Source organism: Lactobacillus juensis (genome assembly GCF_036246285.1).
Lineage (GTDB): Bacteria > Bacillota > Bacilli > Lactobacillales > Lactobacillaceae > Lactobacillus > Lactobacillus juensis.
In genome coordinates this window covers 634,386-692,056 of the sequence record NZ_BTTS01000002.1, presented here as the reverse complement: position 1 = coordinate 692,056, position 57,671 = coordinate 634,386, and the positions used below count along the sequence as shown (strand labels likewise).

At 36.5% G+C, this 57,671-nt stretch carries 70 protein-coding genes and 1 pseudogene (2 of these 71 cut by a window edge); 9 read left to right on the top strand and 62 right to left on the bottom strand.

From position 1 onward, the window contains the following. The 10 genes from AAA926_RS07430 to AAA926_RS07385 all read right to left on the bottom strand — a co-directional run. Positions 1-1,079 carry the 5' portion of a galactokinase gene (locus tag AAA926_RS07430; protein WP_338212241.1) on the bottom strand. It extends 85 nt beyond the left edge of the window, so only the first 1,079 of its 1,164 coding nucleotides appear in the window; the start codon lies at positions 1,077-1,079; the stop codon falls past the left edge of the window. 135 nt (positions 1,080-1,214) lie between these two features. Continuing rightward, positions 1,215-2,150: an AAA family ATPase gene (locus tag AAA926_RS07425; protein WP_338206989.1), complete on the bottom strand. Its 936-nt coding sequence runs from the start codon at positions 2,148-2,150 to the stop codon at positions 1,215-1,217. 84 nt (positions 2,151-2,234) lie between these two features. Then, positions 2,235-2,915 (bottom strand): 2,3-bisphosphoglycerate-dependent phosphoglycerate mutase, encoded by a 681-nt coding sequence (locus AAA926_RS07420; protein WP_338212240.1) that lies wholly within the window; start codon positions 2,913-2,915, stop codon positions 2,235-2,237. 1 nt (position 2,916) lies between these two features. Next, a complete protein-coding gene (locus AAA926_RS07415; RefSeq protein WP_198181036.1) occupies positions 2,917-3,093 on the bottom strand; it encodes a hypothetical protein in 177 nt (58 codons plus the stop codon). 17 nt (positions 3,094-3,110) lie between these two features. Continuing rightward, positions 3,111-3,998: a cation diffusion facilitator family transporter gene (locus AAA926_RS07410; RefSeq protein WP_198181037.1), complete on the bottom strand. Its 888-nt coding sequence runs from the start codon at positions 3,996-3,998 to the stop codon at positions 3,111-3,113. 54 nt (positions 3,999-4,052) lie between these two features. Continuing rightward, on the bottom strand, positions 4,053-4,733 hold the full coding sequence (locus AAA926_RS07405; RefSeq protein ID WP_338212239.1) for a histidine phosphatase family protein: 681 nt from the start codon (positions 4,731-4,733) through the stop codon (positions 4,053-4,055). Between the two features lie 33 nt (positions 4,734-4,766). Next, positions 4,767-5,528, bottom strand: coding sequence for a sulfite exporter TauE/SafE family protein (locus AAA926_RS07400; protein ID WP_198181039.1), 762 nt, complete (start codon positions 5,526-5,528; stop codon positions 4,767-4,769). Positions 5,529-5,781: 253 nt separating this feature from the next. Beyond that, positions 5,782-6,063, bottom strand: coding sequence for an SdpI family protein (locus tag AAA926_RS07395; protein ID WP_338212238.1), 282 nt, complete (start codon positions 6,061-6,063; stop codon positions 5,782-5,784). A gap of 95 nt (positions 6,064-6,158) precedes the next feature. Continuing rightward, complete coding sequence (locus AAA926_RS07390) at positions 6,159-6,416, bottom strand: DUF1648 domain-containing protein (RefSeq protein WP_198181041.1); 258 nt, start codon at positions 6,414-6,416, stop codon at positions 6,159-6,161. Then, on the bottom strand, positions 6,403-6,681 hold the full coding sequence (locus AAA926_RS07385) for an autorepressor SdpR family transcription factor (protein ID WP_198181042.1): 279 nt from the start codon (positions 6,679-6,681) through the stop codon (positions 6,403-6,405). The genes AAA926_RS07390 and AAA926_RS07385 overlap by 14 nt, the downstream gene beginning before the upstream one ends. 263 nt (positions 6,682-6,944) lie before the next feature. Here AAA926_RS07385 and AAA926_RS07380 point away from each other — a divergent pair, with 263 nt between their 5' ends. From AAA926_RS07380 to AAA926_RS07370, 3 genes are all read left to right on the top strand, one after another. Then, positions 6,945-7,601, top strand: a complete 657-nt coding sequence (locus tag AAA926_RS07380) for an HAD family hydrolase (protein ID WP_198181077.1) — start codon at positions 6,945-6,947, stop codon at positions 7,599-7,601. 36 nt (positions 7,602-7,637) lie between these two features. Beyond that, positions 7,638-8,222 (top strand): DJ-1 family glyoxalase III, encoded by a 585-nt coding sequence (locus AAA926_RS07375; protein WP_198181043.1) that lies wholly within the window; start codon positions 7,638-7,640, stop codon positions 8,220-8,222. Between the two features lie 441 nt (positions 8,223-8,663). Next, positions 8,664-9,698: a linear amide C-N hydrolase gene (locus AAA926_RS07370; RefSeq protein ID WP_198181044.1), complete on the top strand. Its 1,035-nt coding sequence runs from the start codon at positions 8,664-8,666 to the stop codon at positions 9,696-9,698. Positions 9,699-9,803: 105 nt separating this feature from the next. Here the strand turns inward: AAA926_RS07370 and AAA926_RS07365 are convergent, their stop codons facing one another. The 5 genes from AAA926_RS07365 to AAA926_RS07345 form a co-directional block, all read right to left on the bottom strand. Next, on the bottom strand, positions 9,804-10,451 hold the full coding sequence (locus AAA926_RS07365) for a hypothetical protein (RefSeq protein ID WP_198181045.1): 648 nt from the start codon (positions 10,449-10,451) through the stop codon (positions 9,804-9,806). A gap of 176 nt (positions 10,452-10,627) precedes the next feature. Beyond that, positions 10,628-13,231, bottom strand: coding sequence for a cation-translocating P-type ATPase (locus tag AAA926_RS07360; protein ID WP_338212237.1), 2,604 nt, complete (start codon positions 13,229-13,231; stop codon positions 10,628-10,630). A 504-nt stretch (positions 13,232-13,735) separates the two neighbouring features. After that, complete coding sequence (locus AAA926_RS07355; protein ID WP_338212236.1) at positions 13,736-15,085, bottom strand: hypothetical protein; 1,350 nt, start codon at positions 15,083-15,085, stop codon at positions 13,736-13,738. Positions 15,086-15,112: 27 nt separating this feature from the next. After that, complete coding sequence (locus AAA926_RS07350) at positions 15,113-15,373, bottom strand: SemiSWEET family transporter (protein ID WP_034980382.1); 261 nt, start codon at positions 15,371-15,373, stop codon at positions 15,113-15,115. 237 nt (positions 15,374-15,610) lie between these two features. After that, positions 15,611-15,832, bottom strand: a complete 222-nt coding sequence (locus AAA926_RS07345; RefSeq protein WP_338212235.1) for a hypothetical protein — start codon at positions 15,830-15,832, stop codon at positions 15,611-15,613. A gap of 361 nt (positions 15,833-16,193) precedes the next feature. On the opposite strand from AAA926_RS07345, the gene AAA926_RS07340 reads away from it, so the two are divergent. The 3 genes from AAA926_RS07340 to AAA926_RS07330 all read left to right on the top strand — a co-directional run bounded on the left by AAA926_RS07340 (position 16,194) and on the right by AAA926_RS07330 (position 19,302). Beyond that, the gene (locus AAA926_RS07340; protein ID WP_338212234.1) at positions 16,194-17,267 is read left to right on the top strand and encodes a S66 family peptidase; all 1,074 of its coding nucleotides are present in this window, start codon (positions 16,194-16,196) and stop codon (positions 17,265-17,267) included. Positions 17,268-17,356: 89 nt separating this feature from the next. Continuing rightward, positions 17,357-18,040 carry an ABC transporter ATP-binding protein gene (locus tag AAA926_RS07335; RefSeq protein WP_338212233.1) on the top strand — a complete coding sequence of 228 codons (684 nt, stop codon included), beginning with the start codon at positions 17,357-17,359 and terminating at the stop codon, positions 18,038-18,040. Further along, entirely contained in the window at positions 18,037-19,302 is a 1,266-nt protein-coding gene (locus AAA926_RS07330; protein ID WP_338212232.1) for an ABC transporter permease, read from the top strand. Before AAA926_RS07335 ends, AAA926_RS07330 begins: the two co-directional genes overlap by 4 nt. 88 nt (positions 19,303-19,390) lie before the next feature. On the opposite strand, the gene AAA926_RS07325 is transcribed toward AAA926_RS07330, so the two are convergent. The 42 genes from AAA926_RS07325 to rpsL form a co-directional block, all read right to left on the bottom strand. Further along, positions 19,391-19,747: a DUF6176 family protein gene (locus AAA926_RS07325; RefSeq protein WP_198181053.1), complete on the bottom strand. Its 357-nt coding sequence runs from the start codon at positions 19,745-19,747 to the stop codon at positions 19,391-19,393. 385 nt (positions 19,748-20,132) lie between these two features. After that, the gene (locus AAA926_RS07320) at positions 20,133-20,297 is read right to left on the bottom strand and encodes a hypothetical protein (RefSeq protein ID WP_338212231.1); all 165 of its coding nucleotides are present in this window, start codon (positions 20,295-20,297) and stop codon (positions 20,133-20,135) included. Positions 20,298-20,315: 18 nt separating this feature from the next. Next, the gene (locus AAA926_RS07315; protein WP_338212230.1) at positions 20,316-20,966 is read right to left on the bottom strand and encodes an ABC-2 transporter permease; all 651 of its coding nucleotides are present in this window, start codon (positions 20,964-20,966) and stop codon (positions 20,316-20,318) included. Further along, positions 20,947-21,804, bottom strand: coding sequence for an ABC transporter ATP-binding protein (locus AAA926_RS07310; protein WP_338212229.1), 858 nt, complete (start codon positions 21,802-21,804; stop codon positions 20,947-20,949). Before AAA926_RS07310 ends, AAA926_RS07315 begins: the two co-directional genes overlap by 20 nt. A 202-nt stretch (positions 21,805-22,006) precedes the next feature. Then, positions 22,007-22,402: a 30S ribosomal protein S9 gene (rpsI, locus tag AAA926_RS07305; protein ID WP_034980394.1), complete on the bottom strand. Its 396-nt coding sequence runs from the start codon at positions 22,400-22,402 to the stop codon at positions 22,007-22,009. 11 nt (positions 22,403-22,413) lie between these two features. After that, positions 22,414-22,857 carry a 50S ribosomal protein L13 gene (gene rplM / locus AAA926_RS07300; RefSeq protein ID WP_034980395.1) on the bottom strand — a complete coding sequence of 148 codons (444 nt, stop codon included), beginning with the start codon at positions 22,855-22,857 and terminating at the stop codon, positions 22,414-22,416. Between the two features lie 106 nt (positions 22,858-22,963). Then, complete coding sequence (gene truA / locus AAA926_RS07295) at positions 22,964-23,749, bottom strand: tRNA pseudouridine(38-40) synthase TruA (protein ID WP_338212228.1); 786 nt, start codon at positions 23,747-23,749, stop codon at positions 22,964-22,966. Further along, the gene (locus AAA926_RS07290) at positions 23,749-24,546 is read right to left on the bottom strand and encodes an energy-coupling factor transporter transmembrane component T family protein (RefSeq protein ID WP_338212227.1); all 798 of its coding nucleotides are present in this window, start codon (positions 24,544-24,546) and stop codon (positions 23,749-23,751) included. Before AAA926_RS07290 ends, truA begins: the two co-directional genes overlap by 1 nt. Positions 24,547-24,550: 4 nt before the next feature. Next, a complete protein-coding gene (locus tag AAA926_RS07285) occupies positions 24,551-25,396 on the bottom strand; it encodes an energy-coupling factor transporter ATPase (protein ID WP_338212226.1) in 846 nt (281 codons plus the stop codon). Then, positions 25,372-26,223: an energy-coupling factor ABC transporter ATP-binding protein gene (locus tag AAA926_RS07280; protein WP_338212225.1), complete on the bottom strand. Its 852-nt coding sequence runs from the start codon at positions 26,221-26,223 to the stop codon at positions 25,372-25,374. The genes AAA926_RS07285 and AAA926_RS07280 overlap by 25 nt, the downstream gene beginning before the upstream one ends. A gap of 306 nt (positions 26,224-26,529) precedes the next feature. Next, positions 26,530-26,913, bottom strand: coding sequence for a 50S ribosomal protein L17 (rplQ, locus tag AAA926_RS07275; protein WP_034980401.1), 384 nt, complete (start codon positions 26,911-26,913; stop codon positions 26,530-26,532). Between the two features lie 25 nt (positions 26,914-26,938). Continuing rightward, positions 26,939-27,877 (bottom strand): DNA-directed RNA polymerase subunit alpha, encoded by a 939-nt coding sequence (locus AAA926_RS07270; protein ID WP_034980402.1) that lies wholly within the window; start codon positions 27,875-27,877, stop codon positions 26,939-26,941. Between the two features lie 45 nt (positions 27,878-27,922). After that, positions 27,923-28,306 carry a 30S ribosomal protein S11 gene (gene rpsK, locus AAA926_RS07265; RefSeq protein ID WP_034980403.1) on the bottom strand — a complete coding sequence of 128 codons (384 nt, stop codon included), beginning with the start codon at positions 28,304-28,306 and terminating at the stop codon, positions 27,923-27,925. Between the two features lie 21 nt (positions 28,307-28,327). Next, complete coding sequence (gene rpsM / locus AAA926_RS07260; protein WP_034980405.1) at positions 28,328-28,678, bottom strand: 30S ribosomal protein S13; 351 nt, start codon at positions 28,676-28,678, stop codon at positions 28,328-28,330. A 20-nt stretch (positions 28,679-28,698) separates the two neighbouring features. Continuing rightward, a complete protein-coding gene (rpmJ, locus tag AAA926_RS07255; RefSeq protein WP_006729432.1) occupies positions 28,699-28,815 on the bottom strand; it encodes a 50S ribosomal protein L36 in 117 nt (38 codons plus the stop codon). Positions 28,816-28,829: 14 nt separating this feature from the next. After that, positions 28,830-29,051, bottom strand: a complete 222-nt coding sequence (gene infA / locus AAA926_RS07250; protein WP_034980408.1) for a translation initiation factor IF-1 — start codon at positions 29,049-29,051, stop codon at positions 28,830-28,832. A gap of 65 nt (positions 29,052-29,116) precedes the next feature. Continuing rightward, entirely contained in the window at positions 29,117-29,773 is a 657-nt protein-coding gene (locus AAA926_RS07245) for an adenylate kinase (protein WP_198181060.1), read from the bottom strand. A 10-nt stretch (positions 29,774-29,783) separates the two neighbouring features. Further along, entirely contained in the window at positions 29,784-31,079 is a 1,296-nt protein-coding gene (secY, locus tag AAA926_RS07240; RefSeq protein ID WP_198181061.1) for a preprotein translocase subunit SecY, read from the bottom strand. After that, positions 31,079-31,519 (bottom strand): 50S ribosomal protein L15, encoded by a 441-nt coding sequence (gene rplO, locus AAA926_RS07235; protein ID WP_198181062.1) that lies wholly within the window; start codon positions 31,517-31,519, stop codon positions 31,079-31,081. Before rplO ends, secY begins: the two co-directional genes overlap by 1 nt. Positions 31,520-31,541: 22 nt before the next feature. Next, entirely contained in the window at positions 31,542-31,727 is a 186-nt protein-coding gene (gene rpmD, locus AAA926_RS07230) for a 50S ribosomal protein L30 (protein WP_046332451.1), read from the bottom strand. Positions 31,728-31,740: 13 nt separating this feature from the next. Next, positions 31,741-32,247, bottom strand: coding sequence for a 30S ribosomal protein S5 (rpsE, locus tag AAA926_RS07225; RefSeq protein WP_034980420.1), 507 nt, complete (start codon positions 32,245-32,247; stop codon positions 31,741-31,743). 16 nt (positions 32,248-32,263) lie between these two features. Continuing rightward, positions 32,264-32,623 (bottom strand): 50S ribosomal protein L18, encoded by a 360-nt coding sequence (gene rplR / locus AAA926_RS07220; protein WP_338212224.1) that lies wholly within the window; start codon positions 32,621-32,623, stop codon positions 32,264-32,266. Positions 32,624-32,645: 22 nt separating this feature from the next. Next, positions 32,646-33,176 carry a 50S ribosomal protein L6 gene (gene rplF, locus AAA926_RS07215; RefSeq protein ID WP_198181064.1) on the bottom strand — a complete coding sequence of 177 codons (531 nt, stop codon included), beginning with the start codon at positions 33,174-33,176 and terminating at the stop codon, positions 32,646-32,648. A 24-nt stretch (positions 33,177-33,200) separates the two neighbouring features. Continuing rightward, positions 33,201-33,599 carry a 30S ribosomal protein S8 gene (gene rpsH / locus AAA926_RS07210; protein ID WP_038523731.1) on the bottom strand — a complete coding sequence of 133 codons (399 nt, stop codon included), beginning with the start codon at positions 33,597-33,599 and terminating at the stop codon, positions 33,201-33,203. A gap of 22 nt (positions 33,600-33,621) precedes the next feature. Next, positions 33,622-33,807: a type Z 30S ribosomal protein S14 gene (locus AAA926_RS07205; protein ID WP_034980430.1), complete on the bottom strand. Its 186-nt coding sequence runs from the start codon at positions 33,805-33,807 to the stop codon at positions 33,622-33,624. A gap of 12 nt (positions 33,808-33,819) precedes the next feature. Next, positions 33,820-34,362 carry a 50S ribosomal protein L5 gene (rplE, locus tag AAA926_RS07200; RefSeq protein ID WP_046325350.1) on the bottom strand — a complete coding sequence of 181 codons (543 nt, stop codon included), beginning with the start codon at positions 34,360-34,362 and terminating at the stop codon, positions 33,820-33,822. Positions 34,363-34,376: 14 nt separating this feature from the next. After that, a complete protein-coding gene (rplX, locus tag AAA926_RS07195) occupies positions 34,377-34,640 on the bottom strand; it encodes a 50S ribosomal protein L24 (protein ID WP_198181065.1) in 264 nt (87 codons plus the stop codon). Between the two features lie 16 nt (positions 34,641-34,656). Further along, complete coding sequence (gene rplN, locus AAA926_RS07190) at positions 34,657-35,025, bottom strand: 50S ribosomal protein L14 (RefSeq protein WP_034980437.1); 369 nt, start codon at positions 35,023-35,025, stop codon at positions 34,657-34,659. Between the two features lie 32 nt (positions 35,026-35,057). Next, a complete protein-coding gene (gene rpsQ / locus AAA926_RS07185; protein ID WP_198181066.1) occupies positions 35,058-35,324 on the bottom strand; it encodes a 30S ribosomal protein S17 in 267 nt (88 codons plus the stop codon). An 18-nt stretch (positions 35,325-35,342) separates the two neighbouring features. Further along, on the bottom strand, positions 35,343-35,540 hold the full coding sequence (gene rpmC, locus AAA926_RS07180; protein ID WP_265893226.1) for a 50S ribosomal protein L29: 198 nt from the start codon (positions 35,538-35,540) through the stop codon (positions 35,343-35,345). Then, a complete protein-coding gene (gene rplP / locus AAA926_RS07175; protein ID WP_046332453.1) occupies positions 35,530-35,970 on the bottom strand; it encodes a 50S ribosomal protein L16 in 441 nt (146 codons plus the stop codon). Before rplP ends, rpmC begins: the two co-directional genes overlap by 11 nt. Continuing rightward, positions 35,970-36,641, bottom strand: coding sequence for a 30S ribosomal protein S3 (gene rpsC / locus AAA926_RS07170; protein ID WP_046332454.1), 672 nt, complete (start codon positions 36,639-36,641; stop codon positions 35,970-35,972). Before rpsC ends, rplP begins: the two co-directional genes overlap by 1 nt. A gap of 13 nt (positions 36,642-36,654) precedes the next feature. Beyond that, entirely contained in the window at positions 36,655-37,008 is a 354-nt protein-coding gene (gene rplV, locus AAA926_RS07165) for a 50S ribosomal protein L22 (protein WP_034980453.1), read from the bottom strand. 19 nt (positions 37,009-37,027) lie between these two features. Beyond that, positions 37,028-37,309: a 30S ribosomal protein S19 gene (gene rpsS, locus AAA926_RS07160; RefSeq protein ID WP_034980456.1), complete on the bottom strand. Its 282-nt coding sequence runs from the start codon at positions 37,307-37,309 to the stop codon at positions 37,028-37,030. Between the two features lie 18 nt (positions 37,310-37,327). Further along, positions 37,328-38,164 (bottom strand): 50S ribosomal protein L2, encoded by an 837-nt coding sequence (rplB, locus tag AAA926_RS07155; protein WP_045928454.1) that lies wholly within the window; start codon positions 38,162-38,164, stop codon positions 37,328-37,330. Between the two features lie 15 nt (positions 38,165-38,179). After that, positions 38,180-38,491 carry a 50S ribosomal protein L23 gene (gene rplW / locus AAA926_RS07150; RefSeq protein WP_034980462.1) on the bottom strand — a complete coding sequence of 104 codons (312 nt, stop codon included), beginning with the start codon at positions 38,489-38,491 and terminating at the stop codon, positions 38,180-38,182. Continuing rightward, entirely contained in the window at positions 38,488-39,120 is a 633-nt protein-coding gene (rplD, locus tag AAA926_RS07145; RefSeq protein ID WP_198181069.1) for a 50S ribosomal protein L4, read from the bottom strand. The genes rplW and rplD overlap by 4 nt, the downstream gene beginning before the upstream one ends. 14 nt (positions 39,121-39,134) lie before the next feature. Continuing rightward, on the bottom strand, positions 39,135-39,764 hold the full coding sequence (gene rplC / locus AAA926_RS07140; protein WP_198181070.1) for a 50S ribosomal protein L3: 630 nt from the start codon (positions 39,762-39,764) through the stop codon (positions 39,135-39,137). Between the two features lie 24 nt (positions 39,765-39,788). Beyond that, positions 39,789-40,097 (bottom strand): 30S ribosomal protein S10, encoded by a 309-nt coding sequence (gene rpsJ, locus AAA926_RS07135; RefSeq protein WP_045928455.1) that lies wholly within the window; start codon positions 40,095-40,097, stop codon positions 39,789-39,791. A 516-nt stretch (positions 40,098-40,613) separates the two neighbouring features. Continuing rightward, on the bottom strand, positions 40,614-42,707 hold the full coding sequence (gene fusA, locus AAA926_RS07130; RefSeq protein WP_338212223.1) for an elongation factor G: 2,094 nt from the start codon (positions 42,705-42,707) through the stop codon (positions 40,614-40,616). Positions 42,708-42,731: 24 nt separating this feature from the next. Next, positions 42,732-43,202, bottom strand: a complete 471-nt coding sequence (gene rpsG / locus AAA926_RS07125) for a 30S ribosomal protein S7 (RefSeq protein WP_034980476.1) — start codon at positions 43,200-43,202, stop codon at positions 42,732-42,734. A gap of 14 nt (positions 43,203-43,216) precedes the next feature. Continuing rightward, positions 43,217-43,624: a 30S ribosomal protein S12 gene (rpsL, locus tag AAA926_RS07120; RefSeq protein ID WP_034980479.1), complete on the bottom strand. Its 408-nt coding sequence runs from the start codon at positions 43,622-43,624 to the stop codon at positions 43,217-43,219. Between the two features lie 187 nt (positions 43,625-43,811). On the opposite strand from rpsL, the gene AAA926_RS07115 reads away from it, so the two are divergent. After that, a complete protein-coding gene (locus tag AAA926_RS07115; RefSeq protein WP_338212222.1) occupies positions 43,812-44,501 on the top strand; it encodes a prepilin peptidase in 690 nt (229 codons plus the stop codon). Between the two features lie 71 nt (positions 44,502-44,572). Here the strand turns inward: AAA926_RS07115 and AAA926_RS07110 are convergent, their stop codons facing one another. The 4 genes from AAA926_RS07110 to AAA926_RS07095 form a co-directional block, all read right to left on the bottom strand. Next, positions 44,573-45,085, bottom strand: coding sequence for an ECF transporter S component (locus AAA926_RS07110; RefSeq protein ID WP_294761422.1), 513 nt, complete (start codon positions 45,083-45,085; stop codon positions 44,573-44,575). Between the two features lie 136 nt (positions 45,086-45,221). Continuing rightward, on the bottom strand, positions 45,222-48,881 hold the full coding sequence (gene rpoC / locus AAA926_RS07105) for a DNA-directed RNA polymerase subunit beta' (RefSeq protein ID WP_109586597.1): 3,660 nt from the start codon (positions 48,879-48,881) through the stop codon (positions 45,222-45,224). A 16-nt stretch (positions 48,882-48,897) separates the two neighbouring features. Further along, on the bottom strand, positions 48,898-52,536 hold the full coding sequence (rpoB, locus tag AAA926_RS07100; protein ID WP_198181073.1) for a DNA-directed RNA polymerase subunit beta: 3,639 nt from the start codon (positions 52,534-52,536) through the stop codon (positions 48,898-48,900). A gap of 210 nt (positions 52,537-52,746) precedes the next feature. Continuing rightward, the gene (locus AAA926_RS07095; protein ID WP_198181074.1) at positions 52,747-55,239 is read right to left on the bottom strand and encodes an ATP-dependent Clp protease ATP-binding subunit; all 2,493 of its coding nucleotides are present in this window, start codon (positions 55,237-55,239) and stop codon (positions 52,747-52,749) included. 707 nt (positions 55,240-55,946) lie between these two features. On the opposite strand from AAA926_RS07095, the gene AAA926_RS07090 reads away from it, so the two are divergent. Next, positions 55,947-56,678: a type II toxin-antitoxin system death-on-curing family toxin gene (locus tag AAA926_RS07090; RefSeq protein ID WP_052697095.1), complete on the top strand. Its 732-nt coding sequence runs from the start codon at positions 55,947-55,949 to the stop codon at positions 56,676-56,678. 48 nt (positions 56,679-56,726) lie between these two features. Next, positions 56,727-56,891 carry a hypothetical protein gene (locus AAA926_RS07085; protein WP_156962767.1) on the top strand — a complete coding sequence of 55 codons (165 nt, stop codon included), beginning with the start codon at positions 56,727-56,729 and terminating at the stop codon, positions 56,889-56,891. A gap of 45 nt (positions 56,892-56,936) precedes the next feature. Here the strand turns inward: AAA926_RS07085 and AAA926_RS07080 are convergent. Further along, a pseudogene (locus tag AAA926_RS07080) lies at positions 56,937-57,671 on the bottom strand (ISL3 family transposase); it runs 527 nt beyond the window's last position.

The window sequence follows — 57,671 nt, the reverse complement described above, 5'->3', positions numbered from 1 at the left end:
TTCTTTTTAAAGGCTTCAACTTCGTTTTTGGCAACCAAGGCTATTGCACAGCCACCGAAACCGGCACCAGTCATTCTTGCGCCTAAGACACCAGGCTGCTTCCAAGCAGCATGAACCAATGTATCAAGTTCTCTACCAGTAACTTCATAATCGTATTCCAAAGAAACGTGTGAGGCATTCATTAGGTGACCAAACTCATTTAAATCACCCTTTTGCAGTGCTTTTTCAGCATTTAATGTCCGTTCATTTTCCCATACTGCATGACGACAACGTTTAAGTAAGTTTTCACTTGGTAATAAATAGCTGTTTTCATCAAAAGTCAGATTATCTAATTCACCTAAGGACTGGATTGAAAGCTTTTGTTGTAAAAATTGCAATCCTTTTTCACATTCTGCTCTGCGCTCATTGTATTTCGAGTCCGCTAAGGTCCGTTTCTTGTTAGTGTTCATAATAACAATAACATTATCTTTCAAATCAAGGGGTACTAGCTCAGACTCGACCTTCTCGGTATCAAGTAAAATGGCATGATCTTTTTTACTCATGGCAACTGCATATTGATCCATAATGCCTGAATTAACACCAATAAATTCATTTTCAGTCTTAACTCCCATTTTAATAATTTCCAATTTAGTAAAAGATAGGTGGAATTGATCCTGCAATAAAATACCAATTAGCATTTCTAGTGCAGCGGAAGAAGATAGGCCAGCACCGTCTGGAATATTGCCACTAATGTAAATGTTCAGTCCATGATCAATTTTTGCTCCATTTTTGAGCATAAAATGGAGCATTCCCTTAGCATAATTTGCCCATGAATCTTCTTTGGCAAACTGCAGCTGGCGCATATCAGTTTCAACTACTCCCATTTTTTCAAAATTAGCGGAATAAAAGCAAAACTTTTCATCAGTTCGGGTACTAGCTGCACCATAAATTCCTAAAGAAATTGCGCAAGGGAAAACATGACCACCATTATAGTCAGTATGTTCACCAATTAAGTTAATTCTCCCAGGCGAAAAATAACAACCTGTTGGTTCTTGGTGATAGATATTACTAAATTCTTGTTTGAGTTCTTTAATTTTCATTCTTATCTGTTCCTTTTTAAAAGCGCTATCAAAAGTCAATAAACTTATTATACTTCTTTTCTTATAACCAGCAATGCCAATCCAGAAAGCAAACTAAAAGAGTTTCACATCATTATGAAACTCTACTTAAGTTTATTACCAAATATGTAGCAGCCTATCAGGATGCAACTTGCATAAATTAAACTGGTGCACATGCTGCGGACGGCTTTGCGGAAATTGCTCTAAGAAATCTGCCGGATTGGCCAGACCAGTAGAATAGGACCACACACTTTTAACTTTTTTAATCGGATCAAGCATTTCATTTCTAATAGGATATGCCGAAATTAAAAAATGCTTGTGATGAAATTTAAAAACAAAAAATGGTAACCGAAACTGATTAACAACTTCATCTTGAGTTTTACCAATTGTCACCACATTTCTGTAGGTACCATATTTTTCAGTAAACAAATCGTTAAACGAAAAATAAAAGTTAGAAATATGCACATGGGGAAAGTCTTCTTCAGCTACCCTGTCTGGCACTGCCACTACATGAGCAAAATGATCCAAATTGCTTTCTTTTTGTGAAAGTGCTCTTCCCAATTGATTGGGATTTATAACGTGAGCCCATTCGGGCACATCCAGATTTTCCTGATAGGATAAAAACATTTCCCTAATCACATCAGGCTTTACCCAATCATATTGTCTGCGAACTTCGTTGCGATTTAACAAACTACGTAAGCTCTTATGATACATTAAATCGACAACAAACAACTCATAACGATAACGTTCGACCCAGGGTTGATAATGCTCAATATTCTCCGCAAAGATATGCGTACTATCTACAATAACCGTTTCGCCACGTTTCATTTTTTCTTCTACGAGGTAATCCACCACTTTTTCCGTTTGCTCATTTGCATAACGCGGAATTACTTGATGTAAGCAATCGGTATCTTCTTCATAATAATAGGTTAAATTAGCCAACAACAATCTGATTTGATCACGACTAATTGCATATGGCTGTAAGTGATGACGAGCAATAAATGAAGATTTACCGGAGCCGGGTGCGCCTCGTAATAAAAATATTTTACGCATGCCTCTACTCCAAACTAAGAATGTAAATTTTAAATGATATCGTAATAAATTTTAACATACATTTGTAGAAATCCTTACTATGAACTAAAAGCAACGTAAAATCTTTTTGTCAACAATATTCATTTGCTGATCAAATATATAAACTATTGGCTGTGCATTGGGAACTTCAAGATTAATAATCTCTTGATCATCAATATTTTCCAACTTTTTAATTAGTGCTCGTAAGCTCGACCCGTGAGCAACAATTAGTTGATCTTCGCCCTTTTTTAATCTGCTAGCTACATTGTCATAGTAATAAGGCATAACTCGCTGTTGTGTTTGGTACAAACTTTCAGCTTGCGGCAAAAAGTGCGAATCAAAATTAGCATAGCGTCTGGATGTTACTTTTTTACCTTCAGGTGGAACCGCATAAAAGCCTCGTCGCCATTCCAGTACCTGTTCTTTACCAAAAATTTTACGTGATTCATCTTTATTAATGCCCCGTAAATTGCCATAGTGCCTTTCATTCAAACGCCATGTTTTAGTAATGGGCAAATATAAAAAATTACAAATATCTGCAACTACATTTGCTGTAATGATTGCCCTCATTAACACTGACGTGTGAATATGAGTAGGGTGAAAATCAGTGATAGACTTAATCAAATTGCCGGCTATTTTAGCCTGCTTTCGACCCTTCTCAGTTAGAGCAACATCATCCCAACCCGTGTAGACATTGGCTTTATTAGCGGTACTTTCACCGTGTCTTACAAGCACTAATTTGACCATTTTATTTCACCCAGTGCATAATTATTAAAACTATGCCACTAATTGTAAAAATCACGCCCAATATCATAAAAGGAGTTACTCCGTGATTATGATTGCGGTATCGTCTGTTATAAGCATAAGCAATATCATATAAGCCTACTATTAAAACAATAACAGCAGTAAAAATACTAACTTTCAAATTTAATTTTCTCCTGGTTACTCTTGACTACGATCATTTACAATCATTTTATCATTTTTTCCTCGTTCACATTCTGCTTGAAAATTAATATGGTTAATTCCTAATTTTCGTAATTTTGCACTAATTTGTTGTGTTAAAAATTCAAATTTACCAGCTGTTAAATCGGCATCAACGTTGACATGCGCATCAAGCATGACATAACGGTCGCTATAACGCCACACATGTACATGATGAATATTTTTTATTTCAGGAAAAGATAGAACTATCTTATTAACTTCATCCAGATCAATGTCAGGGTTAGATTCCATTAGCACATTTGCTGCCTTTTCAGTTATTTCACAAGCTTCATGAAAGACAAAAACCGACACTAATAAAGTCATCACCGGATCAATCCAGCTAATGTGCCAGTAATAAATAAAAATGGCGCCAATTACCACCGCTACACTAGAAAGAGCATCACTTAACATATGCATAAAAGTAGACCGCACATTGAGATTTTGCTGTCCACCTTGGTGCATTACCAACATTGAAACTACATTTGATACCAGACCAATAATAGCAACAATCAGCATTATGCCGCCACTGATTTTTGTTGGTGTCCAAAATCTTTCAATAGCTTCCACAAATAAAACAATACTAATTAAAATTAGAATAATTCCGTTGGTAAAGGCAGCCAAAGTTTCAGCCCTGTCATAGCCAAAAGTTTTTCGTTTATTACTGCGTCTATTACTGATGATGTGTGCTACAAACGAAATAATTATTGCGCCAACATCGCTAAGATTGTGCACCGCATCAGATAGTAAAGATAAAGAACCTGAAACAAACCCGCCAATAAACTCTGCCACGGTAATAACAACATTAAGTGCAGTTACATAGGCAAATTTTTTTGTAGTATGATCTTTCATATTTTTTCCTTTCAAACCCTAAAGGTGAAAAAAGCCCTACTTTTAAGCAGGACTTTACATATCTTCAGCATTTACATTATAATCTACAATTTCAAAATTACCGTTATCACGAAGAATTCCCCGAGTAACACTACCGTTATTAGGAAAAACAATATCATGGAGACCATCACTTTGGTTCCAATACTTAATCGCTAAGGTTTTGATAAAATCGCCATGAGACACTATTAAAATTCTTTTTTCATTTTTAGTCAGCTCATGAAGAACGTTAATCGCCCTTACCATCCGTTCATCCAGCTCTTTTTTATTCTCTGCCAAATGACGCGGATCAGCCTTTTTTGTAGCCTCACGAAATTCATAAATTCCAACCTGATTGATAATTTTGGTTACATCAGTTTCAGGACCAACTCCAGCTGCCAGTGCAACTTCCTTCCAGGTTTCCTCTATATCATCACCTTCGAAAGAACCAAAAAATACTTCCCGGAACTCAGGCAATTTTTTAATCTTGCCAATTTCTGAGACCTGGTTAGCGTCCTTCATTAAGTGAACCGTATCAATCGCACGCTTCAAATCAGAAGAATACATGTTGTCAAAATGAACTTGACTCAAGGCATTTGCTGTTACCTTTAGGTCATTAATGCCCTTGACTGTCAGCGGAGAATCACACCATCCCTGAACTTTGTTTAATTGGTTAAACATTGTTTCACCATGACGGACAATATAAATTTCTGTTGCCATTTTGCATTCTCCCTTCATTTAACGTGCTTTAAACTATATCATATATGCCTTATAAAAGAAATACCCGGCTTGAATAAATGCTAGAGTTGCAATAAAGATACGCACATATTTGGCAGGAACTTTACGTAAAATATCCATGCCTAAATAGCCACCAATAAACATCCCGATAGCAAGTGGAATTGCCTGCAGCCAGTAAATGCGTGAAGTAAAAATGAAAACTATTAGAGCAACAAGATTCGCCAAACCGCAGATGACATTTTTAATTGCATTGACAACTATAAACTTTTCATCAGTAATATAAGTTAATAAAACTAACACAATTACACCACCGGCAGCTCCAAAATAGCCGGTGTAAACACCCATTCCCAGCAACGCCGCAATATAAAGTATTTCTTGCCAAAGTGGTCTTTTATGCGGTTCTAGACTATGATGCTTACCTGAAACAATTACCATAACACCTGAGCCAGCAATAAAAATTGGTACCACTTTTTCAAAAACACTAGACGGGAAAGCTAACAATAAACGACATCCAATTAAAGAACCTACAACAGTAAATATAGAGTAAAAGGCCACTTGATGCCAATGTCCCTTAAGCTCCTTTGTCGAAGAAATAGTTGAGCCCAAACTATTCCAAATCAAGGCGGCATCATTTGTGACATTGGCATAAACTGGTGGAATACCAACTGCCAGCAATACCGGATATGAAGCAAGTGAAGCCATTGAAGCCACTGACGACAACAAACCACTGGCTACGCCTCCTATTAAGATAAAAATCAGTGAAAAAATAGCTGCCATTCAAATTAACTCCCTTTTAAAAGTTAATTTCTATTATAATGCTCTTGCAAAATAATTTAAGCAGGTATTTTATTTCTGACCAATTGTCTATTTAATAATGAAGTTTGATTTAACAAATTAGTCTCTAACTAAGAATTACTGCTACATTACAGTTTTTGCACGTAAAAAGAATTAACTTTAGTCGCTAAGAATGTCAATTCTTCTCTAAAATAAATATTTTGCCTTAAAATCATGTCTCAGTTTCTTAAGTTACTTAATATCCTTTCTTACTCAACAGATATGAGTAACAAGTTGGAAGTAAAATAACTATAATAGTGACGGATATAACCGTCCAATACATTTCCCAATAAGAAGTTAGAAGCAGAACAATGCCGCTGATAAAAAAGATCCATCCGGCAAATCTGTGTGTTTTACGCCAATTTTCCGTATTATTCAAAGTCCATGGTAATTTAATGCCAACGACATGATTGGGATTAACTTTAGGCAGATAATTACCAAAAATAATAAAGAACAATCCCAAAAAAGCACTAAGCATAAAGGAGCCTTTTACTTTATGACCCAGTGCATAGGCATAAAGTGACAGATCTACGATATTAGTAATAACAGGAACAAGCCAAAGCGTAATATTAATTATCTTAAAATCAAGATTTTTGGTTTCTTTTTGATTGTGTAATATAAAAAAACGATTACTTGAAGCATAATTCCCAAAAAAGGCAGACCAATAACGACCCATAATTTATTGCTATAAGCATTTGGCAAATTAGTCATCCCAAAGTGTGTGGCCATTTTTTGCGGCAAACGATTATATAAAAATACTCCAGTCAAAACTGGAAATAAGATTAGCAAAAGCGAGATTAGTTCTGTTTGACGAATACTATTCTTTTTCATCATGATCTCCTTTCAGATCAACCAACCAACTCATAATTTCTTCTATAATAGAAGTGTTTAGCGAATAATAAATAAAGTTTTTTTCATGTTCTTCTTCAATTAAATCAGCCTTTTTCAGCATATTAAGATGGTATGAAATAGTAGCTTTAGTCATATTAAAATGATCAGCAATGTCTCCTGCCGACATTGGTCCATTTTTTAACAGCTGCAATATTTTGCGCCGCACTGGATCGGACAATGCTTTAAAACTAGACTCAAAACTCACACTAGTTTCTTTTCCTTTCTATTTAGATAAATATCTAATTAGATATTTGTCTAAATAGTATCACAATTTTTACAAAAAACAATAATTTTTAACATGTTAATCAAAAATCCTTGAACTATAGTAAAAATAATAAAACTATTCAGGTGGCTGTGTGAGAACTCAGAAAAATTATGAGTAAAACCTTGTTCATAAATATTTGTCTTTAATTTGGCTTAGCTAATCGTTATAATGCAGAGAGTTAGTTAATGAAAGGAAAGGTACACTTGGCAAAATATGAAACTTTAATTTTTATTCTTGAAGGAAGCTTATTAAACGAAAAAGTTGCAGAACAAAATGCACTCAGGCAGACTTTGAAGTTGGCGGGCAGAGAATACGGTCCAGCAGAACGCATACGATATAATTCATTACAAGAAAAGATTAAATTACTGGGATTTGATGAGCGGATTAAATTAACTTTGCAGGAATTCTTTAAAAATGACTGGATTTCTGCGAAAGGCGCTTTTTATAACCAGTTGCAAAAACAAGATCAGCTAAATAAAGATGTATTGCCTTTTTTAGATGAAGTGAAAAATAAAGTTAACTTGATTTTGCTGACAAAAGAGAAAAAAGATGTGGCTTCATCTCGCATGCAGAGCACAGAACTAGTAAATTATTTTTCCACAGTTTATTTTAAAGACGACATTGCAAGTAAATTCCCAGATAAAAAGGTTTTGACAACAATATTGCAGCAGCAAAATCTGTCGCCTACTACTTGTCTCGTAATTGGGACAAACTTAGTCGATGAAATTCAGGGTGCCGAAAATGCTAACCTGGATTCCCTTTGGCTAGCGCCCAAGAAAGTAAAAATGCCAATTAGCCCTCACCCAACCTTACATTTAACTAAATTAAGTGATTTATTATTTTACCTTGAATTGAGCTAGTTTATAATAAAGAAAAAGGATTGTGAGGTAAAACAAATGAATAAAGTAGCTGTAGTTTTTGCCGATGGTTGTGAAGAAGTAGAAGGCTTAAGCGTTATTGATGTGTTACGCCGCTTAGGCGTTCAAGCGGATATGATTGGGCTTACTAGTACAACTGTAAATGGTGCACACAATATCAAACTTACCTGTGATAAGACTGTTGCCGATAGTCTGTTGGATTATGACGTAGTAGCTCTTCCAGGTGGAACAACCGGAGCAGAAAATTTACGTGATAATAAAAAACTAGCAGATCTGATGATAAAACGGCATAACGCTGGCAAGTGGGATGCCGCAATGTGTGCTGCCCCCATTGCTCTTGCCCGTTATGGCGTTATAGCTGACGCTGACTACACATGTTATCCAGGTTTTGAAAAACAAACAGAAAAAGATGAACCAAGCGGTCACTTCAAGGAAGATATTACTGTAACTGATGACGAACATAAAGTCATTACTAGTCGCGGTCCGGCAACTGCTTGGGCATTTGCATATGCAATTGCGGAAGCGCTAGGAATTGACACTAAGGATCTGAAGGCGGGTATGTTATACAATTACCTAGCCGACAATATTCAAGATAGTTTGTAAATATTTTTGCTGACACAAAAAGGTGAAGTTTTAAACTTCACTTTTTTTATTGCGATAGATTGTTAACCTATTCATAACTTTAGATAACATCAAAAGTAAAATAATTCCTGAACCAGCTTTCAAAGGACCATTATCAAAAATGAGTTACGATAGTTGGTCCCGCAAAATTTGAGTTAAAAAATTGACTATAACAATTAAATAAGTAAATTTAACATTTGTCTTAGTCATTATATTCTTTCGAATATTTATTAAGTAACAGTATTAACATTAAAATAACAATTTTTTGTAGCAGGAAATTGGTATTAATTTATTTTTTACTGCTAAAAATTTATGAACTAGTACTTTTTATTTACAAAAAGATTTTTTTAAGAGGTATTTTAAAAATATGATAAAATTAGATTACCCTTAAAAGGGGAAAACAAAAAACGGGAGGTATTAAGCATGTGTACAACTATTGCAATTAAATCTGATAGTGGTGACGTATTTTGGGGACGGACTATGGACTTTACATTTGATCCCTTTAAACCTAGTGCAGATAGCAAAATGACTACTTTTCCTGCAAACTATGAATTAAAGGGTTTGCACCAAAGCTGGACGACTAAATATCCGTTTATGGGTATCAACGTCAATGATTCACTGTTCTTTAATGATGGCATTAATAGTGCAGGTATTGTAGGGGATGCACAATTCTTAGAAGAGGCTTCTTGGGATACAGTAGAAAGTCTTAAAAAGCGCGGATTAAAACCTATAATTGGCGAAGAAGTTGTTGCATATGTTTTAAGCAATTTTGGTAGTATCGCTGAGATAAAAGAAGCTTTTAAGCATCTTGGCCAAGAAAAAACCAATTATCCTGATTGGGAAAATGCAGACACTGGCATTCCTACTCCAATTCCAATGCATTACACTTTCTGTGATCCAAGTGGTAAAAGCGTTATTTTGGAACCAGTTAAGAATGGAGCCTTCAAAATATATGATGGTATTGGCGTTATGACCAACAGTCCAGAATATCCTTGGCACCTTGATAATTTGCGGAATTACTTGTATTTAACTAATCACAATTTGGGTCATCACCAAATAAGTGATCAATTAGACATTAAACAAATTGAAAGTGGTTCTGGATTATTAGGTTTACCTGGTGACTATACTGCTCCATCACGTTTTGTTCGTGGAACATTTATTTCTAAATTTTTAGCACCATTCCATTCAGATCAGGGAATTCCTCAACTATATAATGTATTCAAATCCGTCATGATTCCACGGGGATTAGAGCATCTTCATGAAGGTGAGGACAAGTGTGATTATTCAGGTTACTGGGCAGGATATGATGTTTCAAGCAGAAGTTTATATATTCAACCAGAGGATTGCCCAACAATGACAAAATTTGTTCTGGATCCTGCTACAACTACTAAAATTACCCAGCCTATTCAACATGACTTTAAAGTTTTGGAAACCAAAAGACAAAAAACTTTAGTTTAAAATTGATTATCAGTTGATTTTAATCATTAGTCTTTTAATTGTTCTATTTGAAACAAAATGCGTGTAAAAGTTTGATACTTTTACACGCATTTTTATGAATAATTACTATTTGCCAACTAATAGTGATGGATATTGTGTATACGATAAATCGCCTTTATAAGCAAACCAGTCTTTTATTTCCTTTATTGATTTATTGGCAATTTTTTTGTTCTGACCGTTTAGCTTTCGCGCCTCATTTTTAGTTTGAATTAGTGATGGCTTTTTACCTTCAAACTGTGAATTCATGACTTTTAACTCGGCTTTGATCAGTGGCTGTAAAGCTTTTCTCTTAGCATATATGTTATAAAGATCGCCGTTAAAGAAGGTAACCCAGCCTTGATTTTTGCCACTTTGATCAACTATGTGAGCGACTAATTCAACCCTACCGGTACCAAATTCAGTAATCTTAAATTTTATATTTTTATCTGCCATTTTCTTAACCCAACTTTTGTCAAACGGTTTAGAAGTATCATTGATGACATCATTAACTTCGTGATAAACAGTAGCATTCCTAGCTAATTTAAATACGTAGCCTTCTTTAGAAAACCGCTTAGCAGGCGTAACGGTCATACCTGGTTCGATTGTCTGACTAACTGCTGCTGGCTTAGCAGTATCAGTACTTTCTGCCTTGGCGACAGTTAAAGTGGCAGACGTTGTAAAAGAAAAAAGGACGACAGCAGAACATAAAACTGTTCTCAAATACTTGTGTTTCATTTTTTATCCTCTAAAAATAAACTATAATAATAATTTGTAACAAAATTGTAACTTTATTACATTTATATGTCAATGATAATTAATTATTTAACTATAAAAAGGAAAAGTTATCAATATTAATAAAAAAAAGTCTTGAAAGTTAAACACCTTTCAAGACTTATTTTGAAATCAATTCTTTAGCAACTATTTTTTTCTACTTCAATTTGAATGTTGTTAGTTAAACGTTTATTCATTTCTAAAACAAAAACAGGAATTAAACTACCAATCAAAACGACCAGCCAGCCCTGAACTGGTAACAAAGCCAAGTGCAAAAATTGTCGTAAACCTGGTAAGAGTGACAGTGATAAAACCAGTATTATACTTAGTAATAGTCCCCAATTAAGCATTTTATTGGATTTAAATGTTTGCAGTGTGATTGGTTGAGAATCCTTAATAGCGTAGATATCAATCATTGATCCCAGTGCTAATACTAGGAAGACCAGAGTCATCCCGACTTGTGGGTTATTAGTTGAAAGAATAAATCTGCCATAAGCATACATGCTCAAAGTTAAAATCGTGAAAGTAATCGCACGGATAATCATTCTTTGCATTAATCCACGGCCAAGAATGCTTTCATCATTACCTATTGGATTTTGGTCCATTATGTTTGGTTCACCAGGCTCTTTACTGATGAAGAATCCAGGTATTCCATCTGCAAGTACATTAATAATTAACAATTGTTCTGCTAAAAGTGGTGTACCCCAGCCTATAATTGTACTAATAACCATTAAGAAAATCTGCGCGAAATTGACACCAATTAAGAATTCAACAGCCTTAATAATATTTTGATAAACAGCTCTGCCTTCTGCCACAGCTTTAATAATCGTAGCAAAATTATCATCAGTCAAAATCATGTCTGCAGCTTCTTTTGCCACTTCTGTACCCGTTATGCCCATCGCAATGCCGACATCTGCTGCTTTAAGAGCCGGGGCATCATTAACACCATCGCCTGTCATGGCAACTGTTTTACCAAGATCTTGCCATGCTTGAACTATTCTGATTTTATCACTGGGAGAAACGCGAGCAAAAACTCTTATATCTTGAATACAGTCTTTCAATTCAGAATCTGTCATTTTTTGTAATTCCGACCCTGTAATTGCTTTTTGATCAGAATCTAAAATACCTATTTCTTTAGCTATTGCTTTGGCAGTTACAAGATGATCTCCAGTAATCATTACAGTCTTTATGCCAGCTTTTTTTGCTTTAGTAACAGCTCTGGATACCTCAGGGCGTGGCGGATCAATTAAGCCAATCATACCAGCGAGTTTTAAATTGGAATTGTTTTCAGTCCAGTCGGTCGGATCTGCGTTAGCAGCTATTACCTTATACCCAACTGCTAGTACTCTTAACGCATTTTTTGCAAAATCATCATGAGCCTTTTGACCAGATTTAGCTGGTTCTTTCTTATCTAAGTGTAGCCTGTCCCAAGCACCTTTAACGATTACTAATTGACGTCTATCAGTTAAGCGATGAACCGTCGTCATCATTTTTTTATTAGAATCAAAGGGGTCTTCTGCTATCCGAGGCGTTTCTTTTTCCAGTTCTTGCCTTGAACTGCCCTGCTCGTGTAACCAGTTTACAATCGCAACTTCAGTTGCATCGCCAACAACTTCTTCCGAGCCATCTTTTTCCATAATTTTGGCATTGTTAGCTAACCCTAGCATTTTCAATAAATTTTGGCCGGCTTTAGGTAAATCAGCCGCCTTCTTAATACCCGTTTCAGGTGTCCAATATTTAGTAATGGTCATTTTATTCTGAGTTAAAGTGCCAGTTTTGTCAGTGGCAATAACATCCACGTTGCCGATAGTCTCCACAGCACCGATTTGTCTGATAATCGCATTACGCTCAGCCATTTTTTTGACACCACGAGATAAACTAATTGTCACAATAATTGGCAAGGTTTCGGGAACAGCCGCAACAGCTAAAGAGAGTCCAATCATCAAGCTGTCCGCTAAAGTCTTATTCTGCATTCCCATGCTTAAAACAACTATTATCAGACCACCTAGACCAGCGAAAGCTGTCATCCATTTTGACAATTGATCCAGTTTGCCCTGCAGAGGAGTTGCTCTTTTTTGGGTTTTATTCAAAAGGTTGGCAATTTTACCAAGCTCTGTTGTCATCCCGATTGCTGAAACTTGAACTAAGGCTCTACCACCAACAACAGCTGTGCCAGAAAAAACGCGGTCATCGTCAGTTAAATCGCCTTTGAGACGATAACATCTTTTAGAAACGGGCAAACTTTCACCAGTTAAAATAGCTTCATCAACAGTTAGGTTAGTTTCTTCTAATACTACAGCATCTGCTGGCACCTGATCGCCCGTATTTAGATAGATTAAATCACCAGGCACCAATTCAGAAGCAGCTAAAGTGATATCTCGACCATTCCGTCGGCCTTTAGCTGTTGGCAAACTCATTGCCTTCAAAGCCGCCAGTGATTTTTCGGCTGAAGCTTCCTGATACAAGCCAATTACAACATTAATTATCAAAATCAGACTAATTACAATTGTTTTGGTCCAACCACCATTTTGAAAAACAGCCATATAAGTTGCTAATATTACCGCCAGCATAAGTACTAAAGACGAAATATCTTTTAGATGATGCCATATTTTCTTATACAGTGGAACTGCTTGATTTTCCAGCAACTCATTGGGGCCAAATTCACTGCGCTTTTTTTCTATCTCAGCATCAGTTAAACCGGACTCGGGGGTTAATTTGAATAGTAGTTCTGATTTTTGGGACATGCTATCTCCTCCATTATTCGATTAAGTTTATAATTAAGCTGTTTGAATAGAAAAGCCATATTTATCGTAATTAAGCCGATTTTATAAAAGCTAAACTTGATTAATGCAATAAAGATAATTTTTAAAAAAGCAGAAAGCCTCTGATAGTTATCCGAAGTTTTCTGCTTACATGATTATTAAAAAGTAATTGTTATTTAACAATGTTTTTTAAAAAATTATCTTTAGTTTAAAAATCCTATTTCTAAACTAAACATCCTCTTTCCCATAAAAGCTTATTATTAGTATACAGAAACTGGCAATTTTTGGCTATTTTTATGCTTATAGTGTTTGTACTATATGTTTTTAATAGCTTTTTTCTTTTGCAAAGTACTAATTAAAATTTAGATTTTGCCAAATATAATTTAAATATGTTTAGCACTAATTTAATTATGTAAAAAGTTAAAATATCTAGCTGAAAATAGTAAGATTTCTTGACCTTTGTGGTTCAAAAATTTTAAACCTGTTTTACTCTACTTCTGCTGTTACATCAGCTAAGGCTTCCAAACTATCTGCTACCTCACGCCAATTATTTTGGTAAGGTCCATATGCAGTATGAATCAAACTACCAACTGGTAGTGAAGGACACTCATTTTCTGCATTAGTTCCCCAATTTTGCCAACCTGATTGTGGTCTCTGAACAATTTGAAAAGCATTTGAGGCATGTTCAGTTTGCCAAACCATGGCCTGACCGGTTTGAGTATTAATTTCAGCACTCTTAGTTGCAGGCCCGGCAAAGACTGTCTGATCCTTAACTTCACTAACATTAACAGGATCAGCACTAAATAACCACGGACGATCATTCAACTCAGCTAATACAAAAGCTTTCTGACGCACATCATGTAAGTTAGTCTCTATCTCATCTTGAGACAAAGCATTTTCCCAAACAGAGAATAAGCGCCAATATAGGTCCCAATGAGCATTAGCCATATTGCTGGTAAGTTGTTTTCTAAAGTCTTCAAACCGATTACTCCGTTTTTGACCATCATGAACTAACTCTTGTACTTTATTTGCTAGTTGGCCAGAATATGGATCTCCTTCCCGATACCATACACCATCATAAGTGGCAAAGCGATCAAATACTAATTGTCCAATCCCGCTTTCAAATTCATCACCCACAGTGATTTTGTCGACAATTGATCGTTGATTAACTGTGGTTTGAAAATGATCTACATGGTAAACGCGCGAAAAGAATGGTACATCGTAGTAAAAAGACCAGTCCAAAGCAAAACGCTTTCCGTGTAATTCCGGTTTCAAACCATCTGGAATTCTGCCTGATAAACGATACTCTTTCATAACAGGACCATTTTCAATTGGTTTGATATCTACAATTAAATGTTCAGCTGGATTGATCAAACCATTATCAGGAGTGAAGAAGGGACCATAAAAGCCACCCATAGCATTATTTCCTGATGGCAACAAATCCCGTTTTTCATCCACGGCCATGAAATGTCGTAAACCCCATTTAGATGAACCTTCACCTTGAGCGGTACCACGACAGAGTTCGAAATCAAATTTACCAGTATTTAAATGTACATAAGCATCATTTTCTTTAGCTTGGGGTATCTCTTTGATACCTTTAACTTTGTCCTCCTCAATTTCGTGATCAAAAGATAGTTCTTCTTCAGGGCCAGAGAAATTGACAATAGCAACAAAATTATGATTTGGGTCATTATGTAACCTCTGTGCTACACAAGTCTTCCCAGAATTATTTTTAACAACCCAATAATTCCCTGTTATATCATCAGGAGCCGAAAACTTAACTGGAACAGGAATTTTAATCTTTTCTTGTGGATTAGTAATCTTAATTTTTACCATTTTTTTACCTCTCAAACTTTAACAAAATTATAGTGCAGTGAAAAAAGTGATTAATCCAAAAACAACTCCTGCAGCGTTGCAAGCAGCTAAAGGAATATCACGATCTTTTTTAAACAAGGCATAAATTACCCATAAAAATGTATTAATTGCCGTTGCTAATGGCTGAATAGGACTACCCTTAACGCCATGTAAATTGTTAATAATTTGCGGTATATAAGACACATACATTATGATAGCCGTTATAGAAGCAATCCATCCAAGAACTGTCATAGCTTTTTCTAATTTCATAATTTCATCTCCTATTAATCATCTTAGCATCATGTAATCGCTCTCTCCAGTATACATGTACATAGAGGAGACATATTTTTATATTTAATTATTAAAAAAAGCACAATCTGCCCGTTTTGTAAATCTTTGTGTAACTTGTATCATTTCCTATATGAAATATATAGATATAAAAATAGCCCTGAAAGCTATTTGGCGTTTAGGACTCAATTTGCTTATAACAGACAATGGGTATAAATTTTATTTAATAGTAATATTTCCTTCTGTTGAATCTGCCAGAAGGAAATTTTTCTTGGAATTATTTTTGATAAAGTTTTCATAAGGCTTTGAACCTTTGTACTTAATTGCTTTACCATCTGCTGTCAGCTGGCAACTCAGATTAGAGGCTTTTTTAATTAGTTTTAATTTAGTTCTTTCTTGAAAGGATTTAGCATAAATTGATAAAAATCTGTTATTCTTCAATCTTCTTAGAACAGGATAAATAGCGGACTCGAAAATACAAAAAGTTCATTTTAACTCGGTCAGTTATATCAAGGCTATAGAGAGTATTTTCCTTGATAAAAGTTAGAACTACTCCATCTAGTAGGCGACTTGGAATTGCCATTGCCATAATTATTTCCTCTAATATTATATTTTATATAAATTTGGAGAGCTTAATTGGAAAGCTTTCAAGCCATTACTAAAAGTTTTTATTTAGATTATGTTAATCAAGCTCGTTCTATTTCACTTTAATCTTTTGAACTCTTTAAAGTGTTTTTAAGAGTAAATTTTTATTGTATTATTAATAAAATTGAAGTTCATTAAGAAAGAAGATGAGCAATCTATGCTAATAAAACCCAAGCAATTACATGTAGGTGATAAAGTAGCAATTGTTAGTTTATCAGCTGGTACTCTAGGTGAGAGTTTTGCTTCCCATGAACTTAAACAAGGAGTTAAGCACATGAAACAACTTGGCTTAAATCCTGTATTTATGCAACATGCCCTTTCAGGTACTACTTATGTTAAAAGTCATCCAGCTGAACGTGCCGCCGATTTAAAAGCAGCATTTCTAGATCCAGAAATTAAAGGTGTTTTTGCTGCAATTGGTGGAGACGACACCTACAGAACTTTGCCCTATTTAATGGCAGATCAGGAATTTAAAAAAACTGTCCGTGATCATCCCAAGTTATTTAGTGGCTTCTCTGATACTACGAATAATCATCTAATGTTTTACAAAATGGGCTTGCAAACATTCTATGGACCGAGCTTTTTAACTGATTTTGCAGAACTGGCTAATGAACTTTTGCCTTATACAAAAAGGACTTTAATACATTACTTTGAAAATTTACCTGTTACTCTGATTCCTGCAAGTGAAAACTGGTATGAAGAAAGAACTGATTTCTCAATTAAGCAAGTTGGTAAGGAAAGAATAAGCCACAAAGACACTGGTTATGAAGTTTTACGTGGCCATGGAAAAGTTCGAGGCAGACTATGGGGTGGCTGCATCGATAGCCTTTATGATGATTTAACAACAAATCGATATTTAGACGAGTCATCAGTTATTAACCAGTATCAGCTTATACTCACACCGGAAGAAGCCAAAGATAAAATACTTTTTATAGAAACATGTGAAGAAAAACCGGCGCCTGAACTCTTTCGTCAAGAAGTAGCTAAATTAGCAGAAGTTGGCATTTTAGCAAATGTTCGCGCAATTTTAGTAGGCAAACCTCAAGATAAAAAGTACTTTGGAGAATACAAACAAATCTTGTTGGAAGAGACTGCTAAGTTCAATACACCAATTTTATATAATGTAAATATTGGCCACGCTTATCCAAGGACCGCTCTACCTTATGGTGCACTTACACAAATTAACTTTGAAAAACCAGAGATAAAAATTATGGAATCATGGTTTGCTTAGTCTGAAAAATTTTAAAAAAAGATTTGCCTTTTTTAAATCATGGTGTATTATATATGTATTACAGTGATACAAAGAAAGAAGGAAAATCTATGAGTTTACTTGAAACTCGTGGTGTAACTCGCACCTATGGCAAAGGTGCAACTAAGTTTGATGCCTTACGTGGAATAAATTTACAGATTAATAAAGGTGATTCGGTTGCTATCATTGGCAAAAGTGGTTCAGGCAAGTCTACCTTAATGCACATTTTGGCGCTCCTCGACCATCCTACTACTGGTAGTGTATGGTTAAATAATGAACCCACAAGTAAAATTAAAAATAAAGCATTATATAAGCTGCGCAATCAGACATTTGGCTTTGTTTTCCAACAGTTTTTCTTAAACGCTCAAGACAGTGTATTAGAAAATGTGATGCTTCCTCTAAAAATAGCTGGCATCACAGGCAGAGAACGCCGTGCAAAAGCTCTGGCAGCCATCAAGGCAGTTGGATTAGAAAGCAAAATCAAAAATAAAGCCAGTGCTTTATCAGGAGGACAAAAACAACGGGTCTGTATTGCGCGTGCCTTAGTCAATGATCCCCAAATCATTTTTGCAGATGAGCCCACAGGAAACTTGGATTCAGCTACTAGCGAAAATATTGAAAATATTTTATTTAAACTACATCAAGAAAAAAATATCACTTTAATAATTGTTACTCACGATCCTGATTTAGCAAAAAAGTGTGAACACCAGATTCAGATTAAAGATGGTCAAGTAGTAGGAGGAACACAGCAATGAGATTCCATGATATTCTTAACTCAGCGGCTACAAACTTATGGCACAATAAGGGGAGAACACTCCTAACCATTATTGCTGTTTTCATTGGCTCCTTAACTATTGCCATTACTATGGGTATTAATAATGGTGTTAATGATTATTTGAAAAAGCAGGTCGGCAATATTGGTAAAACTGAGCAAATGTCTATTTTGCCTGGGAGTTCCAGTCAAGATACGGATGAGCCTCAAAAATATAATACCAAGAAGAGCAGTCAAAACGCTGATGGTATGATGGACAAAAACGACATTAAAAAAATCAAATCAGTTAAAGGCTTAAAAGATTTTAAAGCGTTAAAGGACTGTGATGTTGACTATGTCCAAGGCCCTAATAAAACTAAATATCTTATAATTGCGCAAATAACGGAAGGAATCAATTATGATTTGGAAGTTGGTCACCAAGTTGCAACTAGCGGGGAAAAGGCACAGATTTTAATCACTAAACCCATGGTTAAATCTTATGGTTTCAAAAATGCACAAGATGCTCTGGGTAAAAAAGTAACTTTAGTGACAAAATCACCCATGACTAAGAAAAAAACAAAAATATCTGCTACTGTTGTCGGAGTTAGAAATGATAGTATAGTATCAAAAGGTTTTGCCATTTACAGCAATAACTTAGGACGAAAAATAGTTGCAGCCAACCAAAAAGGTCTTCCGCAAGCATTAAAAGATAAATATGTTAGTGTCATTGCTACCCCTATTAACAAGAGCGCCAGCAGCATTAATCAAGTTGAGGACAATTTGACTAAAAAAGGATATTCCGGTATGACTCTTAAGGAAGCCGTGAATGAACTTTTCCTAACATTCAATGCTGTCACTGGAGTTTTAATAGTTTTTGGAGCCATCGCATTGGTAGCTGCCAGCTTTGGAGTAATCAATACTCTGTACATGTCAGTGAGAGATCGTACAAAAGAAATTGGTCTTATGAAGGCATTAGGACTCAGCAAGGGTAAAGTATTTTCTATATTCAGCTGCGAAGCAATCTTAATTGGTTTGTTTGGTTCTTCATTGGGATTACTACTGGCAATGGGTTTAGGCAATGCCTTAAACAATTTTGCTGCTAAGTCATTCTTAAAAGGGCTGGATGGTTTTACCTTAATTCAGTTCAACTGGTCTAGCAGCTTACTAATTATTGGCATCATCTGTCTAATTACCTTTTTAGCAGGAACATTACCTGCCAAACGAGCAGCAAAACTAGATCCCATCACTGCTTTAAGATATGAATAAATAATTACAACTTTAAAAACGCCAGATAGTATCTGACGTTTTTTGCTTTTCTTTTATTCAAATAACTACACCTTATTAGATTTTTTACTTAATCAGCAACTATAATACTTTTGATTTTAGGTGCTACTAGTTTTTCCATCACTTTCATATCCACCGGCCTATAAGCAGTATCTATACACTCGTCCCAATATTCTAAATGCTTTTGATCAATATAACTTTCCGAATCTTCGACTGCATTTCCTCCTTCTCCTTGCATAGAATACCAATAAAAGTACGTATAACCATCCGCACATTCCTCTTTAAATACAGTCTCAATATACATTCTTTCTCCAGCCATTGTTGCCACAGTATCTTGATGATGTTTATTTAAAAAATCCATCCATTCCTGTGCTCTTAATTCTTTACCCTTTTTAATACGAAAACGTGTTAATTCAATTTTTGTCATAATCCTACCTTTGATAATTATTATAATAAATAATGCAATACACTAAGAATAAGTAAATAGCGCTTACTAAATCGTGAAGCGTTACGAACCTTCTTAAGATCTGGTTTAACTATATTTCAAAAGACTTTAATATCAGGTGCCTTCTCGCTTTTCTGAAACTAGTGCTTCAATAAGTTTCAACTAACTTCATCTAAATGGTATGAGATTCACTTCTAAAATATATGAATTGAGCTGAAAAATACTAAAAGTTCACACTACTCAATAACTTACTTTGGTAAACTTTTGTAGAATACTCCCAGTTAATTATTTCAATAGAACATAAATTAGAATGTCACTTGCTTAGGCAGCCAGTGTCTTTCTAAAAAGTTAGGAATAAAAAGCTTAATTATTTTACTTTCTTTACCTTCCGTTCTATTAAATCTGCAATTACAGCGGGAATAATTGCAATAAAAGCAGTTCCTCTTTCTCCCCAGATTAGTATCCCGACTGCGAGTACAATTGAAACTATTGCTAAAGCAACAGCTATTTGATGATATGATTTTTTACTCATAATAGTTCAAACTCCTAACTACTCAAATGTGTTGGAATATACTTTTGTTGAAATTATCATTGAAACGATTGATATTACTGCAATTAAGAAACAGCTTGTAACTATTAGCACGAAAGCATTAGTGTTACTTATCCAAGTGATGAACAACAGACCCAAAGTTGTTTTCTGCAAAATATAAACCCCTCCCATGATAAGGACTAAAACCAGTATATTTACAATCGTGCTTCCAAACGTACCTGAAGCATAAACTGCTGGGAGTATGAGTACTACATACATGATACCAATCAATAAGCCAACTATCGATATTATTATATGAATTTGCAGGCTAAATTGTTGGAAAATTAGAGCAGTGGCAATGCTTAAAATTAAAGTTATAAAGCTAATAAATACAATTAAAGAAATACAAAAAATATATCTGGCTAAAACTATATTTCTTTTGGGAATAGGAAAAACACCTACAAATCTGTTCCATCCACTTTCTTGGTCAGCAACCAATAGACCAGTGGGGATTGATGCTAAACCAATCGGCCCCATTATTGAGAGAAAAATCGTTCCAGACTCTCTACCAAAAATTGTCACCAAAAGTAGTACTAATATGATTAGCAATCTACTTTTCACACTTAGCTTATTTAGTATAAGTTGAAAATCCTTATAAAGAAGTCCTCTCATCTATCTTTACTCCTTTTACTAAAAATAGGAATATTTCCTCCAATGAAGCATAATCTATATAATCAACACTTTCTTGTGATACTTCAACTAGATATTGAACCATGTTATCTTGGTATAGTTTATATTTGATGTTCCTCAATGGAAGGTCTGTTATCTCTGTTTTAATTGCATAATGATTAAGCAACTCACCTTGACTACCCTTTAATAAAATATTGCCATTTTCCATAAAAATAAAATAGTTAGCAACTTGTTCTAAATCACTTAAGATATGTGAAGACAATAATACCGTCATTTGATTATTATTTACATACTCTTTTAACATAGATAAGATTTCTCTCCTTACAATGGGATCAAGCCCACTAGTTGCTTCATCAGCAATTAAGAGTCTAGGATGATGAGAAAGAGTGGCAGCAAAACTTAATTTAACAAGCATCCCTCTTGAAAAATTACTAATAGGCTTATTGGTAGGCAAATCAAACTCATCAATCAAATTGTGATAGAGTTTTTTATCCCAACTTGGATAAACATTTTCTAGCATTTTTTCAATTTGTTGAACAGAAAATGAGTTGGGAAAATAATTTTGCTCCAAAATTACACCTAAGTTAAGTTTTATCTGGTATTCATCTTTAGCATAATCCAAACCAAAAATTTTTACATTGCCTATTTCACTTTTTATTTGATTTAATAGTAAATTCAAAAAAGTTGACTTACCTGACCCATTTTTACCAATTAAACCAACAATACTACCTTCATTTATTTTTAAATTATTAATTTGTAGCTGAAAATTTTCATATCGCTTACTTAAATTTAGCACATCTATTACTGGTTTTGTGTCCATTTTTATACCTCACTATGATTGCAACATCATATATACAACGATTAAACTACTTAAAATTAAGTTTATCAAAGTCAGTAGCGCATATTGCTTTTTAAAGTAATGATGTGAATTGGGTTGGTGTAAATTTTGCTAAAAAATTATAAAAAAAACACTTCATGGTGTAAACCATGAAGTGCTTTAAACATTGATATAATCGTATTGATTAACGTTTACTAAATTGTGAAGCTTTACGAGCTTTCTTAAGACCTGGTTTCTTACGTTCAACCATTCTTGGATCACGAGTCAAGAAACCTGCTTTCTTTAATGGACCACGAAAATCAGGGTCTACTTCAAGAAGAGCACGTGCAATTCCTAGACGAATAGCTCCAGCTTGTCCCGAGAAACCACCACCATTTACGTTAACCTTAACGTCGTATTGATTTTCAGTTTCAGTCAAAGTCAATGGTTGCTTCAAATCCTTAACTAAGTTAGGAAATGGAATGTATTGATCAATATCTTTGTTATTAGCGGTAATCTTGCCGCTGCCTGGTACTAAACGAACACGCGCAACAGAATTCTTGCGCCGACCGGTACCTGCATATGCAACTTGTTGTGCCATTATTTAACCTCCTAGATTAATTTGTTAATGTCTAATTCTTCAGGCTTTTGTGCTTCATGCTTGTGATCAGCACCAGCATAAACATGCATCTTCATAAACTCTTGATGACCGAGAGTATTTTTAGGAAGCATACCCTTAACTGACAATTCAACTAATCTAACTGGATTATTAGCCAGCAAGTCTCCAGCTGGAGTGGCTTTTATACCACCACGGTAATCAGAGTGATGGTAATAAATCTTGTCAGTAGCTTTTTTACCCGTTAACTTTAGTTTAGCAGCATTAATAACAATGACGTTATCACCAGTGTCAACGTTTGGTGTATATTGAGGCTTATTCTTACCTCTTAAAATAGTTGCTACTGCAGTTGACAGACGACCTAAAGATACATCTGTTGCGTCAATAACATACCACTTACGTTCAATTTCATTAGGTTTCGCTAATTGTGTAGTACGCAATTTAATTTCCTCCGTTTATACGTTGTTTGAAAACAATAAGATTCCGGGGCCTATCGTGGACAAACATACTTAAATATAATAAGTCTTTTTAATTAAAAAGTCAATATTAATCCCTATCAAGCCTGTACTTTTCCGGTATATTTTCATAAAAAACATGGTACAAAAATAGTCCACTTGCTGGAGCAGTTTCTCTCACCTGTTCTCGATCCTTAGCAGATATTACCCGGGGAATATCATTTACAGGACGTTTCCCTCTGCCAATCTCTAATAACATAGCCACTAAAATACGGACCATATTATACAGGAACCCTGAACAAATAAAATCAAAGATAATTTCATTATTTCTTTGATCTTTTTGTATATTTACGTAATACATCGTACGCACTTTGTTTTTTATTTGGCCACCACTAGCAGCAAAGCTAGTGAAATCATGAGTGCCCAGCAAATCAGTAGCTGCTTTTTTCATTTTTTCTATATTAACTGGATAAGGATAGTGTCCTGTATAGAAACGTTTAAAGGGGTCAACAAACCTATCCAAACTAACACAGTACCGATACCACTTACCTTTTGCACTATATCGAACATGAAATTTTTCATCAACTACTGCGCATTTTTTAAATATAATATCTAATGGCATCATTGAATTCATTGCACAAATCATTCTTTCAGGTGGAATTTGTTTACCTGGATAATCAAAATGAATCACCTGACCTAGTGCGTGAACACCAGCATCTGTACGGCCTGAACCCTCGACAATCACTGTTTTGCCTTTTGTCATTTTATATAATGCAGTTTCAATTGTACCTTGCACAGTTCTTTGGTGTGGCTGGTACTGAAAGCCGTGAAATAGATGACCGTCATAAGCGACCGTCATTTTATATCTTGTTGTCATCAATGTGTCCTAAATACTAATAGAAGTCCTAATAATAAAATAAAATATCCCAAATTTATAAGGTCTACATTAGACCATTTTAAAACTCTAAATTTTGTTCTTCCCTTGTCACCGCGATATCCGCGAGACTCCATCGCAGTTGACAAATCAATTGCTGTTTCCAAAGAGTTAATAAACAGCGGCACTAAAAGTGGTGTGATTGCCTTTGCTCTAGTAACTAATCCACCGTTATTAAAATCTGCACCTCGCGAGCGCTGAGCATTCATTATTTTAAAAGTTTCATCAAATAGGGTAGGCACAAAGCGTAGTGCTATTGACATTACAAGTGCTATCTTATCTACTGGAACACGAATCAATTTAAGCGGTTTTAATAGCCATTCGATCGCATCAGCAATTTCAAGTGGCTTAGTTGTAACCGTCATTACTGTGGAGATTAAAATAATTACAGTAAAACGAATAAATATAAAAATTGCATTAGTGATCCCGTAACTTGATAAGGCAAAGATTGTCCAGCGCCAGTATACAGTTCCCCCAACAGTAAAAAATAGTTGTAAAAAAGAAGTGAACAAAATCAGCCAAATTAATGGCTTTACTCCATCCCAAAAGATTTTAGGCTTTAGCTTTGTAGCAGCAACTGCGACCAAGCTAAAGATAGTTACTATAACATATGAAATTGGATTATTAGCCAAAAAGACAAATAAAATAAAGAGAATAGTTGCGAGTAATTTCCCTCGAGGGTCCATTCTATAGACTATCGAATCACCAGCTACATAACGACCAATTAAGATTTTACTCACGCAATCACCCCTTTAAATTATCTTCTATTTCTTTTACTAAACTATTTATAGTTAATGGCATTTTTGTAAATTTATAATTAGTTAATTTAGCTGCAAACAAAGAAGCTTTAGGTTCTTCAAGATGATGCTCTTGCAACCACTTACGATTTTTAAAAATTTCTGTAGGTGTGTCTTGCCTAATAAGTTTACCCTGCTCCATAACTAAAACATTATCAGCATATTTAGCCACATCATCCATATTATGGGTAACTAAAATTACCGTATGCCCGTCTTTTTGGTAATCCGAAAAAAGTGCCATCATTTGTTTACGCGCTTCTGGATCAAGACCAGCTGCTGGTTCATCCAAACAAAGAATATCTGGTTCATATGCCATTACTCCAGCTATTGCCACTCTCCTCATTTGTCCACCAGAAAGTTCAAATGGTGACCTTTTGCCAATTTCTTCAGATAAACCCACTTTTTTTAGCCAATATTTAGCACTTTCAAGAGCTTTTTCATTGTCATAACCAAAATTTTTAGGACCAAAGGCAATATCATCCAAAATTGTATTTTCAAACAATTGCGTTTCAGGAAACTGAAAAACCAAACTTACATGTCTTCTTAAATCTTTTAAATTTTTATTTGTAGTTTCTGGTGTTATAGTTGTGCCAGCTATTTCTATTTTTCCTGTTGCAGGTTTAATAAGAGCATTAAAATGCTGCATAAGAGTCGATTTTCCACTCCCAGTATGTCCAATTATTGCATTAAAAGAACCATCTTTTAACTCAAATGAAACATTATCTAAACCCTTTTTTGCCATTGGAGTTTCGGGAGAATAAATGTAGCTTACATTTTTGAATTTAATTGACATAGATAATTAATCAACTCTTTTTCTGAATCTAAGTTATCAGGTAATTTTATTGCATCTTGCTGCAATTTTTCTTTAATTTGCTCAAAGAAAGGCACATCTAACCCTATGCTTTTAAGAAGACTAACCTGACTAAAAACTGTTTTAGTACTTCCTTGTGTAATTAATTTACCATCATTCATTACTAAAACTTGATCAGCCATATTAGCTTCATCAATATCATGAGTAATAGAAATTACAGTCAAGTCATACTTATCCTTCATATCTTGAACAATTGATAATATTTGATTTCTTCCTTCAGGATCAAGCATTGAAGTAGCTTCGTCTAACACAATTATTTTGGGTTTAATAGCTAATATACCAGCAATAGCCACTCTTTGCTTTTGACCACCGGATAAATTTGCAGGCTCAGAGTTGGCATATTCACTCATCCCCACAGCTTTAATTGCTTCTGGAACTATTTTAACCATTTCTGAATGAGGAATGCCGCGATTTTCTAAACCAAATGCAACATCATCAGCTACAGTTGCTCCAACAAATTGATTATCAGGATTCTGAAAGACAATACCTACTCTATCTCGAACTTCCCAAACTGTATCGTCGGTTAGTTTTATTCCATCCACTTCAATTGAAGGGCTACCACTTTCATCTGGTACTAGCAAACCATTAATTAAACGAATAATTGTTGATTTACCACTACCATTATGACCAATAATTGAAGTCCATGAACCCCGTTTTACATTGAAACTAATGTTATCTATAGCGGGAGCGTCTGACTCTGGATAGGAAAAACTTACATTTTTTATTTTAATGATATTATCGTTTGCCATACTCTCACCGTCCTAAAAGTCTGATTCAATTGTACCAAAAATATGGAGAATTCTGAATACTGATTAGTACCTTTGTAGATCAAAATTAATAGTTTAATTACCTGATTAAATTTAACTTGTTCTGAATTGATTTTTAAAAATTATCTTACTGTTTTAATGCTTAGGCAAAATTAAAAGAACAAAAAAAATCACCCATGAGGAGGGATAACGTAATTATCTAAGCTAGACTAAACTTTCGTCATCATCTTAACGCTTATTCTCACTCTCACGGATAATTCTTAATAGCTATTAAGTTGGTTATTTGAATTAAACTAATTCTAAAATAACCATTGGAGCTGCATCACCCTTACGGGCTGTAGCAAGCTTCATAATTCTGGTGTATCCACCGTTTCTATCTTTGTAACGAGGTGCAATATCGCTAAAAAGCTTTTGCAAAGCTGATTTAACAACTACTGCATCCTTTTCTTCATGAATATCTGCAACTTCATCACGAACAAAAGCAGCTGCTCTTCTTCTTGCAGCCAAATCTCCACGTTTGCCTAAAGTAATCATCTTTTCGGCGGTTTTGCGAACTTCTTTGGCACGAGCTTCAGTAGTAGTAATGCGTTCCTTCATGATTAATTGAGTAGTCATTTCTCTCAGCATTGCTTTTCTATGTGCACTGTCGCGACCCAATTTACGGTATGCCATCAGTTTACCTCCTTTATTTCTTTAATTAATCTTCTTGACGTAATGATAGTCCCAAGTCAGCTAATTTATTTTTAACTTCTTCCAACGATTTACGTCCTAAATTACGTACACGCATCATATCTGCTTCTGTTTTATCAGTCAATTCTTGCAGCGTATTAATACCGGCACGTTTAAGACAATTGTATGAACGAACAGAAAGATCAAGCTCTTCAATTGTCATTTCAAGCTTCTTCTCAGCTGTATCGTCTTCTTTTTCAACCATTACATCATTGAATTTAGTATTTGCATCAGCAGTTTCAAACACTTTAAAGTGTGCAACTAATATTTTGGCTGCGAAACTGAGGGCATCGTTAGGCTTGATTGAACCATCTGTCCAAATCTCTAAAGTGAGCTTGTCAAAATCGTCTCTTTTACCAACACGAGTTGATTCAACTTGATAGTTAACCTTCTTTATTGGAGAAAATAAAGAATCAACCGGAATAACTCCAATTGGCATATCTTCACTCTTATTGTCACTTGCTGCAACGTAGCCACGGCCATTTTTGACAGCAATCTGCATATGCAGATGACCACCATCAGCAATAGTACAAATATATTGATCAGGATTTAGGATTTGAATATCTGCGTCAGCTTTAAGATCATCGGCGGTTACAGTAGCCGGACCCTCTACGTCAATTTCAATAATTTTTTGTTCATCTGAAAAAGACTTTAATTCAAGTTTCTTAAGGTTCAGGATTATCTTAGCGACATCTTCTCTTACGCCTGGAACGGTTGAGAATTCGTGTAAGACATCATCTATTTGAACGTAAACAAGTCCTGTACCTGGGATAGATGTCAGTAAAACTCTACGTAATGAGTTACCTAAAGTAGTACCAAAGCCTCGTTCAAGTGGTTCAATAACAAATTTACCATAAGACTTCTCTTGGTCTACTACGGTAATATTTGGTTTTTCAAATTCAATCATTACTAGGCCCCTTTCAAAACGCAATGTCCTTCATTAAGAACAAAATTAAACACGACGACGTTTTGGTGGTCTAGAACCATTATGAGGAACTGGTGTAACATCGCGAATAGCGGTGATTTCAAGTCCAGTCGCTTGTAGTGATCTAATAGCAGATTCACGACCAGCACCAGGACCTTTAACAGAAACTTCTACATGTTTCATGCCTTGATCCATTGCGCTCTTAGCTGCTGCTTCGGCTGCCATTTGTGCAGCAAATGGTGTAGACTTACGGCTACCTTTAAAGCCTAATGCACCAGCTGAAGACCAGGCAATTGCATTGCCTTGAACGTCAGTAATCATGACTAAAGTATTGTTAAACGTAGAATGAATATGAGCAACGCCTTTTTCAACGTGCTTCTTCACACGACGTTTACGTGCTGTTTTAGGCATCAATAAACCTCCTTAAAATTTTTATTTATTTTTCTTGCTACCCTTACGTGTACGGGCATTATTCTTAGTATTTTGACCGCGAACCGGAAGTCCTCTACGGTGGCGAATACCACGATAAGAACCAATATCAATTAACCGCTTGATGTTCATACTTACTTCTCTACGTAAGTCACCTTCAACGCGGTATTTATCAACTTCTGCACGAAGCTTTTCTTGGTCATCTGGAGTCAAATCTTTTGAACGTATGTCTTCAGAAACACCAGCATCCGCACAAATCTTTTGTGCTGTTGGTTCACCAATTCCGTAAATATATGTTAATGCAACAACTATTCTTTTATCTCTTGGTAAGTCAACACCAGCAATACGTGCCATAAATTGCACCTCCTATTATTTTAACCTTGACGTTGCTTGTGCTTTGGATTTGCAGAGCAAATAACCATTACACGACCATTTCTCTTAATTATCTTACAATGTTCACACATTGGTTTAACAGATGGTCTAACCTTCATGTTTCCCTCCGTTATTACTTTATAAATCGATAAGTTATTCTACCTTTAGTCAAATCATAAGGAGAAAGTTCCACAGTAACACGGTCTCCAGGTAAAATCCGGATATAGTGCATCCTAATCTTACCGGAAACATGTGCTAAAATCACAGCTCCATTTTCCAATTCAACTTTAAACATAGCATTAGGTAGGGTATCAACAACCTTACCTTTTACTTCTATGACATCATCTTTTGCCAAAGCCGTTCCTCCGCATTTAAACAGTCATACTTTGAAATTATAACACGGAAAAGTAAATATACAAATTATTGCTTTTTACTTAAAACCGCATCAACATTCTTAAATACTTCTTCAGGTGTCTGTTCACCATCTACAACAGTTAACAAACCTTTTTTCTGGTAAAAGTCTTTCAGCGGTGCATTCATCTTTTCATTTACTTCCAAACGATTTTGTACTACTTCAGGTTTGTCATCTTCACGTTGGTAAAAGTCATGGCTACCACAACGATCACAAGTATCCTTAACTTTAGGCATTTTTGTAATCTTGTTATATGTTGCACCGCACTTTTTACACATAAAGCGTGCTGATAAACGCCTTATCAAAGTTTCTTCTTTAACTTCAAGTGAAATTACATTTGTTAATTGCTTGTTCATGCGCATAGCAATATCTTCAAAAAGCTCTGCTTGAACAATTGTTCTCGGAAAGCCATCTAAAATATAACCTTCATTAATATCTGACTGACCTAAGCGCTCTTCAACTAATTTAGCAGTAACTTCATCTGGTACCAAATCACCTTTATCAATGTAACTTTTAGCTTCAAGACCAACTTTAGTCTCATTAGCCATTGCTTCTCTAAACATATCCCCAGTTGAAATATGAGTTAGATGATATTTATCGACAATTTGTTCTGATACCGTACCTTTGCCAGCACCAGGCAAACCTAAAAGAAATATATTAATCATTTATCCATTCCTATCTGATGAATCCAACGTATTCTCTCTTCATTAACAATCCGTTAATTTGACGAGATAGTTCTAAGACGACACCAATAACAATTAAAAGGCTAGTACCGCCTAATCCAATTGAACTTGGTAAATCCCAAAAATTAGTAGCAAGCTGTGGCAATAATGCTACTAGACCTAAAAATACAGATCCTACAGTTGATAACCTAATTAGTACCTTTGATACATAATCTTGTGTATCTTTACCGGGCCAAACACTCGGAATGTACGCACCTTGTTTCTGCAAGTTCTTAGCCAGCTTCTCAGGATTAACCTGAACAAAAGCGTAAAAGAATGTAAACAAGATAATTAAAACAGTATAGATTATGACTCCAGGGGTAGTTTGCATACTAAATATGTTGGTCATTATTTTATACCATTGCTGGTCGCCTTGAGATTTCTGAAAGGCCATCAAAATTGTTGCTGGTGTAATAATGAATGAACTAGCAAATATGACTGGAATAACTCCAGAGACATTAACCTTTAATGGCAAAAAACTTTCAGAGCCACTAATAGTTGCTCGTCTTGTGTATTGTATTGGAATTCGACGATCTGCCTGTTCTACCCATGTAACTAATTGGGTTACAATAAGTATTGCAATGATAATCGCGATGAAGAACAAAATCCCTTGCCAACGATCACTAGCATTATTATTGATAACTCCATCTTTATAAAGTTGCCAAAGGCCACGAGGTAGCCGAGCTATAATACCAGCAAAAATAATTACTGAAACTCCATTACCTAAACCTTTATCAGTAATTTCATCACCAAGCCAAGTTAAAAGCATCGTTCCAGCCGTCATTATTATTGCAATTTCGCCATAAGACTGCCAATTTTGTGACTTAACTAGGCCCATTTGTGTTAATGCATTGAAACCAAGCGTAATTCCTAAACTCTGAATAAATGCCACAAACAAAGCAAGCCAACGAGTTACATTATTAGTCTTACGTCGTCCAACTTCACCTTGTTTGCCCCACTCTACTAATGTAGGAACAATATCCATCTGCAATAACTGAATAACAATTTGTGCAGTTATATAAGGTGAAACACCTAGTGAGAAAATTGAATAATTATCTAGTCCCCCACCAGAAACTGTATCCAGCATAGGAACTAAACCAGTTTGTGCAACTTGAGTAATCGCTTTTGCGTTGACACCTGGAACAGTAATATTCGCTCCAATTCGGTATATCAAAAGAATAAAGAGTGTAAAATAAATTTTATTTCTTATTTCTTTATCCTTAAAGGCGTTCTTCAAGGTCGAAAACATTAGATCACCTCAACAGATCCGCCTGCTTCTTCAACTGCTTTTTTAGCAGTGGCGGAAACTTTGTTAACCTTTACGTTTAACTTGACTTTTAACTCACCATTTGCAAGCAATTTAACGCCTGATAATTCCTTCTTTACCAAACCTTTTTCTTTAAGACCAGCAACTGTAACTTCGCTGCCATCCTCAAACTTGTTTAAGTCATCTAAGTTAATGATTGCATACTCTTTACGATTAACGTTCTTAAATCCGCGTTTTGGCATGGTTCTAAATAATGGCATTTGACCACCTTCAAAACCTAGACGAGTATGACCACCTTGGCGAGACAACTGTCCCTTTTGGCCACGGCCAGAAGTTTTTCCAAAACCACTTGAAGTACCACGACCAACACGTTTTCTTGTATTGCGTGAACCTTCAGCAGCATGTAATTCATGAAGCTTCATTAATTGGCACCTCCTCAATTAGTTATTTATTAATTTCTTCAACTGAAATCAGGTGGGCGATTTTCATTAATGCACCACGAGTTGCAGCATTGTCTGGTAAAGTAGCTGTACTATTAATTCTACCTAAGCCAAGAGCTTTCACAACTTTTCGTTGGTTAGGCAGACGGTGCGCAGCACTTCTAATTAAAGTAACTTTTAATTCAGTCATTTATTCAGTCTCCCTAATCTAATTCAGCGTGCCGAAGCTTTTCAACATCTTCACTTGTTCTAAGTTTCTTTAATCCATCTATTGTTGCACGAACAACGTTGATAGGAGTATTAGAACCAAGTGATTTAGAAGTAACATCAGCAATACCAGCCATATCCATAACGATACGAACGGCACCACCGGCAGCAACACCTGAACCTGCTGGAGCAGGCTTAATCATGATACTTCCTGAGCCATAATGACCAATTACTTCATGAGGAATAGTAGTACCAACCTTAGGAACCTTGATCATATTCTTTTTACCAGCTTCAACGGCCTTACGGATTGCTTCTGGAACTTCTTGAGCTTTACCAGTACCAAAGCCTACACGACCTTTTTTGTCGCCAACGATTACCAGGGCAGCAAATCTCATTCGTTGACCACCTTTGACAACCTTGGTGACACGATTAATTGCTACTAACTGATCTTCGATGTCGTCTTTATTTCTACGATTATTGCGAGAATCGTTGCGGTTTGCCATGTATTTATCTCCTTTCCTAGAACTCTAATCCGTTTTCACGAGCGGCATCTGCCAATGCTGAAATACGGCCGTGGTATAAATAACCACTTCTATCGAACACTACACTAGTAATGTTTTTTGCTTTGGCTGCTTGGGCAATACCTTTACCAACAGCTTGAGCTTGTTCTACTTTAGTTTGATCCTTTGATACAGCATCATCTAAAGTTGAGGCACTTGCTAGCGTTACACCCGCTACGTCATCAATTAATTGAGCGTAGATGTTTTTGTTTGAACGGAAAACGCTTAAGCGTGGGCGCTCAGCAGTACCAGAAATCTTGCTACGAATACGTTTATGACGCTTTAAGCGCAATTTATTCTTATCTGGTTTTGAAATCACAATTTCACCTCAAAATTTTTTACTATTTACCTGTCTTACCTTCCTTACGACGTACGTATTCGTCAGTATAACGAATACCTTTACCCTTATAAGGCTCTGGCGGACGTACATCGCGAATTTCAGCAGCAAATTGACCAACATTTTGCTTAGAAATTCCTTCTACTTCAATATCAGTTGCTGAAGTAGCTTTTACTGAAACACCTTCTGGTGCAGTCATTACAACTGGGTGAGAATAACCAACATTTAAAGTTAATTTGTTGCCTTGTGCAGTGGCACGATAACCAACACCAATTAATTTTAAAGTTTTCTTGTAACCATCAACTACACCTTCAACCATAGAAGCTAGATTAGCTCTTTCAGTTCCATGAAGCGCTTTATCATTTTCATTTGAACGTGAAAAGTTGATTTTGCCATCTTCTTGTTTAAAGGTGATTTTTGGATCAAAATATCTAGTTAATTCACCCTTAGGTCCCTTAACAGTGATATTGTCACCATTTTTGGTAACAGTGACACTATCTGGGACTTCAATTGTTTTTAAACCGATACGGCTCATTGATTGCTCTCCTTTCTGTCAGAATTACCAAACGTAAGCGATAACTTCGCCACCAACATCTTTTTGTCTTGCTTCTTTGTCAGTAATTACACCTGCAGAAGTAGAAACGATGGCTATACCCAAACCATTAAGTACTTTAGGTAGGTTTTCGGCACTAACATAATTTCTAAGACCTGGCTTAGAAATTCTCTTTAAGCCTGAAATGACACGTTCGCCGTCAGGACCATATTTCAAGAAAATCTTAATCATACCCTGTTTATTATCATCGGTAACTTCGTAATCACGGATGAAGCCTTCGCGTTTCAAGATTTCTGAAATAGATTTTTTAATGTTTGATGCAGGAATTTCAACAGAATTATGTTTCGCCATATTGGCATTTCTAATTCTAGTCAAGTAGTCTGCGATCGGATCTGTCATGACCATTTATGCTATCCTCCAATCCGTATTACCAACTAGCCTTTTTAAGGCCTGGGATTTGACCCTTGTGAGCTAAATCTTTCAAGCAAATACGGCATAAGCCAAACTTACGATAAACGGAGCGTGGACGACCACATCTCTCGCAACGAGTATATTCACGTGAAGAAAATTTAGCAGGACGATGATTTCTAATTTTTTGTGATGTCTTAGCCATTAATGTCCTCCATTATTTTGCAAACGGCATACCAAACTGACTTAAAAGCTCACGAGCTTCTTCATCTGTATTGGCAGTAGTAACGATAACAACATCTAAACCCCTAGTTCTATTAACTTTATCAAAGTCAATTTCTGGGAAAATCAATTGTTCCTTAATACCTAAAGTGTAGTTACCACGACCATCAAACGAACGGCTTGATACACCGCGGAAGTCACGAACACGAGGAAGTGAAACACTGATTAACTTATATAAGAAATCGTACATTCTATCGCCTCTAAGAGTTACCTTAGCACCAATAGACATACCCTCACGCAAGCGGAAGTTAGCGATTGACTTTTTGGCTTTAGTAACCAATGGCTTTTGACCTGAGATTAAAGTCAATTCTTCTACAGCTTCATCTAAGTTTTTAGCATTAGAAACAGCGTCTCCAACACCCATGTTCAAAACTATTTTTTCAATTTTTGGTACTTGCATAACTGAGCTGTAATCAAACTTTTCTTGCAATGCAGGAACAATTTTTTCTTTATATTCTTGAGCTAAATAATTTGCCATTTGTGTCCTCCCTTCTACTTCTTAGTTTCTTCTTTATTATCATTTGCTTTGCCTTCAGACTTTGCAATGACCTTAACATTTGATGCGTGAATTGAACCTTCTGATTCAACTACACCACCGTTAGCATTAGTCTGTGAAGGCTTTTGGTGTTTCTTAATCTTATTAACGCCTTTAACAACTACACGATTCTTTTTAACGTTAACAGATAAAACAATACCTTCTTTACCTTTGTCTTTTCCGGTAATAACTTTTACTTTGTCACCAGTTTTAACAAACATCAGTGCACCTCACTTATTATAAGACTTCAGGAGCAAGAGAGACGATTTTCATAAAGTCGTGCTCACGCAGCTCACGTGCAACAGGCCCAAAGATACGAGTACCACGTGGACTCTTATCTGCATTGATAACTACACCAGCATTTTCATCAAACTTGATGTATGATCCATCTTCACGGCGTGCGCCTGATTTTGTTCTAACAATAACGGCCTTGACAACGTCACCTTTTTTGACAACGCCACCTGGTGTTGCTTGTTTAACAGTTGCAACCACAATATCACCAATGTTACCAGTCTTACGTCTTGATCCACCTAAGACTCTAATAACTAAAAGTTCTCTGGCACCTGAGTTATCAGCAACCTTCAAACGGGATTCATTTTGAATCACTATATAATCCTCCCCTCACTAAATCCGCAAAATTAAACAGATTTTTTAACAATTTTAACTAAACGAAAGCGCTTTGTACGAGATAATGGACGAGTTTCCATGATACGAACAGTATCGCCAACTTTAGCTTCATTTTTATCATCTTGTGCATAATATTTCTTTGAATATCTAATACGCTTCTTGTAAACAGGGTGATTCTTATAAGTATCAACAACAACAGTGATAGTTTTGTCATTCTTATCAGAAATTACTTCGCCTTGATATACGTGACGATGATTTCTTTCGATTGATTCGCTCAAGTTAATAACTCCCTTCCACTAATCTTTTTCCAATGCTTTTTCGCTAAGAATTGTTTTAATTCTAGCAATGTTTTTACGGACTTTACCTAGGCGAGCGGTATTTTCTAATTGACCCGTTGCTTGTTGAAAACGCAAATTAAAGAGTTCTTCTTTGTATTGCTTTTCCTTGTCTAACATTTGATCAGTGGTTAATGCTCTGATTTCTTTAGCCTTCATTAGAATTGCCACCTACTTCCGAACTTTTAGTCACAAATTTACATTTAATTGGTAGCTTTGTTGCAGCAAGTCTTAAAGCTTCACGAGCAGTAGCTTCGTCAACGCCACCAATTTCAAACATAATCTTTTCTCTCTTGACTACAGCTACCCAACCTGCAGGTGCACCTTTACCGGAACCCATCCGGACACCAACACCCTTTGCAGTGTATGATTTTTGAGGGAAAATTCTAATCCAAACCTTACCACCACGTTTCATGTAACGAGTCATCGCAACACGGGCAGCTTCAATTTGTTGTGTAGTAATCCAGTGGGACTCAAGGGCTTGTAATCCATATTCACCAAAGGCAATGGTCTTTCCACCCTTAGCAGCGCCACGCATCTTACCACGAAACTCACGACGGTGTTTCACCCTTTTTGGTACTAGAGGCATTATTTGCTTCCTCCCTTCGCAGCTTTTTCGGGCTTCTTACTTTTAGAAGGTAAGATTTCACCCCGGTTAATCCATACTTGAACACCAATTTCACCATATGTGGTGTAGGCATTTACCCAAGCATAATCAATATCAGCTCTTAAAGTTTGTAATGGAACACGACCTTCTGTATGCCATTCTCTTCTTGCCATGTCGGCGCCGTTCAAACGACCAGACGTTTGTACTCTGATTCCCTTAGCACCAGCACGCATTGTTCTTTGAGTAGCCTGACGAGTAGCACGTCTAAAAGCAATACGAGCTTCAAGTTGACTAGCAATGCTTTCAGCCACTAATTTAGCATCAAGATCTGGCTTTTTAATTTCAACAATATTAACGTGTACCTGTTTCTTAGTCAAAGCATTTAGTTCTCTTCTTAAAGCTTCAACTTCAGAACCACCTTTACCAATTACCATACCAGGTTTAGAAGTATTGATTGATACGTTGATTCTGTTGGCTGCACGTTCAATTTCAACAGTAGAAACAGAGGCATTCTTTAACTTTTTATCAATGAATTTTCTGATACGCAGATCTTCATTTAAAGTTTCTTTGTATCCTCTGTCAGCATACCATTTAGATTCCCAGTCACGAATTACGCCGAGACGAAAACCATTTGGGTTAATCTTCTGACCCATTAATATACCTCCCTTAATCGTTCTTTTCTGACACTACTACAACTACATGACTAGTTCTCTTATTAATAGGAGAAGCCATACCTTTGGCACGTGGTCTAAATCTCTTTAAAGTAGCTCCTTCATTTACGTATGCTTCAGATACATAAAGATTGGCACTTTCAAGATCATAATTGTGTTCTGCATTTGCAATTGCTGAGCGTAAAACTTTTTCAACGATTGGGGAAGCAGCTCTAGGCGTAAATTGCAAGATTGCCAATGCTTCAGCAACGTCTTTGCCACGAATCAAATCAACGACTAAACGTGCTTTTCTTGGAGCAATACGAACTGTTCTTGCTTCTGCCCTAGCTGAACTAACTTGTTCTGCCATTTAAGTGTTTCTCCTTTCTTTATTTTGCAGTAGCCTTGTCGTCAGATGTCTTATGTCCACGGAAAGTTCTTGTCGGAACAAATTCACCTAACTTATGACCAACCATATCCTCAGTAATATATACCGGAACATGCTTTCTACCATCGTAAACAGCTATAGTCAAACCAACAAAAGAAGGAAAAATAGTTGAACGACGTGACCAAGTTTTAATAACCTGTTTTTTATCTGTATCTGCTTGTGCATCAACTTTCTTTAATAAGGATGCATCAGCAAAAGGCCCTTTTTTAATACTACGGCTCATTAAATTACCCTCCTTCTATTATTTGCTACCTTTACGGTGACGTACAATTAACTTCTCGCTGGCTCTCTTACTATTTCTAGTCTTGATACCACGAGCTTTCTTGCCCCATGGTGTCATCGGTTGTGGACGACCTACAGGAGCTTTACCTTCACCACCACCATGTGGGTGATCGTTAGGGTTCATTACGGAACCACGAGATTGTGGGCGTCTACCTAACCAGCGACTACGACCAGCTTTACCTAATTGGATTAATGAATGTTGTTCATTACCTACAACACCAATAGTTGCGCGACAAACTGATAAAATCTTACGAACTTCACCACTCTGTAATTTAACTAAGGTGTACTTACCATCATTACCCAAAACTTGAGCACTGGCTCCAGCACTTCTAACCAGCTGACCACCTTTACCAGGACTTAATTCAATATTGTGAATTGATGTACCAGTTGGAATATTCTTTAATGGCAAAGCGTTTCCTGGCTTAATATCTGCATTAGCGCCAGACTCTACCACATCACCAACTGTTAAACCCTTTGGTGCTAGGATATAAGCTTTTATACCGTCGGTATAGTGAAGAAGCGCAATATTAGCAGTTCTGTTTGGATCGTATTCGATTGCCTTAACTACAGCTTTTGCATTGTCTTTGTTACGCTTAAAATCGATAATACGGTATTTTTGCTTATGACCACCACCACGGTGTCTGCTAGTAATATGACCATAAGAGTTACGACCTGCAGTATGTGATTGTGACTCAAGTAAGGTACGCTCTGGCTTGCTCTTAGTAATTTCAGCAAAGTCAGAAGTAGTCATATTACGGCGACCATTTGTGGTTGGCTTATAAATTTTAATAGCCAATTGACTGACCTCCTATTACTTGTTTTCTTCTTTATTATCGTTATCGTCTTTGAAAATTTTGATGTCGTTTGAATCCTCTGTTAAGGTGACAATTGCTTTACGTGTACGAGCAGTTTTACCTGAATAGCGACCAACACGCTTATCCTTACCACGAACATTCATGATATTAACTTTTTTGACCTTAACATCAAAAATTTCTTCAACAGCATCACGAACTTGAGTCTTGGTTGCAGTTAAAAGCACGTTGAAAGTGTATTTCTTATCATCCATTAAGTTCGTTGACTTTTCAGTAATGACAGGTCTTAAAATGATATCGTGTGCACTCATTTCGTCGAAGCCCCCTCAACATTCTTTTCAATCATTTCAACGGCTTCTTTGGTCAAGATTAATTTGTCATAGTTGACAACATCTTCAACATTCAAACCATTTGCAGTGATTACCTTAACATTTGGCAAGTTTTTAGCTGAGTATTGAATATTCTTATCTTCAGAAACAACTAAAACTTTGCCTTCAACTTTTAAGCCGTCTAAGATTGACTTGAATTCTTTTGTTTTAGGAGCTGACATTGTCAATTGATCCAAAACAATTAAATCCTTATCAATCAACTTTTGAGAAAGAACAGACTTAATAGCCAAGCGTCTTTGCTTTCTTGGCATTGAGTACGCATAGGAACGTGGAGTTGGTCCGAAAACTACACCACCACCACGCCATTGTGGTGAACGGATAGAACCTTGACGAGCACGTCCTGTACCTTTTTGTTTCCAAGGCTTCTTTCCACCACCACGAACAGCGGATCTATTTTTAACCTTCGAGGTACCTTGACGTCTGCCAGCTCTTTGTCTGATAATTGCGTCAAAAACTACGCTCTCATTTGGCTTAATGCCAAATACTTCATCATTTAAAGTAACTTCACCAGCATCTTTGCCTTTTTGATCAATAACCTTTAAATTAGCCATTCTAGTCCTCCTTCCTATTTATTACTTTTAACAGCAGATCTAACAGTAAGCAATGAATTCTTAGCACCAGGAACATTGCCCTTGATTAACAATACATTCTTGTCTGCTACAACTTTTTCAATTACTAAGTTTTCAATGGTAACTTTCTTCATTCCCATGTGGCCTGGCAGACGTTTGCCTTTAGGCACACGGTTAATGATAGAACCCATTGAACCAGGAATTCTGTGGTATCTTGAACCGTGAGTTTCTGGTCCACGTGATTGGCCCCAACGTTTAATGTTACCTTGGTATCCATGACCTCTTGTAGTACCAGTGACGTCAACTACGTCACCTTCCTTAAATGTGTCCACAGTAACTTCTGAGCCGACTTCGTAGTCCTTAAGCTCAACTCCGCGGATTTCACGTATGAAGCGCTTAGGCGAAGTCTTTGCTTTTGCAGCATGACCTTTTTCTGGTTTGTTGCTCAAAACTTCACGTTTATCCTGATATCCTAATTGAATTGCTTCGTAGCCGTCTGATTCAACTGTCTTAACTTGCATAACTACGTTAGGAGTTGCTTCAACAACAGTTACGGGCACAAGGATACCATCTTTAGTGAAGATTTGGGTCATACCAACTTTTCTTCCTAAGATTCCTTTGGTCATGATTACACCTCTTTCTTTTTAAAATTAAAGTTTAATTTCGATGTCAACACCGCTTGGTAAATCAAGCTTCATTAAAGAGTCAACAGTTTTAGGTGTTGGATTTAAAATATCGATTAAACGCTTATGCGTACGAATTTCAAATTGTTCACGTGAGTCCTTGTTCTTGTGTGGTGAACGCAAAACAGTGAACAATACCCTTTCTGTTGGCAATGGAACTGGGCCTGAAATTTCAGCTCCAGTTCTCTTTGCAGTAGCTACAATTTTAGCAGCTGATTCATCGAGAATACCATGTTCGTATGACTTAAGTCTGATACGAATTGATTGACTTGCCATTAAATTACCTCCTCAACGTCTTCTTTAAAAGATGACTAGCTTCCACAAAAATTACCGGCACCACCTCTGTGGCAATGCAGCCTGGCGTGCCGCAACCTTTTGTATCAATGCTTTACAACAAAATGTGCTTTAAGGCAGAATATGCCCTAGACACACAAAAAATAGTATACCCGTTTTGTGCTTGAATATCAAGGCTCAAAGGACACTTTTCTTGATATTAACGCTAAAATACTATAACTTTAACAAATTTTATAAAATCAAAAAAATATAATTCCCAGCAGAAAACAAAAATACTCTCAAACTAGGATAATTTCAACAAACTGGTCTGAATTTCTAATAATAAATTTAATAAGTGTAAGATTAATGTGACTTCAAAAATTCTATTTATAAATCTTTTTAACTTTTAAATTTTTGTTTCTTAATAACTTAATGAAAAAGTTTTAAGCAAAATAAAAAGAGCCATTGGCAAAACCAACAGCTCAATTATTGTATTTAATTTTGTTTAACTATTAAAAATTATTCTGCGTTGCCGCCACGCTTTTTAATAATTTCTTCTTGAATGGACTTAGGAGTTGGTGAATAGTGATCAAAGACCATTGTAAATGTACCACGACCCTGTGTTGAAGAGCGCAAAGTAGTTGCATAGCCAAACATTTCGGCAAGTGGAACCATTGAATTTAGAACTTTAGCACCAGCACGATCTTGCATATTGTCCATCGTACCACGACGAGCAGTAATCGAACCCATTACGTCACCTAAGTAATCTTCAGGTGTGATAACTTGAACCTTCATAATAGGCTCTAGGATAACTGCACCAGCTTTAGGAGCAGCATTTCTCAATGCCAATGATGCAGCAACTTTGAAGGCAGCTTCAGAAGAGTCAACTTCGTGGTAACTACCATCATAAAGCTTAGCCTTGACGTCGATTAACGGATAACCAGCAAGAATACCATTCTTCATTGATTCTTGCAAACCTGCGTCAACAGCTGGAATAAATTCACGAGGAACAACACCACCGACAATGGCATCTTCAAACTCGTAACCTTTTCCTCTTTCATTTGGAGTAAATTCAATCCAGACATCACCATATTGTCCCTTACCACCAGACTGACGGACAAATTTACCTTGTGCCTTAGCAGGTTTAGTGAAGGTTTCACGATAAGCAACTTGTGGCTCACCAATTTTAGCTTCAACATGAAATTCACGCTTCATACGCTCAACCATGATTTGCAGATGCAGCTCACCCATTCCGGAAATCAAAGTTTGACCAGTTTCAGCATTTGTTTCAGCCCTAAAAGTTGGGTCTTCTTCAGTCAACTTTTGCAAAGCGATGTCAAGTTTATCACGATCAGCTTTAGATTCAGGCTCAATTGAAACTTGAATAACCGGATCTGGAACTTCCAAACTTTCCAAAATTAATGGGTGATCAGGATCAGTTAATGAATCACCGGTAGTAGTATTCTTTAAACCGATAGCACCAGCAATATCACCGGAGAATACTTCAGAAATTTCACTTCGTGAGTTAGCATGCATTTGCAACAAACGACCAACACGTTCACGACTATTCTTAGAAGCATTCAAAACATATGAACCTGATTCAAGTGAACCAGTGTAAACACGAATATAAGTCAAACGACCAACAAATGGATCAGTAGCAATCTTAAACGCCAAAGCGGAAAATGGCTTTTCATCTCCAGCAACTAATTCAACTTCTTCACCAGTTTTTGGATCATGAGCAACATAAGGCTTAACATCTAACGGAGATGGTAAGTAATCAACAACACCATCAAGCATCATCTGTACACCCTTGTTCTTAAAAGCTGAGCCTGCAAATACAGGGAAAATCTTCAAGTCCAATGTAGCTTTACGAATAGCAGCTTTTAATTCATCAACGGAAATCTCATCACCATTAAGGTATTTTTCCATGATGTCATCATCAACATCAGCTACTTGTTCAATTAATTCGGAGCGACGTTTTTCAGCTTCTTCTTTGTATTCATCAGGAACAGGAATAGTATCCCATTTGGAGCCAAGCTTATCTTCATCATAAACATCAGCTACCATGTCAAGTAAGTCAATAACACCTTCAAAGCTTTCGGCAGAACCAATTGGCATTTGCACAGCTAGAGCATTGGCATTTAAACGTTCGTGCAAAGACTTAACAGATTTGTCAAAGTCTGCTCCAATCTTATCCATTTTGTTTACAAAAACAATTCGAGGAACACCGTAAGTTTCAGCCTGGCGCCAAACATTTTCAGTTTGAGGTTCCACACCAGCTTGAGCGTCAAGAACAGTTACGGCACCATCAAGAACACGCAAGGAACGTTCAACTTCGATAGTGAAGTCAACGTGTCCAGGGGTATCGATAATGTTAATTCTATAATCTTTCCATTGTGCAGTAGTAGCTGCAGAAGTAATAGTGATACCACGTTCTTTTTCTTCATCCATCCAGTCCATTTGTGAATCACCCTCATGGGTTTCACCAATTTTATGGATCTTACCAGTGTAATAAAGAATACGCTCTGTTGTGGTAGTCTTACCCGCATCAATATGGGCCATAATACCAATGTTACGTGTTTTTTCTAATGGAAATTCACGCTTATTAGCCATAGATTTTTTCCTTTCCCTAAAAAATTAGAAACGATAGTGTGCAAATGCACGGTTAGCTTCAGCCATACGGTGAACATCTTCACGCTTTTTAACAGCTGAGCCAGTATTGTTTGAAGCATCAATAATTTCGTTAGCCAAGCGTTCATCCATAGTATGTTCATTACGTAAACGAGCGTAAGAAACTAACCATCTTAAACCTAAAGTAGTTCTTCTTTCAGGACGAACTTCAACTGGAATCTGATAGTTTGAACCACCAATACGGCGAGCTCTAACTTCCAAAACAGGCATAATATTATTCATAGCTTCTTCAAAAACATCAAGTGGCTCTTTGCCGGTCTTTTCTTTAACAATGTCAAAAGCATCATAAAGAATGGATGAAGCCTTAGCTCTTTTACCATCGATCATTAAGTGGTTGATCAACTTAGTTACAAGCTTTGAATTATATACTGGATCCGCTAAAATATCTCTTTTAGCTACATGTCCTTTTCTAGGCATTATTTAACTCCTCCTTAATCTTTCTTGGCACCGTATTTGGAACGTCCTTGCTTTCTGCCTTCAACACCAGCAGTATCAAGAGCACCACGAATAATATGGTAACGAACACCAGGAAGGTCCTTTACACGACCACCACGAATTAACACAACAGAGTGTTCCTGTAAATTATGGCCTTCACCTGGAATATAAGCAGTTACTTCAATCAGGTTAGAAAGACGAACACGAGCATACTTCCGCAAAGCTGAGTTTGGCTTCTTTGGTGTCATAGTGCCGACACGAGTTGCAACTCCACGCATTTGAGGCGCTGGGTTAGCTACTAATTCTTTCTTCATACTGTTGTAGCCATAGCTTAAAGCTGGTGACTTTGATTTAGTCGTCTTAGTATGACGGCCTTTTCTTACCAATTGGTTAATGGTTGGCATTAAATTTTCCTCCTAAAAAAATTCATTATTTTGTTCACACATCCAGGAGTTTCTTTTTTAAGTCCCAGATAATCATCAAAATACACATTGACTATTGTACTCGCTTGTCGCAAAAAAGCAAATTATTTTTACGAATTGAAAAGCAGATGATATTTTTTGCGTATTTGATTTAAGCGAGGTAAACAATATGAAATGGATTTTTGGAATCAGCAATTTTTTGATTGGTACATGTCTGGCTTCTCATGCATGTGTGATTGTCGAAAGAGCCGGCAAAGAAGACTTTATCTTCAGTCGTTCAAAGTGTACTAATTGTAACCAGCAGCTGTGCTTATTAGATGAAATACCTTTAATTTCCTATTTAATACTTAAAGGTCGTTGCCGTTATTGTCAAATTCACATCCCCTGTGAATATTTTTTAACAGAATTTTTAGGCGGTTTCGCTTTTTATAAAATTGATTTTAGCAGCATACATGATATTTGTACGGCGATTGTTTTGTTTAGTCTTCTACTAGCTGCTATCAGCGATTATCAGGTTCAGGAATTCGATATTACACTGGTACTGCCTGCACTTGTTATTTCGCTTCAACATATAATGAATAATTTTTATAGAATTAGCACTACTGATCTCATAGAATTTTTACCTATTTTTTTGTTTTTTCTTTTTGAGACAGTTAGAAAAAAATGTGGTAGTGGAGACTTAATAGTCTACCTAATCTTATCTTTCTACTTTAACTCCCAATTCGCCAATTTAACTTTTTTAACTGCTTCAATAGCTTTGCTTATTGTTTTTTTGGGCAGTAAAATGAGCAAAAAGGAGCCTGTTGCTTTTATTCCTTTTATTTATATTGGATTAATCATTCAACTTTTGTGCAAATAAAAAGCTGGGATCCATATAAAATGAAATAGCAGCTTTAATAAACTAGTAAAAATAATTTTTTCACGTAAGTATTAGTTGTATCTTGCCATCAGATTTTGAAAACTAGGCAGCAGTACTATGGCTATAACAACTCCGACTACTCCTTGAATTGTATTGGTAAAAAGACTGGCAAGTCCTGCAGCCCAAGTATAAAGAACTGTATTAGTGATAAAATAGCCACCTACCATAAAGAATACTCCTATAGCTCCGGCGACAGCACCTTTGACTAATTGATTTTTTAAATTCCAGTATTTAAAGACTAAACCAACAAAAAAACCTTCTAAACCATGGACAACAAGAGAAAATAACATGAACTGCCCATATCCACCAAGAAGATCAAGTAAAAATCCAGAAAGACCTCCAACTATGCCTCCGGCCATTGGACCGTATAAAAGCGCCACTATATAAATAATCGCATCACATAAATTAATATTTCCATGAGTCAAGGGCATTGGAATAATGAAAATTCGACTAATAACGACGTTAATCGCAGTTAATAATGCTAATAATACAAGTCTCTTTAAAGAAAAATCATTTACTCTCAACTTCTACATCCCCCGCTTGATTTTGTCTGATTATAACATTTTTTAATTAAAATATCACCAATAGTTCATAAAATTCCAAACAAAAAACTGTCCCGTTAGTATTTTCTAACGGAACAGTTTTTTTAATTAATTTAGATTATGATTCCTTAGCTTGGTCTGCTTCCTTCATCTTTTTCTCAATATCAGCAATTGAATAAACAGATTTAGGTTTCTTTACATCTGACTCAGGTTCCATATCACGATAAATCGGAAGACCAGTACCAGCTGGAATTATCTTACCAATAATAACATTTTCTTTTAATCCAAGTAGCGGATCATTCTTTCCTCTGATAGAAGCATCAGTTAGAACACGAGTTGTTTCCTGGAAGGAAGCAGCTGACAAGAAACTGTTGGTTTCAAGAGCGGCTTTAGTAATACCTAAAATTACACTTTGTGCAGTTGCAGGAATACCACCAGAAATAATCACAGCTTTGTTACGTTCCTTAAACTGATTGATATCCATTACCTCACCAGGTAAAAGATCAGTTTCTCCAGGATCGAGCACACGAACTTTTTGCAACATTTGTCTAGTTAATACTTCAACGTGCTTATCTGAAATATCAACACCTTGCATCCTGTATGCTTTTTGGACTTCGACCAAAATATACTCTTCAGTAGTTAATGTATCAGTAACCTGAATTAATTCTTTCGGATCAATAGATCCAAGAGTCAACTTGTCACCGCGATGAACTTCGTCACCCTCAGCAACAGCTACCGAAGCAGTATAAGGCACGCTGTAACTTCTAGTATCGATCCTACCCTTAACAGTAATTTCACGAGTATGTTCAGCAGGATTTTCCTGAATTGAATCAATTACTCCATCTACTTCAGAAATTATCGCACGACCCTTAGGATTACGAGCTTCAAACAATTCCTGCACACGAGGAAGACCTTGCGTAATATCTTCAGCACCTGCAACACCACCATTGTGGAAAGTACGTAAAGTAAGCTGAGTACCAGGTTCACCGATAGATTGAGCAGCAACTGTACCAACTGCTTCACCAACTTCGACTTCTTCTCCAGTGGCAAGGTTCATACCGTAACACTTGCGACAAACACCATGTGGTGTATCACAAGTTAGGATCGAACGGATCTTCACGTTAGTTACACCAGCATCACAAATCTGATGTGCTAAGTTTTCATCCATCATGACATTGCGACCAACAATTGTAGCTCCAGTCTTTGGATCCTTCACTGTTTCGGCAGTAAAGCGGCCAAGTAAACGATCATAGAGCGGTTCAATTAATTCGTCACCCTCCATAATTGCATGAACATTAATGCCACGGTCAGTCCCACAGTCATCATCACGAATAATAACATCCTGTGCAACATCTACTAGACGACGAGTCAAGTAGCCAGACTGAGCAGTCTTCAAGGCGGTATCGGTCATTCCCTTACGAGCACCATGAGTAGACATGAATAATTCTAGAACTGACAAACCTTCCTTAAAGTTAGAAGTAACTGGAATTTCGAACAACCCACCGTTTGGTGTAGCCATCAAGCCACGCATACCAGCAAGCTGTGTAAAGTTGGAAATGTTACCACGAGCTCCTGAATCGGCCATGATAGTAATAGGATTACGTGGGTCATAAATCTGGGCAATTTCATCTTGAACTTGATCTTTACAATCATTCCAAATGCTAATTACCCTGTCGTGTCTCTCATCTTCAGTGATTAAACCACGTCTAAACTGTTTAGACACAATATCTACTTGTTTATGGGCTTTAGCAACCTTTTCATCTTTATCTTGGATTTCAGGAACATCGGTCATCCCGATTGTAATACCAGAAGTAGTTGAACTGGTATAACCTAAAGTCTTTAAGTCATCAAGATATTCAGATGTTCTTTGAACCTTATAATATTTATAAATTGTAGCAATTGAATCAGACAGGAATGATTTCTTAAACGGTGTAGAAATCAAATCACTTGCAACACTATCAATTTTTTCATGGATATCTTCGCCCGGTTCCAAGAAATACTTGGAAGCAAGTGGGTTATTTAAATTTTCTTCAGTTGGCTCATTAACATAGAAATAGTCATCTGGGAAAATCTGATTGAAAATGATTCGACCATAAGTAGTGACAAAAATACCATGTTCATATCCTTTTGGCCATGCCTTTTCTGGCATCGAATCAGCTGACATCCCAATAATGGTGTGATAATGAATGTCACCATTATTATATGCAACGGTTGCTTCATCAGGTGAGTTGAAAATCATTCCTTCACCTTCACGGCCCTTTTCAGCTTGAGTTAACCAATAATTACCCAAAACTATATCTTGAGATGGAGTAACAATTGGCTTACCGTCCTTAGGAGCCAAAATATGGTGAGCAGCCAGCATTAGCATCCGTGATTCAGCAACAGCTTCGTCAGATAGTGGCACGTGGATAGCCATCTGATCACCATCAAAGTCGGCATTGTAAGCCTCACAGGCAAGAGGGTGCAGACGAATTGATTTGCCCGGCACTAAAACAGGTTCAAAAGCTTGGATACTCAAACGGTGTAAAGTAGGAGCCCGGTTTAATAATACCGTTCTTTCCTTAATCACGTCTTCAAGTACATCCCAGACATCATCATCTTCACGATCAATTTTACGCTTAGCACTCTTAATATTTGTAGCAATCTTGCGTTTAACTAATTCGTGCATTACAAATGGTTTGAACAATTCTAGAGCCATCGGGCGAGGAACACCACATTGATAGAACTTAAGCTTTGGTGAAACATCAATAACTGAACGACCTGAATAGTCAACACGCTTACCTAATAAGTTTTGACGGAAACGTCCCTGCTTACCCTTAAGCATGTGTGATAAAGATTTAAGTGGACGATTACCTGGTCCAACCACAGAACGACCACGACGACCATTATCAATCAATGCATCAACGGCTTCTTGCAACATCCGTTTTTCATTTTGCACAATAATATTAGGAGCATTTAAGTCAAGTAATCTCTTTAACCTGTTGTTACGGTTGATAACACGACGGTATAAGTCATTTAAATCAGAAGTTGCAAACCGACCACCTTCTAGTTGGACCATTGGTCTTAAATCTGGTGGTATAACCGGAACAGCATCAATAACCATCCATTCAGGCTTGTTACCAGAATCTTTAAAGGCGTCAAGAATATCAAGACGTCTGATTGCTCTAGTCCGTTTTTGACCGGTTGCAGTTTCCAATTCTTTCTTTAAATCGGTAACTTCTTTATTCAAATCAACCTTACGGAGTAAATCACGAATTGCTTCTGCACCCATTTTTGCGGTAAAACGATTGCCATATTTTGCCTTTTGTTCACGGTACTCAGCTTCCGTCAAAAGTTGTTTAAATTCAAGGTCAGTGTCGCCTGGATCAATTACAATATAAGCCGCAAAATAGATAACTTCTTCGAGAAGTCTGGGAGAAATATCCAAAATAAGTCCCATTCTTGATGGAATACCTTTAAAGTACCAAATATGAGTAACTGGGGCAGCCAATTCAATATGACCCATTCGCTCCCTTCTAACTTTAGAGGAGGTAACTTCAACACCACAGCGATCACAAACGATGCCACGGTATCTCACACCCTTATATTTACCACATGCACATGACCAATCTTTAGTCGGTCCAAAAATTCTTTCATCGAACAAACCGTCTTTTTCTGGCTTTAAAGTACGGTAATTAATAGTTTCTGGCTTTTTGACTTCACCATATGACCAGCTACGAATTTTATTCGGAGAGGCAAGACCAATTTGCATGCTTTCAAATTTATTTACATCGATCAAAAGTTTAACCTCCTACTTATTGAGAAATCTTATTATCATCGTCTGATTGATCTACAGGTACATTAGATTGCTCTGTCTCCGTTTCATCATCTTCGGAATCAGCGGTTTCTTCGGCTAACTTCTTCCGTTGTTGCTCTTCCGCCATCTTGGACAATGTGTCTATGTTCAAATGCTCATTTGAATCATCATCCATATCACGCAACTCAATTTCTTTATGATTCATATCAAGAACACGTATATCCAGTCCTAGTGATTGCAGTTCTTTAACAAGAACGCGGAATGATTCTGGGACACCAGGTTTAGGAATTCTTTCTCCTTTAACAATTGCCTCATATGCTTTAACACGACCAACAACATCGTCTGATTTGTATGTCAATATTTCCTGCAAAGTATAAGCTGCACCGTATGCTTCGAGTGCCCAAACTTCCATTTCACCGAAACGCTGACCACCAAATTGTGCTTTACCTCCAAGAGGTTGTTGAGTAACCAATGAGTAAGGCCCAATTGACCGTGCATGAATCTTATCATCAACCATGTGAGTTAATTTCAGATAATGCATGATACCGACAGAAACACGGTTATGGAATGGCTCACCTGTGCGGCCATCATAAAGAACAGTTTTACCATCTTTATCGATACCAGCCTTATGAACAGTGTCCCAAACATCGTCTTCGCTGGCACCATCAAATACTGGTGTTGCCACATGAATACCTAAATTAGCTGCAGCACGACCAAGGTGCAATTCCAAAAGCTGACCAATATTCATACGTGAAGGAACACCCATTGGGTTCAAACAAATGTCTACTGGAGTACCATCTGGCAAGTATGGCATATCCTCTTCGGGAACAACTGCAGCAACAGTACCTTTGTTACCGTGACGACCAGACATCTTATCCCCGACTTGAATCTTTCTCTTTTGCGCAATATATACACGGACTAATGTATTAACACCAGGAGATAGTTCATCACCATTTTCTCTAGTATAAACTTTGACATCGCGGACAATACCGCCACCACCGTGAGGAACACGCAGTGATGTATCACGAACTTCGCGGGCTTTTTCACCAAAGATAGCATGAAGAAGTCTCTCTTCTGCTGATAATTCAGTAACACCTTTAGGTGTAACTTTACCAACCAAAATATCTCCGTCATGTACTTCGGCACCTACACGGACAATACCTTGACCATCAAGATCTTTAAGTGCATCTTCACCAACATTTGGCAATTCACGAGTGATTTCTTCAGGGCCAAGCTTAGTGTCTCGAGCTTCTGATTCATAATCTTCAATACTAATTGAAGTATAAACGTCATCTTTAACAAGCCGCTCAGAAAGCATGATGGCATCTTCGTAGTTATACATATTCCAAGTCATAAAGGCGATAACAGGATTTTGACCAAGAGCAAGTTCACCATGATCCATTGTCGGACCATTGGCAATAACTTCACCTTTTTCAACCTTATCACCTAAATTAACGTTAGGAGTTTGATTGTAAGATTTTGAATTATTTGAACGACGATATTTTTCCAGTGTATATTTATCTAATGTACTGTCATCGCGTCTAACTCTAATTGTGTTAGCATCAACATATTCAACAGTACCAGCAGCTTTAGCCAAAACAGCAGCTCCTGAATCATGAGCCGCACGATACTCCATACCTGTACCGACAAGGCAGCTATGAGGATTAATCAATGGTGCAGCTTGTCTTTGCTGGTTAGCTCCCATTAATGCACGGTTAGAGTCATCATTTTCCAAGAAAGGTATACATGCAGAGGCAACCGAAACAACCTGCTTAGGAATAACGTCCATGTAGTCAATTTTATCTGGACTAACTTCGACGTTATCTTCTTTGTGACGTGCTAAAACAAGATCATCTTTAAATGAACCGTCCGGATTAAGTGGAGTATTAGCACCAGCAATAATATAGTTATCTTCAACATCAGCTGTAAGATAATCAATCTTGTTAGTAACTTTGTGTGTCTTCCATGAAACACGACGGTACGGTGTCTCAATAAAACCGTATTTGTTAATCACTGCATACGTAGCAAGAGAGTTAATCAAACCAATGTTTGGACCTTCAGGAGTTTCAATTGGGCATAAACGACCATATTGAGTATAGTGAACATCCCGCACTTCATATCCTGCACGGTCACGAGTTAAACCACCAGGCCCTAAAGCTGACATACGACGCTTATGCGTTAATTCTCCTAATGGGTTATGCTGATCCATAAATTGTGACAATTGTGATGAACCAAAGAACTCTTTGATGCTGGCTACAATTGGTCTAATGTTAATCAATTGTTGTGGTGTAACGGTTGAAGGATCCTGAATTGACATTCTTTCTCTTACAACACGTTCCATACGAGCCAAACCAATTCTAAATTGATTCTGCAATAATTCGCCTACACGACGAATACGACGGTTACCAAGGTGATCAATATCATCGGTTGTACCAATTTCATCTTGTAATAGGAAGAAATAATTAATTGATGCCAGAACGTCAGCCGGTGTCAGATATTTAACTTTCTTATCAATATGACCATTAGAAATCAATTTGACAACGCGTTCTGGATTTACTTTGGAGTAAACTTTAATTTCCTGTACGTTAATTGGATCAGGTAACACGCCTTCTTGAGATGGCTGGTAAGTAACCATTTTAAAGTCATCACGGTCAAGATACTTTTCAAGTGTGTCCATTACTTCATGAGTCACAACAGTACCTTTTTTCGCAATAATTTCACCAGTATCCGGATCTGCTAGCGTTTCAGCCAAAGTTTGACCATATAAGCGGCTCTTTAATGATAATTTCTTGTTAACTTTATAACGACCAACAGGCGCTAAATCGTAACGACGTGGATCAAAGAAACGTGCATAAAGCAGTGATCTTGAAGAATCAGTTGTTTTTGGTTCACCAGGACGAAGACGTTCATAAATATCCTTTAACGCTTCAGCTACACGAGAATCAGCGGGGTTTTTATGGACATCCTTATCCAAAGTAAATTGTAATGTATCACTTTGGCCAAAAACATCTAAAATTTCATCATCTGAGCCAATTCCAAGAGCCCTGACTAAAACTGTCAGAGGCAATTTACGAGTACGGTCAACGCGAACATAAGATACATTTTTAGCATCAGTTTCATATTCAAGCCAGGCGCCACGGTTAGGAATTACGGTAGTACCAAAGATTTGACGGCCATTTTTATCATAATCACCAGAATAATAGACACTTGGAGATCTAACCAGCTGGGAAACGATAACTCTTTCAGCACCATTAATAATAAATGAACCGGATTCAGTCATTAAAGGTAAATCACCGAAGAAAACATCCTGAGTTTTGATTTCACCTGTTTTTTGATTGGTTAATTTTAAAGTCACGTGCATTGGAGCAGCATAAGTTGCATCATGGTCACGTGCTTCGTCAACAGTATATTTTGGCTTTTGCAGTTTATAACCCAAATATTCCAGGGAAAGCTTACCTGAAAAGTCACTAATTGGCATAATATCGTCAAAAACGTCTTTAATACCCTCATCCAAAAACCATTGGTATGATTCGGTTTGAACATCTGTCAAATTAGGCAGGTCCAGCACTTCTTTAATGCGGGAAAAGCTACGTCTTGTCCGATGTTTGCCAAAATTCACTACGTGTCCGTTTAACAAGGAGAAAACACCCTTTCTGTCAGAGAAAGCTAATATTACATTTTGATTACAAATTCAAAAAGCCGGAATTTTATGCATAAAAAAGACAAAAACAACAAAAGTCGTTTTTGTCCTTTATTATTTTGCTGGACAATAGATCAGCAAAATCCTGAAAATCAGCCTTTTAATCACGCATTACTATAACAAACTATTACAAGTGTGTCAATTAATTTACTTCGCTCCTACTAAGTTATTTTCTTTATCAATATCAAATTTTAAATGATTATGACTACAACCAATTTTAAGAATATCGCCACTAATAAGATCACCCTTGATTAACATTGTGGCAATTTCATCCTCAATATCCTTTTGAATTGCACGTCGCAGCGGTCTTGCACCCATTTCAGGATTATAACCATCTTTTGCAATTTTATCGAGTGCTGCACGAGAAATTCTTAATTGAACTCCTTGTTTATGCAAACGATCTATTAGTTTACGAGTTAATAGAGTAACAATTTGACGTAATTGTTTTTGATTGAGTTCATCAAAAATGACTGTTTCGTCAATTCTATTCAAAAACTCAGGTCTAAAGAATTGCTTTAGTGCTTCGCGTACGCGATCCTGACGTAATTTTACTTGACTAGTATTATCAGCATTAAATCCTACAGCCTTAGTTTCAAATAGTGAACGGGATCCTAAATTAGAAGTCATAATAATAATAGTATTTTTAAAGTCTATTTTACGTCCTTTGGAATCAGTTAAAAAACCATCTTCCAAAACTTGTAACAGCAAATTAAATACATCTGGATGCGCCTTTTCTACTTCATCAAATAGTACGACCGAGTATGGATGCCGGCGAACCTGTTCAGTCAACTGGCCGCCCTCATCATAGCCAACATAGCCCGGAGCAGAACCAATCAATTTACTATTAGCTATTTGATCCATATATTCAGACATATCAATTCTAATCAAATTGTTTTCAGAACCAAATATGGCTGCGGCAATTGCTTTTGCCAATTCGGTTTTACCAACACCTGTCGGTCCCAAAAACAAGAAGGAACCAATCGGTCTATTTTCATCTTTAATACCGCTGCGACTTCGCCTGACCGCCCTGCTGACAGCAGAAACTGCTTTGTCCTGACCAATGATGCGCTTATGTAAGTCTTTTTCCAAATTGGCTAAGTGCTTAGTTTCATCCCGATTCATTTGGGTAACGGGAACACCGGTCCAATTAGAAACTACTTTAGCAACATCTTCAGGTTGAACTATAGCACCTTTACTAGTTGATTCATCTAGCTTTGTTGTTAATTCATCTTGTCTTCTTTGCAAACTATTTTGTCTTTCCTGCAATTGAGCAGCTTTAGCAAAATTCTGGTTAACTGCAGCATGATTCTTTTCGCCAATGACTTTCTCGATTTGATCATTAAGTTGCAATAACTGATTGTTAGAACCTTTACCTGACTTAATCTTAACCGCAGCACTTGCCTCATCAATTAAATCAATTGCCTTATCTGGTAAATAACGGTCAGAAATATAGCGGCTAGAAAGATCAATTGCATTTTCTAAAGCAGAATGAGATATTTTTACATGATGAAATTTTTCGTATTTTGGTTTTAAGCCATCCAAAATTGCTAAAGTTTCAGCATGAGAAGGTTCATTTAACCTTACAATTTGGAACCGACGAGCTAAAGCCTGGTCCTTTTCGACATACTTTTGATACTCATCAAAAGTTGTTGCTCCAATCATTTGGATATCGCCACGCGCTAAAGATGGCTTTAAAATATTAGCTGCATCAATTGAGCCTTCAGCGCCACCGGCTCCAATCAAAGTATGCATTTCATCCACAAAAAGAATGATGTTGCCATTTGCAGTGATTTCTTTAATGATTTTTTTCATGCGGTCTTCAAATTCACCACGGTATTTAGTGCCGGCAACAAGACCACCTAAGTCAAGTGACACCACTTGCTTTTTTAATAAATCGTGTGGGACTTTTTTCGCAACAATTGCAGTTGCTATCGCTTCTGCCACTGCCGTTTTACCAACACCCGGTTCCCCAATTAAAACCGGATTATTTTTATTACGCCGGGATAAAATTTCAATAACTCGAGCTACTTCTCGATCTCGACCAATAACAGGATCTATTTCACCATTTTCAGCTCGTTCGTTTAAATTAACTGAAACCTGATCAAGAGTTGGCGTACTTGAATTTTTATTAGTGCTTTCTTCAGTGCCATTAAAACTGGACCAGCTACTATCATCAGATTGATCACTGTTATCCATGTCTTGTTCGTCTTCACCTAAACTGTGTAAAATGTCATTACGCAAACCATCAAGATCAATATTTAAATTACGTAAGATTACAGATGCCAATATTTGTTCATTGAGCACCATGCCTAACAGAATATGGCAGGTTCTAATCTTAGAGGAACCCTCACGTTCTGCTAAAGTGCCAGCATATGCCAAGACCATGCTGAGGCGCGGTGACATTTGCATGTAACTGGTTTTACCAGCTGAACCATAGCCTGTATAACGTTCAATTTCTTCACGAATCGCTTTCGGTGTTGCACCCCAGGCCCGCAAATTCTTGCCGGCTTCACCATCAGATTCAATTACCATCGCAAGTAGTACGTGTTCAGTACCAATTAAACGATGATGAAAATTCTGTGCTTGTTCACGTGCAATTTCTAATACTTGATTTGCACTGGTTGTATAAGATTTTTTCATCATTGCACCACCTTTAAAAAATGACGTGTATACACTATAAACCTTTTTGACAATTTGTAAAATATTCTGTTTGCAGCAGAAATCTTAGTGTCAAAAAACTTTGCAATCATTATATCAAATACAAGCAGTTCGTGCGACCCAATCCTTCTTTATTATTTAAATTAGAAATAATTTTTCAACAGAATACTTGTGCAAGAATCTTAGTGGGCTGTTATAACTTCCAAAAAACTAAAAATTCTCATACTAGCAAAAATAAATTACCAACATGAGAATGTAACTGCATATTATTGGGAAAACAGATATTGTACTCAGTTCTTAAAATACCTTTATATCAACGATTATAGCAATAATTTCGACATATGAAGTCGATTTTAGCCTTTCCAGACGTATAAGATATTTCGTACATTGAAGAATACTAACCATTAAGTTAAAAAACTATAAAATAATTGATTACAGCTGGTTATGCTAACAAATGTTGCCCTAATCTAAAAATAAATGTATTGTTTTCACCTAATAAAATTCAATATATTTATTTCCTTAAACTAGCTTTTATAACTGTTTTTTTATATTATTGCTTTGAGTATTCTAAATGGTTAGTGACAAGAATTTATACTCGAGAACTAAACAGAAGAAGTTATAATGCCAATACGCTTCCTAAAGATAATGATAAAATTTGAACATAATATAATTTTTATATGAGAAACAGTATGCAAAGATTTCACTATAAAAACCAAGAATATGATGGACTTGTAATTTTTCCTTTTGATCCCAACGCAAAAGATAATACAATGCAATTAAATGAATTTGCTGAAATAATTGGTGAAGGACTACTTACCAAAGAAAAGTGGAAACCAATACCTACCGAAAGCAATAGGAATAAGATAGTGCCAAATGAAGATGGTACATCAATTATGGAAATTCCAACTTTAAATGGTTTAAAGAAGTTACTGGCTATAGCTCAGCCGATAAGTTATTTAACAGTAAAACGAACTTGTGAACTAAACTTTAAATCTCAAGAAATTTTTAATGAAGAATCATATAGCGGTGACTATTATTTAAAAGAGCCTGGCATAATTGAAAACTTATTATACAGAGTTGAGAATTCAATTGTTTTCGGAGAAAATCGTCTACCAACAATAATCACTAAAGCTGCTAGTCTATGGTATACAATCGCCAGATACCAGGCATTTAGCAATGGGAACAAAAGAACAGCTTTATTAGCAACTGTAGACTTTTTGCAAAATAATTTTTTGATCTTTAATTTAGGGCCAAAAACGGACTTAGAAAAACAGCTCTATAACGTTTCACTTAAAATTGCTAATGATGAGTATTCGGAAGAAAACGTCAAATTATTTATTAAGGACCATGTTATAGTAGATTTTGATATGCTTAATTACCTTATAACTTACGTTCCACAGTTTAAAATAATAGACAGTTGAATTTAATTGTGGTAGTTTGTAGAATTAGGAAGGTAGGAGGATAACATCATGGAAAATAAATTTAGATTAATTTCTCCTTCTGAAGAACAAATCAGAAAATCATCTAGGCCTAGAAGTAAACAAGAAGAACAACTTATACATGAATATAGAAATAATCAGATTCAGAATAATAAACCTTTAATACGAGTTTTAAAAAGGTTGAGTAAAACTTAAATGGCTCTTTGTCAAATCCTGTTGATAGAGCTTAAATGAATAGAATCAAGCAGCTAATAAACTGCTTGGTTCTTTTTCTTTTACCTTGTTTTCTGCTAATCTAATCCTGGTTAGCAGATTGTGGAAGTTGGCGTAGCCAAAAGCTGTGCGCTCAATTTGTTTAATCTTGCGATTGAAGCCCTCTAAGCAGCCGTTGGAATAATTCAATGTTATCCCGTTAATTACTGCTTTCAGGTTATGCTTAAAAGTTAACAGGGTTTGATGCATTTGCCAGCCAACTTCTTCTTTAGCATGAATCACTTCTTTAATTGCCAGCGGATCTTTGGCAGCCAAAGCATCATAAAATGCCTGCAGCAGGTTGTAGGCATTAGTAAGCTCCGTGCTGCAGGCGATGCCTTCGTTGACTATCTGCTCTTGCGTCAGATTGTCTTTGTAGTGCCAATTGTAATGCGGATGAATTTTGTCGAGTGCCTGGTACTTCTTGAGATACAGTTTCCACGGTGATTTAAGCAGTTTGTATTCTCTGCTGGTCTTTTTGAATTTCTTCATGACCTGCACGCGCAGGGAGTTGAAGGAACGCGTAAGCATTTGTACCATGTGAAAGCGATCAAGCACAAGCTCAGCGTTGGGAAAGCATGCTCGTACAATGTCTTGATAGTAAAAATTCAGGTCCAGAGAAACTGTTTTGCCGCAGGCGAAAACTTTTTGCAGTAGGCTATAATTGCTTTTTTATAGCGTGTGCGGAGAATCTGCACCACCTCGTGCTTGTCGGCATCAAGA

Bases quoted from the DNA above. Each gene is read 5' to 3' on its own strand.
- AAA926_RS07390 (WP_198181041.1), bottom strand. From the start codon at position 6,416: ATGAAAAAGAATAGTATTCGTCAAACAGAACTAATCTCGCTTTTGCTA.
- AAA926_RS07245 (WP_198181060.1), bottom strand. From the start codon at position 29,773: ATGATTAATATATTTCTTTTAGGTTTGCCTGGTGCTGGCAAAGGTACG.
- AAA926_RS07270 (WP_034980402.1), bottom strand. From the start codon at position 27,877: ATGATTGAATTTGAAAAACCAAATATTACCGTAGTAGACCAAGAGAAG.
- rpsL (WP_034980479.1), bottom strand. From the start codon at position 43,624: ATGCCAACCATTAACCAATTGGTAAGAAAAGGCCGTCATACTAAGACG.
- rpmD (WP_046332451.1), bottom strand. From the start codon at position 31,727: ATGACTGAATTAAAAGTTACTTTAATTAGAAGTGCTGCGCACCGTCTG.
- rplQ (WP_034980401.1), bottom strand. From the start codon at position 26,913: ATGGCATACCGTAAATTGGGTCGCGACAGTGCACATAGAAAAGCAATG.
- AAA926_RS07365 (WP_198181045.1), bottom strand. From the start codon at position 10,451: ATGAAACACAAGTATTTGAGAACAGTTTTATGTTCTGCTGTCGTCCTT.
- rpsC (WP_046332454.1), bottom strand. From the start codon at position 36,641: ATGGGTCAGAAGATTAACCCAAATGGTTTTCGTCTCGGCGTAATTCGT.
- rpmJ (WP_006729432.1), bottom strand. From the start codon at position 28,815: ATGAAGGTTAGACCATCTGTTAAACCAATGTGTGAACATTGTAAGATA.
- rplX (WP_198181065.1), bottom strand. From the start codon at position 34,640: ATGTTTGTTAAAACTGGTGACAAAGTAAAAGTTATTACCGGAAAAGAC.
- rpsJ (WP_045928455.1), bottom strand. From the start codon at position 40,097: ATGGCAAGTCAATCAATTCGTATCAGACTTAAGTCATACGAACATGGT.
- AAA926_RS07410 (WP_198181037.1), bottom strand. From the start codon at position 3,998: ATGAAAGATCATACTACAAAAAAATTTGCCTATGTAACTGCACTTAAT.
- rplC (WP_198181070.1), bottom strand. From the start codon at position 39,764: ATGACCAAAGGAATCTTAGGAAGAAAAGTTGGTATGACCCAAATCTTC.
- AAA926_RS07310 (WP_338212229.1), bottom strand. From the start codon at position 21,804: ATGGACACAAAACCAGTAATAGATGTGCTAAATTTAAGTAAGCGATAT.
- AAA926_RS07335 (WP_338212233.1), top strand. From the start codon at position 17,357: ATGAGTTTACTTGAAACTCGTGGTGTAACTCGCACCTATGGCAAAGGT.
- AAA926_RS07355 (WP_338212236.1), bottom strand. From the start codon at position 15,085: ATGGTAAAAATTAAGATTACTAATCCACAAGAAAAGATTAAAATTCCT.
- rplD (WP_198181069.1), bottom strand. From the start codon at position 39,120: ATGGCTAATTTAAAGGTTATTGATCAAAAAGGCAAAGATGCTGGTGAA.
- rplE (WP_046325350.1), bottom strand. From the start codon at position 34,362: ATGGCAAATTATTTAGCTCAAGAATATAAAGAAAAAATTGTTCCTGCA.
- AAA926_RS07095 (WP_198181074.1), bottom strand. From the start codon at position 55,239: ATGAAAAAATCTTATACAACCAGTGCAAATCAAGTATTAGAAATTGCA.
- rpsG (WP_034980476.1), bottom strand. From the start codon at position 43,202: ATGCCTAGAAAAGGACATGTAGCTAAAAGAGATATTTTAGCGGATCCA.
- AAA926_RS07370 (WP_198181044.1), top strand. From the start codon at position 8,664: ATGTGTACAACTATTGCAATTAAATCTGATAGTGGTGACGTATTTTGG.
- AAA926_RS07280 (WP_338212225.1), bottom strand. From the start codon at position 26,223: ATGGCAAACGATAATATCATTAAAATAAAAAATGTAAGTTTTTCCTAT.
- AAA926_RS07115 (WP_338212222.1), top strand. From the start codon at position 43,812: ATGAAATGGATTTTTGGAATCAGCAATTTTTTGATTGGTACATGTCTG.
- fusA (WP_338212223.1), bottom strand. From the start codon at position 42,707: ATGGCTAATAAGCGTGAATTTCCATTAGAAAAAACACGTAACATTGGT.
- AAA926_RS07420 (WP_338212240.1), bottom strand. From the start codon at position 2,915: ATGGTCAAATTAGTGCTTGTAAGACACGGTGAAAGTACCGCTAATAAA.
- rpsK (WP_034980403.1), bottom strand. From the start codon at position 28,306: ATGCCTAAAACAGCACGTAAACGTCGTGTGAAGAAGCACGTTGAAAAA.
- secY (WP_198181061.1), bottom strand. From the start codon at position 31,079: ATGTTTTCGACCTTGAAGAACGCCTTTAAGGATAAAGAAATAAGAAAT.
- AAA926_RS07330 (WP_338212232.1), top strand. From the start codon at position 18,037: ATGAGATTCCATGATATTCTTAACTCAGCGGCTACAAACTTATGGCAC.
- AAA926_RS07340 (WP_338212234.1), top strand. From the start codon at position 16,194: ATGCTAATAAAACCCAAGCAATTACATGTAGGTGATAAAGTAGCAATT.
- AAA926_RS07425 (WP_338206989.1), bottom strand. From the start codon at position 2,150: ATGCGTAAAATATTTTTATTACGAGGCGCACCCGGCTCCGGTAAATCT.
- rplO (WP_198181062.1), bottom strand. From the start codon at position 31,519: ATGAAGCTTCATGAATTACATGCTGCTGAAGGTTCACGCAATACAAGA.
- rpsI (WP_034980394.1), bottom strand. From the start codon at position 22,402: ATGGCACAACAAGTTGCATATGCAGGTACCGGTCGGCGCAAGAATTCT.
- AAA926_RS07400 (WP_198181039.1), bottom strand. From the start codon at position 5,528: ATGGCAGCTATTTTTTCACTGATTTTTATCTTAATAGGAGGCGTAGCC.
- rpmC (WP_265893226.1), bottom strand. From the start codon at position 35,540: ATGAAGGCTAAAGAAATCAGAGCATTAACCACTGATCAAATGTTAGAC.
- rplP (WP_046332453.1), bottom strand. From the start codon at position 35,970: ATGCCTCTAGTACCAAAAAGGGTGAAACACCGTCGTGAGTTTCGTGGT.
- truA (WP_338212228.1), bottom strand. From the start codon at position 23,749: ATGACAACAAGATATAAAATGACGGTCGCTTATGACGGTCATCTATTT.
- AAA926_RS07205 (WP_034980430.1), bottom strand. From the start codon at position 33,807: ATGGCTAAGACATCACAAAAAATTAGAAATCATCGTCCTGCTAAATTT.
- AAA926_RS07325 (WP_198181053.1), bottom strand. From the start codon at position 19,747: ATGACAAAAATTGAATTAACACGTTTTCGTATTAAAAAGGGTAAAGAA.
- AAA926_RS07350 (WP_034980382.1), bottom strand. From the start codon at position 15,373: ATGAAATTAGAAAAAGCTATGACAGTTCTTGGATGGATTGCTTCTATA.
- AAA926_RS07375 (WP_198181043.1), top strand. From the start codon at position 7,638: ATGAATAAAGTAGCTGTAGTTTTTGCCGATGGTTGTGAAGAAGTAGAA.
- AAA926_RS07395 (WP_338212238.1), bottom strand. From the start codon at position 6,063: ATGCTTAGTGCTTTTTTGGGATTGTTCTTTATTATTTTTGGTAATTAT.
- rplV (WP_034980453.1), bottom strand. From the start codon at position 37,008: ATGGCAGAACAAGTTAGTTCAGCTAGGGCAGAAGCAAGAACAGTTCGT.
- AAA926_RS07085 (WP_156962767.1), top strand. From the start codon at position 56,727: ATGGAAAATAAATTTAGATTAATTTCTCCTTCTGAAGAACAAATCAGA.
- AAA926_RS07320 (WP_338212231.1), bottom strand. From the start codon at position 20,297: ATGAGTAAAAAATCATATCATCAAATAGCTGTTGCTTTAGCAATAGTT.
- rplF (WP_198181064.1), bottom strand. From the start codon at position 33,176: ATGAGCCGTATCGGTTTAAAAACAATTGAAGTCCCAGATAGTGTCACT.
- AAA926_RS07360 (WP_338212237.1), bottom strand. From the start codon at position 13,231: ATGTCCCAAAAATCAGAACTACTATTCAAATTAACCCCCGAGTCCGGT.
- AAA926_RS07405 (WP_338212239.1), bottom strand. From the start codon at position 4,733: ATGGCAACAGAAATTTATATTGTCCGTCATGGTGAAACAATGTTTAAC.
- rpsS (WP_034980456.1), bottom strand. From the start codon at position 37,309: ATGAGCCGTAGTATTAAAAAAGGGCCTTTTGCTGATGCATCCTTATTA.
- rpsE (WP_034980420.1), bottom strand. From the start codon at position 32,247: ATGGCAAACCGCAACGATTCTCGCAATAATCGTAGAAATAAAGACGAC.
- rpsH (WP_038523731.1), bottom strand. From the start codon at position 33,599: ATGGTCATGACAGATCCGATCGCAGACTACTTGACTAGAATTAGAAAT.
- AAA926_RS07090 (WP_052697095.1), top strand. From the start codon at position 55,947: ATGCAAAGATTTCACTATAAAAACCAAGAATATGATGGACTTGTAATT.
- AAA926_RS07315 (WP_338212230.1), bottom strand. From the start codon at position 20,966: ATGAGAGGACTTCTTTATAAGGATTTTCAACTTATACTAAATAAGCTA.
- rpsM (WP_034980405.1), bottom strand. From the start codon at position 28,678: ATGGCACGTATTGCTGGTGTTGACTTACCAAGAGATAAAAGAATAGTT.
- AAA926_RS07285 (WP_338212226.1), bottom strand. From the start codon at position 25,396: ATGTCAATTAAATTCAAAAATGTAAGCTACATTTATTCTCCCGAAACT.
- rplW (WP_034980462.1), bottom strand. From the start codon at position 38,491: ATGAGTGCACACGATATCATTTTAAGACCTGTCATTACTGAAAAGTCA.